We start from the raw sequence: 57452 nt of genomic DNA, 5'->3' as shown, positions 1-57452 counted from the left end.
CGGCGTCTGTCCGTCACGCGGGGCCAGAGCCGCGCCGATCGTTGCGGTTATCCGGATCGGTGCATCGCCGCCCAAATCATAGGGCTGCGAGATCGATCCGATGATCCGGTCGGCAACGCGGGCAGTTTCTTCAGACGTTACCTGGACCAGCACAATTGCAAACTCGTCGCCACCAAGACGATACACAACATCGTTCTTGCGCAGACAGGACTGAAGCCGGTCAGCAACCAGTTTTAGAAGGTTATCGCCTTCGCTGCGGCCATGTTGTTCATTGATGATCTTGAAGTTGTCAATATCGATGCAGAGAATGGCAAATTCAATGCGGTCGACGAAGTCACTTTCGCCGTACGATGCGCAAAGACTATCAAGATGTTCTTCGAGCGCATCCCTGTCGGCCAGTCCGGTGAGTTCGTCGTGACTGACGGGGAAATCGCCTAGTCCTTTGAAATCAATCATTTACGCATAATTCCTATCGCCGCTTACCGATTCCTTCTGCCTGCTTGTGACAATGGCAGGTGCTTGCTGTCAGTTCAATAACAGAATTGGGTGCATGCGTGAGCGGAAAACAATGGCAAGGTAAATAAAAGGGACTTTACTTTCGCTACTTTACCACGAATTTTCGATCAATTCGACACCTCTTTCTTGCGCTGCAACAGGCCACCCTCTTTCAATGCCGCGCGGGGCCTGTCCCGCGGTTGCCGGGCCTTCTGCCGGGGGTATCCGTCGTTGCGAATCTCATGTCCGCCGCGGTGAAAGAATCGCTTGATAACAGGCTGTTGCCGGTGATTTGCCCCTGAAATAATGCGACAAGAGTTGCACAAAGATTACGCTGCGCGAGAAAGATGCGATATTTGCATGCAAATGGCCCGTGTGTTGCCTCGCCACGGCAGACATTGATTGACGGTGGCTTAATTTTTTGCCACATCCTGTCCTAAATTATTGCTTCTGCTGAAATCATCCGGCAGGAGCCAGTTACGCGCTTGCAAGCGCTCTGTGTTGCAAGTGCCTTGCCAGGAAAGCTTGTGGACCATGACGCTGAACTTTGAAGATCTTCGCATCAAGATGGTCGACAATCAGTTGCGTACGACTGATGTGACCGACAAACCGTTGCTTCAGGCCTTCCTCGATGTTCCCCGCGAAAAATTCGTGCCAAGCGTCCGTCAGCCACTCGCCTATATCGACGAGGATGTTCTGGTGTTGGGTGCAACCGCGGAATCGGGTGCGCGTTACCTGATGCAGCCTTCGCCTTTCGCCAAGCTTGTGCAATTGGCCAATGTCCAGCCCGAGGATGTGGTTCTCGATGTCGGTTGCGCAACCGGATACTCGGCCGGGGTGCTTTCGCGCATCGCCGGATCGGTGATCGCGATTGAAAACGACCAGACTCTTGCCGAGCAGGCGACTGCCACATTGGGGCAGCTTGGTTATGATAATGTGGTGGTGGTTAGCACGCCGCTGCAAAAAGGGTATGCTGCGGAAGCGCCCTATGATGTGATTCTGTTTGAGGGTGGCATTGATCATGTTCCTGGTCCATTGTTTGACCAGCTGAAGGATGGGGGACGCCTCGTTGCCGTTGAAGGCGCGGGCAATTCCGGTCAGGCCATGATTTATGTCAAGAATGACGGGGTAGTATCGGGCCGTCCTGCTTTCAACTCTGCCGTGAAGCCGCTTCCCGGTTTTGAGAGGGTGCCTGAGTTCGAATTTTGAGTGTCGCACATGAGACAAAAGTGCAACGGTTGACCACTTTGTTCGCATATCGAAAAATGTGCCGGTGGGTCATCTTGCAAATTGAAAGCGAATGAACGACATGTGGTCGAACCAATCGGTTCGGTCTGGGGTTTCCAAGTTTTAGAGAATGAAGGGGTTTATGGTGTTCATACCGGGTAAGCGAGTACTCACCGCAGCACTGCTGTCGGCGACGGTCTTGACCTCTGCGCCTTCAATGGCAGAAACGATCTTTGGCGCGATGTCCAAGGCGTATGACAACAATTCGACCCTCAATGCTGATCGCGCCGGTGTGCGGGTGACGGATGAGGGCGTTGCGATCGCCAAATCCGGCTATCGCCCGACAGTTTCGGCGACAGCCGGTTTGACGGCTTCTTCACGCCGGATTGATGGGGGCAGCACCAGCAACTCGAATGTCGGTACATTCGGCATCTCCCTCAATCAGACGCTGTTTGACGGTTTCCAGACCAAGAACAACGTCGCGTCGGCCAAGACCCAGGTTCTGGCCGCCCGTGAAAACCTGCGCAACAACACACAGAATCTGCTGTTCAGCGCTGCGCAGGCCTACATGGATGTGTACATGTTCCGGCAGATCGTGGTTCTGCGTCAGAAGAACCTGGAGTTTCTTGACGAACAGCTGCGCGCTGCCCGTGCGCGTTTCGATGTCGGAGAAGGCACCCGCACGGACGTTGCCCAGGCCGAAGCACAGAAGGCCTCGGCAGTGGCCACGTTGAACGTCGCCCGTTCAGACGTCAAAACCGCTGAAGCCACCTATATCCAGATTGTCGGCGCAGCGCCGACAGGGCTGAAGCCGGCGAGCATTGCCTCAAAGCACCTGCCGAAATCGATGGACTCGGCCTTTGCCATTGCAGCAAAGGATCATCCGGGAATTCTCGCAACGCAGTACGCTCTTGACGCTGCGGGCTATTCGGTGAAGTCGAATGAAGGCGCCTTGCTGCCGCAGATCGGCCTGAGCGGCGGTGTGACCCGCACGGATGTGTTTTCGGGCAATGACTCGTCGCAGAACGACGGAACTGCAGCATCGGCCGGCATTACGCTGACCATTCCGATCTACAGCGGCGGCCGTACGCCGGCGCTTGTCCGTCAGGCCAAGGAAACCGCCGCGCAGCGCCGGATCGAAGTGGATGTGACCCGCGACAGCGTGCGTCAGGCGATTGCCAAGGCATGGTCGCAGCTGGAAGCCGCCAAGGCATCCATTGTTGCGCAGAAAGCCGTGATCTCGGCCGCCCAGCTCGCCTTGAACGGCGTTATCGAGGAACGCAAGGTTGGTCAGCGTACCACGCTCGATGTCTTGAACCAGCAGGCTCAGGTTCTGTCCGGGCAGATTGCCTTGGCTCAGGCTGAACATGACAGTGTTGTCACAAGCTACGCCGTTCTGCTTGCAGTCGGCCGCCTGCTGCCGGAACAGATCGGCCTGCAGGTCGCCCAGTACAAGCCGGAAGAGCATTACGACGCCGTCAAGGACAAGTGGTTCGGATTGCGCACGCCGGACGGCCGTTAGACCTCGAACCTGTTGTTGGAACTATTCCCATGCCGCCGGTGTCATCACGCCGGCGGCATTTTCACGAGCGGATGGCCGGTTGCGTGCCGTTCCAGAAAAGTCTGTGGGTTAGGCCGTATTCTCCGCCGCAGGGATTCTCAAAGACAAAGTAAGCCTCTACACTGAATGCAGATTCGTTGCTCGGCAGCGAAACAAGATGTAGTAGGCGAGAGTATCATGGCACAATCCTCCAGCGTGGCGCGTGAACCTTCTATGGAAGAGATTCTCGCCTCGATCCGTCGTATCATTGAAGAGAGTGATACAACACGGACAGAGGCTGGTGTGCCGATGCCGGTCAATTCCGATGTTCCCGTTCCTGCCGGCGCAATCCAGACGCCGCTTCACGCCTATGATGCAAGCGAGGAGGAGGCGGAACTGCCGCCGCGCGAAGGCATTGCCGTTTCGCATCCGCTGCCGCACGGCTATGAAACGCCATTGGGCAGGCCGTTCTCGCCGCTGCAGTCCAAGCTTGTCGAGCGCGAAGCGGTTGTAACGCCGCCGGAGCCTCAGCCGGAAGTATTGAAGGCCCCGGTTGCCCCCGAGCCTGTCATTGACGAACCGGCGGATTATGCCGTGCCGGAGCCCGAGGCTTTTGCAGCGCCTGAACCTATGATTGAAATTCAAACGCCTGTTGTCCCCGTGCCGCCGCAGGTACCGGTTGTCGAACGGGAGGCTCAGGCCGAAGCATTGGATCAGGCGCCGGAAGTCGAACCGGTTGCACCGGCACCTGAAGCATCCGAGGCTGCCATCGGCGACGAGGTTTCGCTCGATCTCGAACGCGCGCTGGAGCCGATCCTGTCGGAAGCGACGGAACGTCAGGTCAGCGCCGCTTTCAATGACCTTTCCTTTGCCGTTCAGCATGAGCAGCGCCGGTCCTTCGATGACATCGCGCAGGAAATCATGCGGCCCTTGCTGCAGGACTGGCTCGACAACAATCTTCCCAATCTGGTCGAGCGGCTGGTGCGCGAGGAAATCGAGCGCGTGGCGCGGGGCGCCAAGCGCTGATTTCGTTCCAGCGGCTATCTGCCCTGAATCACCTTGAACGCACCCGGCGTAAGGTTGCCATTGCTCACGGAATTGACGTCAGCACGGGTGAGCTTGCCGCTGACAATGCCTTGAACCAGTCGTTTGCACAGGATCGTTGGCATGCTCGAAACGCTCAGTCCTGATATGACGGCTATGTTCTGGCGACTTTTCATCGGCATGTTGCCGAACATATTGGAGCAGTGTCCTATTTCGGCTTTTTGCCTCTCGGGTTTTGCCAGGAGGCCTTGTACTTCCTTATACCGGCCTTCAGATACCCCGCAGCCAGCCAGAATTGTCACAGCAGTGCATGCTGCGATGAGCTTGTAAAATTTCATGCTTTCCCCCTGAACAGTCGGCGATGTGCGACAGTTCATTCGGTAGCGTCCCGATCTTCTAAGTCAAGATTGCATCGTCGACATTCGGCAAGTCATCATTGACTTATGTCCAGCCATTCGGTTTACACCGTAGCTAACCTTTTTCCGCAAAAATGACGGACTATTCGCATGCTTGAGAAGACCTATGATGCCGCGGCCATAGAGCCGAAGATCGCAGAACGCTGGGACGACGCTGGCGCATTCAAGGCCGGAGCCGGTTCGAAGCCCGGCGCGGATCCCTTCGCCATCGTCATTCCGCCGCCGAACGTGACCGGCTCGCTGCACATGGGCCATGCGCTGAACAACACGATTCAGGACATTCTCGTGCGCTTCGAGCGCATGCGCGGCAAGAACGTGCTGTGGCAGCCGGGCATGGACCACGCGGGCATTGCGACGCAGATGGTCGTCGAGCGCCAGTTGATGGAGCGCCAGCAGCCGGGACGCCGCGCCATGGGCCGCGAGAAGTTCGTGGAGCGGGTGTGGGAGTGGAAATCCGAGTCCGGCGGCATCATTGCCGGCCAGTTGAAGCGTCTGGGCGCGTCCTGCGACTGGTCGCGCGAACGCTTCACCATGGACGAGGGGCTGTCGAAGGCGGTTCTGGAAGTTTTCGTGACGCTCTACAAGCAGGGGCTGATCTACAAGGACAAGCGGCTGGTCAATTGGGATCCGAAGCTGCTGACCGCAATTTCGGACATTGAAGTCGAGCAGCGCGAAATCAAGGGCCATCTCTGGCATTTCCGCTATCCGCTCGAGAATGTGGCTTTCGATCCGGAAAACCCGCATACCTATATCGTTGTTGCGACGACCCGGCCGGAAACCATGCTGGGCGATACGGGCGTTGCCGTTAATCCGGCCGATGAGCGCTATCATGCCGTTCTCGATAATAATGTCCTGCTGCCGCTGGTTGGCCGCCTCATCCCCATCGTTGCGGATGATTACGCTGATCCGGAAGCCGGGTCCGGCGCGGTCAAGATCACACCCGCCCACGACTTCAACGACGCGGAAGTCGGCAAGCGCAACGATCTGCGGCAGATCAATATTCTCAATACTGATGCTTCGATCTTCTTGAAGGATAACAACGACTTCCTCGAAGGACTGGAGAAATCGAGTCATCTCGATCAGCTGATTCATGCGCTCGATGGCAAGGATCGCTTTGCTGCGCGCAAGCTGATTGTCACGATGATGGAAGAGGGCGGCTATCTCGAAAAGATCGAAGATCACACGCATATGGTCCCGCATGGCGACCGCGGTGACGTGCCGATCGAGCCTTATCTCACCGACCAGTGGTATGTGAACGCGGCGGAACTCGCCAAACCAGCCATTGCCAGCGTGCGCGAAGGCCGCACCAATTTTGTGCCGAAGAACTGGGAAAAGACCTATTTCGAGTGGATGGAAAACATCCAGCCCTGGACGATTTCCCGCCAGCTTTGGTGGGGACACCAGATTCCGGCGTGGTATGGCCCTGATGGCCAGGTCTTTGTTGAAAAGACTGAGGAAGAAGCGCTCAGCGCCGCGATTCAGCATTATCTGGCGCATGAGGGACCGATGAAGGCCCACGTGCAGAACCTGCTCGAAGACCTGAAACCCGGCGATATTCTCACGCGCGACGAAGACGTGCTCGACACCTGGTTCTCGTCGGCGCTGTGGCCGTTCTCGACACTGGGCTGGCCGGACAAGACGCCGGAGCTTGCCACCTATTATCAGACCGATGTTCTGGTCACCGGTTTTGACATCATCTTCTTCTGGGTCGCCCGCATGATGATGATGGGCCTGCATTTCATGAACGAGGAGCCGTTCCACACCGTCTATGTCCACGCGCTGGTGCGCGACAAGAACGGCGCCAAGATGTCGAAGTCGAAAGGCAACGTCATCGATCCGCTGGATCTGATCGACGAATATGGCGCCGATGCCCTGCGGTTCACGCTTGCCATCATGGCGGCACAGGGCCGCGACGTGAAGCTCGATCCGAGCCGCATTGCCGGATATCGCAATTTCGGGACAAAACTCTGGAATTCGACACGTTTCGCCGAGATGAACGGCGTTGCGCGCAATCCGGCTTTCCGGCCGCAGGACGCAAAGCTCACGGTCAACCGCTGGATATTGACGGAGCTGACCAATGCGGTGCGCGACGTCACCGACGGCATCACGAGCTATCGCTTCAACGAAGCCGCCGGTGCGGCATACCGGTTCGTCTGGAACCAGTTCTGCGACTGGTACATTGAATTGCTGAAGCCGGTGTTCAATGGCGAGGATGCGGAAGCAAAGGCGGAAGCACAGGCCTGCGCCGCCTATGTCCTCGATGAAATCTACAAGCTGCTGCATCCGTTCATGCCGTTCATGACGGAAGAGCTCTGGGCGCATACGGCCGGCGAGGGACAGATGCGCGATACCCTGCTCTGCCATGCAGGCTGGCCGGAGCCGGATTTCCTCGACGGGGAAGCCGCCGCGGATATCAACTGGCTGATCGATCTGGTGACGGGCATCCGTTCGGTCCGGGCGGAAATGAATGTTCCTGCCTCTGCCACGGCGCCGCTGGTGGTCGTGGGGGCGCGTGACGTGACCAAGGAGCGATTGGTGCGCCATGAAGCTTCGATCAAATGGCGCGCGCGTGTCGAAACGATCGAGCTCGCCGATGAAGCCCCCAAGGGCTCGGCGCAGTTTGTTATCGGCGAGGCGACGGCATGCCTGCCGCTTGGCAGCCTGATCGACGTGAAGGCGGAAGTTGCCCGCCTTGGCAAGGAAGCCGGGAAGATCAACGAGGAAATCGACAAGATCGGCAAGAAGCTTGGCAATGAAAAATTTGTTGCCAATGCAAAGCCGGAAATTGTCGAGGCGGAGCGTGAGCGGCTGGTCGAGCTGCAGGCATCCATCGAAAAGATTACAACGGCTATACGCCGTGTCAGCGAAGCCGGCTGATCAAACTAATCCTTTTGGGCTAATTGATTCTCAATTTGATTGAATTATTCTGTGCTCCCCTTGAATGACGGGGGAGCACACCCCATTTTCGACAGTCCTTCGCCCCAATTCGGTCATTTTTGGCCGCCGTTGCATTTGAGCAACATTGCCGTTTTTTTGCTGAAAATCAGCTGTTTCCGACCTCAGGCAAGGGTCTGCCGCTGAAAAAATCAGGGAATTCCTGACGAAAAATCACGAAATTTCGATGTTTTGAAAATTCGGGCTTCGCCCCTGTTCACAAGCCTTCTCGCAAACAAGTTGCACGATTCGCCCGCTTTGTTACCTATTACGTATTGGTAACAATTTTGCTGGACTTTGATCGCGGGTTCAGAGGTTTTCAGGTCTCGGGGAGGACTTAATGACTAAGACTATTTCCACAATCATCGGCAGCGCGCTTCTTTTGACAAGTGTTGCTACTGCTGCACAGGCGGGGGGCCTTGAACGCGGCGGTTACAACTGGGACCTTCTTTTCAGCGAAGAGCGTTTTGTGACCGAAGGTGGCGTGATCTACGTTATGCCTGATCGCAAGATCAAGAATGCCAAGGACACCAATCCTCTCGATGGAAATGAGAACTTCAAGAAGTCCTCGACGAGCGAGACACCTGACTATTCCGTCTACAAATTTGGCGCGAAGGTCGGCATCACGCCTGATCTGGACTGCCTGGGTTCCTACAGCCAGCCTTGGGGTGTTCATACCAAGCCCGGTTCCAATTGGGCTGGCGACAACTCGAACATTGAAACCAAGATTTCATCGGATGACTGGGGCCTGACCTGCTCCTACAAGTTCCATGTTACGGACAAGGGCTCGCTGCGTTTCATCGGTGGCGTTTCCTATCAGGAACTCGAAGGCTTCAAGACACGCATGGTCAACGGCTTTGTTCCGTTGTTGACACACGGTGCGCTCGATGGCACCGGCAGGCTGAACCTGAGCGCGGACGGCGTCGGCTGGCGCGTTGGTGCCGCTTATGAAATCCCTGAAATCGCGTTCCGTGCCAGCCTTATGTACAATGCGGCTGTTGACCTCGGTGAAATCGGCGGCACGCTCGATCTGACCCAGCTGCCTAAAACGCCTGCGAACCCGCTTTCCGGCCGGATCACGGACGTTTATGGCACTGCCGAAATGCCACAGTCCGTCGAATTCAAGCTTCAGACCGGTATTGCACCGAACTGGCTGGCCTATGGCTCGGTCAAGTGGGTCGACTGGAGCGTTCTCGACGTTATCGCGTTCTGCCCCACCGCAACCAAGGGCAAGGTTGCCTGCGGACCATCGTCTCCGGCCCGCGCAACGTCGCTCGACCTGATGTTCCAGGACGGCTGGACGGTTACGGGCGGTGTTGGTCACAAGTTCAACGATCAGTGGAGCGGTCAGCTGCAGGTCAGCTGGGACAAGGGCACGACAACCGGCCTGACCACGCAGACAGACACCTACCTCCTGTCCGGCGGTCTCGCATACTCGCCGAACAAGAATGTTGAACTTCGTCTGGGCGGTGCCATCGGCATCCTCAAGTCCGGGTCTTACGGTCCGACCAAGTGCACGGGCAACGTCGCCTGCGGTGCCGATGCCACCTATGACTTCGGCAACGATCTCGTCACCGCCGTATCGCTTTCCGGCAAGATGAAATTCTGATCCGACCAGGACCGAACAGAAAAGCCCGGTATTCGTACCGGGCTTTTTCAGTATTTGGACGTTGGTTTATTGTGCACTGCAATGCCGGCAATCCGAAAGTAAGAGTTTCTCCATTACGTTTTGTGACGATTCAGCAACACTTCTGAGCGATGATTTGCAAGGCGGAGGCAAGGGGCAATTTTGCCCATTTTGCGCCACAAACCCGGAGCACCTCGATAGGGCGGCGACCGATAAGTGGTTGAAGAAATGTCGTGCAATGGTGCCGATGTTCCGCCCGGGGCAATGATGGACGCAAAACCGATCTTACTGGCTTACACCAACAGCCTTTATGCGATGTCGGAACTGACGCGCTGCCCCGATGATTCCATTTTTGCAGGCACATCCCATTCCCAGATATCTGGCCGTACTATTGCCGGAAAGCGGTCAAATGATCGCTGGAATGATGCGTCACATTCATCGTCAAGAACATCCGCAGCGCAAATGATACGCGCTCAAAAAGGGGTGGCAGGCGGCGTATTCGCCGGTGTCGCCGTCAATCGAGTCCTGACAGGGGGTGCCGGGCGCAGCAAGGCTGCGACGCATCCGGTCCGGGCGAAGGAAGTGTATTGCCATGCTCATTGTTGATCGCTTCGCCGCTCCGTTTTTCGGGATCGGGCTTGCTTTGAGTGTCATGACGCTGCCGTGCCATGCGTTCGACACCAGCAATGAGATGAATGAGGATTCCAGCCCCTTCGCTCTCTTCAAGTTCGGATTTTCCGCCTACAAGAAGGGTGACAAGGATGAAGCCGTCAAGGCATTGAGATTTGCCGCGGAGAAAGGCCATCAGGGCGCCAACTGGAAGCTCGGCCGCATGTATGCGGATGGCGACGGTGTCAAGGAAGACGACTACGAAGCCTACAAGATGTTCGAGCAGGTCGTGCATGAGGGCGCCGAACAGGGCACGCAGAACGAGAGTTATGTTGCCGATGCGCTCGTGGCCCTTGCCGGTTATGTGAAGCGCGGCATCCCGAACTCACCGATCAAGTCCAATCCGAGCGCCGCGCGCGATCTCTACCTGCAGGCCGCCTCGAATTTCGGCGACTCCGATGCACAGTTCGAACTCGGCAAGATGCTGATGAAGGGTGAGGGCGGCCAGCCGAATCCCAATCAGGCGGCCCGATGGTTCCGCCTTTCGGCCCAGAAGGGCCATGCCGGTGCGCAGGCCATGCTGGGCAACCTGCTGTTCCAGGCCGGAAAGACCGTGCGCGGGCTGGCCATGATGACAGCCGCATTCGAGCGGGCATCCAAACAGGATCGCGTCTGGATCGGCGATATTCAGGAACAGGCGTTTTCCATTGCCAACGAGGCCGACCGCCGGACGGCCATCGTGCTTGCCGAAGACATCATCAAAACCGGCGATTTCTGATCAGGAAGAGCCAGCCTGAGCTGACCCGATAGGGCCTTCAGCCGCAAATCATGCCAAGGCGATTGCCACAGGCACGTGATCCGACGGCTTTTCCCAGGCGCGGACATGTTTTTCGATGCTGGCCGAGGTGAGACGGTTGGCGGCCTCCGGCGACAGCATCAGGTAGTCGATGCGGATGCCATTGTTCTTCTGCCAGGCTCCGGCCTGATAATCCCAGAATGTATATGTCCCAGCCTCATCCGTGACGGCACGGGTCGCATCGGTGAAGCCGAGGTTTTCCAGCCGGCGCAATGCCTGGCGCGATTCCGGCTGGAACAGCGCGTCATTCAGCCATACCTCGGGGTGTTTGGCGTCCTTCGGCTGGGCAATGACGTTGTAGTCGCCTGCCAGGACAAGCGGTTCTTCCAGGGCAAGCCGGTCTTCCGCCCAGCGTTCCAGACGCTCCATCCAGCGCAGCTTGTAGGGGAATTTTTCCGTATCGATGGGATTGCCGTTGGGCAGATACAGCGAAACAACGCGAATGGCGCCGGTTTCCGTCGAAAATACCGCTTCGATGAAGCGCGACTGCTCGTCGGTATCCTCGCCGGGCAGGCCGCGGATTACTTCGTCCGGGCTCTTCTTCGACAGGATGGCAACGCCATTGAAGCCCTTCTGGCCGTGGGTTTCGACGTGATAGCCGAGGGCTTCGATTTCACCTCGCGGAAACTGCTCGTCGACGGACTTGATTTCCTGCAGGCAGACGATGTCCGGATTGGATTCCCGCAGCCACGCTGTCAGAACTTCGATCCGCGCTTTCACACCATTGATGTTCCAGGTGACAATTTTCATGGGAAACACGACTTTGCTGAGTTTTGATTGCGCGAAATCTGAAACGCCGGTCAGACGGAAAAACTGGTTCCGCAGCCGCAGGACGAGGTGGCGTTGGGATTGCGGATCTGGAAAGACTGTCCCATCAGGTCGTCGACAAAGTCGATTTCGGAGCCGCCGATATAGGGCAGGGATATCGAATCGATCAGCACCTTTGCGCCGAGTTTCTCGATGACGATGTCATCGGCGTCCTGCGCATCGACCAGATCATATTTGTAGGAAAAGCCCGAGCAGCCGCCGCCTTCGACGGAAATGCGCAGGGCGGTCTTCTCGGGATCGGACTTCAGAATTGCCGAAATGCGCTTGGCAGCAGCATCGGATACGGAAACATTCATTGCATCGCTCATTTCTTCACGCTCCAAATGCGAACCAGTTCGCAGCGCTCCGGCTTAAGTTGACATTGCCATGTCACACCTTGCCATTCATCATACACCATAGCTAAGAATTGGCGACCGCGAAGTCAACGACCGGCGCGGCCGCAAAGTGGGAAGGCATTCAATTCAATCATGTCGATGCAGGGAATTGGCTTCGGATACAGGGAGAGGGCGCCCTATGCCTGCGATCCGCAACGCAGTCGCGGTCGCCTCGTACCGGAAAACGAGAGTCCGACGCGCACGGTTTTCCAGCGTGATCGCGACCGTATCATCCATTCCACCGCCTTTCGGCGCCTGAAGCACAAGACGCAGGTGTTCATCGCCCATGAGGGGGACCACTACCGCACCCGGCTGACCCACACGATCGAAGTGGCGCAGATTGCCCGGGCATTGGCACGGTCGATGCGGCTCGATGAAGATCTGGCCGAGGCGATTGCCCTTGTGCATGACTTCGGTCACACGCCGTTCGGCCATACGGGCGAAGATGCGCTCAACGAAAAAATGAAGGCGTTTGGCGGGTTCGACCACAATGCCCAGTCATTGCGTATCGTGACCAGCCTTGAAAGGCGCTATGCGGAGTTTGACGGGCTGAACCTGACCTGGGAGACGCTTGAAGGGCTGGTGAAGCACAACGGTCCGCTGACGGGAGCAGATGGCCAGGGACTGAAGCACCCCGTGCCTGCCGCCATTGTCGAGTATAACAGCCAATATGACCTCGAACTCAGCCGTTATGCCTCGCTGGAGGCGCAGTGCGCGGCAATTGCCGATGATATCGCCTATAACGCGCATGATATAGACGATGGCCTGCGTTCAGGCCTGCTGTCGCTGGAGGCATTGGAGGAGGTTCCGCTGACCGGCGACATCCTGCGCGCAGTGCGGCAGAAATATCCAGTTCTCGACGACGTCCGTACATCGCACGAAATCGTGCGGCGGCAGATCACCATCATGGTCGAAGACGTTATCCGCACGGCCCAAACGAATATCGAAGCGCTGCAACCGCAATGCGTGGACGATATTCACAATGCCGGACGCATGCTGATCGGGTTTTCCGCTGCCATGCGCGACAAGGAAAAACTGCTGAAATCATTCCTTTACAAGAATCTCTATTTCCACGAGAGCGTCATCCGCATCAGAAAGTCCGCCGACCAGATCGTGCGCGATTTGTTCGATGCCTATATGGCCGACGAGCAGACCATGCCGGAAGGCTGGCGCGAGGGGCCGAAACACGACGGTTTGGCGGCGCGCGCACGGCTTGTGGCGGATTTCCTGGCGGGCATGACCGACACTTATGCTGTGCGCGAGCATCGCCGCTTGTTTGACCATACGCCCGAATTGGCTTAAGCGAAGGGCCAATCGCGGTCACACGACCGCACCAACGTGAAAAACCCGATCGAGTATAACGTCATGAACATCTTCGCCGATTTCGATGCGCGGATTAAAAAAGCCCTGCAAGCGCTTGAATTGAAAACCATTGATGGCGCCGATGTGGATCTGTCCCGCGTTGGCGTTGAGCCGCCGCGCGATCCGAGCCACGGTGATATCGCAACGAATGCAGCGATGGTTCTGTCGAAAGCCGTTGGCCAAAACCCGCGCGAACTGGCGATCCGGATCGGCGACGCGCTGAAAAATGACCCGGATGTCGGCTCTGTTGACGTTGCCGGACCGGGTTTTATCAACCTGCGCTTGAAGGATACGTACTGGCACGGGCAACTGGCCGGCATGCTGGGCGCCGGTCTCGACTATGGCCGGTCGAAGCTGGGCTATGGCCACAGGGTCAATGTCGAGTTCGTTTCAGCCAATCCGACCGGGCCGATGCATGTGGGGCATTGCCGGGGCGCCGTTGTCGGCGATGCCTTGGCCAATCTCCTGTCCTTCGCTGGTTACGATGTGACCAAGGAATATTACATCAACGATGCGGGCGCGCAGATCGATGTGCTCGCCAATTCGGTGATGCTGCGTTACCGCGAAGCGCTGGGTGAGCATATCGGCGAGATTCCGGCTGGCCTTTATCCCGGCGACTATCTTGTTCCGGTCGGGCAGGCGCTTGCCGCCGATTACGGCACGAAACTTCTGGCAATGCCGGAAGAAGAAGCGACCGCGATCATCAAGGACCGGACCATCGATGCCATGATGGTGATGATCCGCGACGATCTTGCGTCGCTCAACGTGCATCACGATGTGTTTTTCTCCGAGCGGACGCTGCATGCGGACAACGCCAAGCAGATCAGGTCGGCAATCAACGACCTGACGCTGAAGGGGCACGTGTACAAGGGCAAGCTGCCGCCGCCCAAGGGCCAGCTGCCGGAGGACTGGGAAGATCGCGAGCAGACCCTGTTCCGTTCGACCGATGTGGGTGACGATATTGACCGGCCTTTGGTGAAGTCCGACGGGCAGTTCACCTATTTTGCCGCCGACGTTGCCTATTTCAAGGACAAGTACGACCGGCACTTCGATGAGATGATCTATGTGCTCGGGGCCGATCATGGCGGGTACGTCAAGCGGCTTGAATCGCTGGCACGCGCTGTTTCCGGCGGTATGGCCAAGCTGACGGTTCTCATCTGCCAGCTCGTCAAGCTCTATCGCAATGGCGAGCCGGTGCGCATGTCGAAACGCTCGGGCGAGTTCGTTACCCTGCGCGATGTGGTGGAAGAAGTCGGGCGCGATCCCGTGCGGTTCATGATGCTGTACCGGAAGAATGACGCGCCGCTGGATTTCGACTTTGCCAAGGTCACCGAACATTCCAAGGACAATCCGGTCTTCTACGTCCAGTATGCCTCCGCGCGGTGCCATTCCGTGTTCCGGCAGGCGATCGAACAGCTTGGGCTGGGTGAAGAATCACTGGCGGCCAGTGCCCGGCACTTCGGTTTGCTGACGGACGAAAGCGAAATTGCGCTCATCCGCAAGCTCGCCGAATATCCACGTTTGATTGAAACGGCGGCCGTCCATCAGGAGCCGCACCGCCTTGCTTTCTACCTTTATGACCTGGCAAGTTCGCTGCACGCGCAGTGGAATAAGGGAACCGAAAACGCGGACTTACGTTTTATTAAGGTTAACGATCCAAACTTGTCCCAAGCCAGGCTAGGGCTGGTGCAGGTTGTTTCTAAGGTTTTGGCGTCCGGATTGTCTATCATTGGTGCGGACGCCCCAACCGAAATGCGCTGAAAGGCGCGGAAATCCTGTCAACTTTTGCCCACATTGCGCTGGTATGGCCAATGCGTGACGTCTTTTGACGTCCATAGTTGAGAGTACAGGATTAACGCCATGGCGGACAACTATCTTCAGCGTTCTCACCGGCAGGATGATTCGCGATTCGGTAATGACGACCCTCTGATGGAGCTTTCCCGTATCATGGGAACGCCTGTCGAAGAGGAACACACGGCAACCGGATCGGGCGAGGATCTTGCTATGGATCTGGAGCGCGAGCTCATGGGCGATTTTGAGGAGCATCCTCAGCGTGCCGCCCCGGCGGCAGCCCCGGAGCCCGTGCACAGTCATGCTGAGCCGGATCGGTTTGCTCACTTCGATATTCAGGATGCGGTGGAACGGGAATTGATGTCGAATGCGGATTATGCGCATGCCGCAGTCGAGCCCGTCGCGATCTATGAGGAACCTGACTACGCCGATTACGAGCCGGACGCCGTTTATGCCGACGGCGAAACGGGCGAGGGGCGCGATGGGCACGAGCCTGTCAGCTTTGTACCCGAACCGGCGCAACCGGAACGCGCTGTCGTTGCGGCGCCGTCCTTAAGCCTTGAAGATGAACTTGAGACGCTTCTTGCCGGTGCGGCGAAGCCTGTGGTTCAGCGCTCGGCAAACGCTTCCTGGGGGTATGGTTCGCAAGCGCCGGTCATCGGCCGTACGGAAGCTGCTCCCATTATCAGCCGCGCAACCTCCTATGCGCCGTCCGTCACCCAGCCGGTTGCCGAGGCGAAGCCGGCCTATGCGCCGGAACCTGCCGCCTATCAGGCCGCGCCTGTTCTGGCATCGGCTGCCTACGCGCCGGTTCCTGTGCACGAAGAAGCCGCAGCGGCCCAGGGCGATCCGCTTGAGGATTTCGACACGGAAGAACTGATGGCCGCCTTCGACGATTTCGAAGTGCCGCTGGATGTGGAAGACGAAGCTGTTCCGGCGCACGCGCTGGACGCAGAGCTGCCCCGTTACCAGAGCCCCGTGCATTCCTATGCGGCCGTTCGCGAGCCGGAACTTGCTCCCGTTGCGCTCTTGGCTGCCGCTGAAACCCACCATCTGCCGGAGCCGCAGGATTTGAGCGGCTATGCGGATGAGCTGGATCGCGCGGCCTCGTCAATCTCTTCTGCGCCCGATGTTCACACCGTGGCGGTCACCGAGAACCGGGTCGAGTACACGGAGTCGCTTGATCTGCCTGAAGTGCACTACGAAGACGATGTTCCCCAGCACAATGGCCTGGGCGAGCTTGAAACCGAGTTTGCTGAAGTCTTCGGCTCGATCGAGGCGGATGATACCCGTGCGGCCTATACGGCACCGCAGGAGGAGCCGCAGCAGCCGGCGCCGGCCGCGAAGGATGAATATGCCGATATTTTTGCCGATGTCTTCGGCAATGAGGCTGAGCAGGGACATTATACCCCGGCAAACTATGCGGCTGCGGGAGCCGGTGTCGCCGCAGCGGCGGCTGTCGGAGTGGCTGCTGCCAGCGCGCATCAGTCCCGCCCGGTTGCCAGCAGCTACAGCAACGGTCCTGAAGACGATATGGATTTTGGCTACGATCCAAAACGCGACGATGTCGGCATGGCTGCAACGACCTATGCCCAGCCGATGAGCCGCAAACGCAGCTTCGTTGTGCCGGGTGCCGTAGCGGCAGCCGTTCTTCTCGCCGTTTCCGGTGCCGTTGCCTATAAATGGACCAGCGGATCGGGTGGCGAGCCTGTGGTGATCATGGCCGACAAGAGCCCGATCAAGGTTCAGCCGGAAAGCACGGCGAACACGACAGCGCCTGTCCAGGACAAGATCGTTTATGAAAAGGGTGCGACGGCGGATACATCGCCGCCAAAACAGCAGCAGCTTGTCACGACCCAGGAAAAACCGGTCGATCTGACCGCCGATACGGATGAGGATATTGCCGGAACCAAGGCAGAGGAGAGGGTCGATCCCGCCGCTGCGAACATGGCTTCGAGCGAGGAGCAGGCCCAGCCGAATGGCGCCATCGCACCGCGCAAGGTTCAGACTATGGTCGTGAAGCCCGATGGTACCATGGTAGCCGCCATTCCGCAGGCTGCCGATCCCGTCGCTTCGGGTCCTGCCGCCGCGCCCATGGCGCGTCCGGCACCGGCGGCCCCGGCACCGGTCAGCGCGATGCCCGACGGCAACGATCAGATCGGCTCGCTTGCGGCGGCCAGCAATCCTGCAACGCCAAAACCGGCGGTTGAGCCCCTGGTTGCCAAGCCGCAGGCTCCGGCAACCGGCAAGCTGCCGGCCAAGGCGGTCGAGACGAAGAAGATCACGGCAGAGACGGTTGCTTCCGTTGCGCCGAAGAATGTCCCGATTGTCGACTCCCGTCCGGCCGATCAGCCCTTGAACGTTGTTGATCGCGTCGCGCCGCAAAAGCCGGCCGGTCAGCCGCAGCAGCAGGTTGCTTCTGCCGTGGCACCGGGCACTTATCTGATCCAGGTTGCTTCGCAGCCGACGGCGGAAGGCGCGCAGAAGACCTATGCTTCGCTCGCCCAGCGCTATCCCGGCGTGATCGCCGGTCGCGGTGTCGATATCAAGCAGGCCGAGATTGCCGGCAAGGGCACATTCTACCGCGTTCGTATCCCGGCCGGTACAAAGGACGCTGCCGTCAATCTGTGCACCAAGTTCAAGTCGGCGGGCGGCAGCTGCTTCGTGACGCAGTAAGCCCGCCACATAACCAGACAAAGGCGGCCAATGGCCGCCTTTTCCTTTTTTGCATCACCGCAGTAGACTTTACCCATGAGCGAATCAAAAGCATGGATTGCCGGCACGTCCGGTCTGAAACTGACCCCCGACGAAATCGCGTTCTTCCGCGATGAACGCCCGTGGGGTTTTATCTTGTTTGCCCGCAATGTCAGCGAAGCGGCACAGGTCGAGGATCTGACCGGGCATCTGCGTGATCTGGTGCGGCGTGACGAAGCCCCGGTGCTGATCGATCAGGAAGGCGGGCGGGTGCAGCGTCTGCGACCGCCGCTGGCGCCCAATTATCCCGCCGGATCGGCGCTGGGTGCCCTGTTCAAGCAGGACGAGGAGGCGGGATTGCGCGCGGCCTGGCTGCTTTCGCGCCTTCACGCGTTCGATCTCATGAAACTCGGCGTCAATGTCGATTGTCTTCCGGTTCTCGATGTTCCGGTTGAGGGCGCCAACGAGGTCATCGGCAGCCGGGCCTACGGCAAGCATCCGGAAATCGTCACGGCGATGGGCAGGGCTGCGGCGGAAGGCCTTCTGGCGGGCGGCATGCTGCCTGTGATGAAGCACATTCCCGGCCATGGCCGCGCATTTGCCGACACCCATCACGAATTGCCGACCGTGACAACGCCGCTCGACGAATTGGCGGAACACGACTTTGCCCCGTTCCGGGCTCTGGCGCATCTGCCCATGGCGATGAGCGCCCATGTCATCTTCTCGGCCATCGACCCGAAGCATCCGGCAACGACATCCGGCAAGGTTGTGGAAGAGATCATTCGCGGCCATATCGGCTTTGACGGGCTGCTGATGAGCGATGACGTGTCGATGAACGCACTTTCTGGGGATTATTTTGACCGGACCAAAGCAATCTTTGCGGCGGGCCTCGATATCGTGCTTCACTGTCACGGCATTATGGAACAGATGACGGCGGTTGCTTCCTGCACACCCGAACTGAGCGGCAAGGCGCTGGAGCGGGCACAGCGGGCGATCCAATATGCGAGAAAGCCGGATGCTTCGGATGAAGCGGAAATCCGGGAAGAATTCCAGCGTTTCTTCGAAGCGGTGGCATAGAAGCGAGAGAGAGTTGACGGCGACGGAACAGAAAACGAATGGCAAGACCACGGCACCCATGGAGGCGCTGTGGGAAAGTGCATCCGATCGTGGTGTCAGCGAGCCATCGCTTCTGATCGACATCAAGGGTTTTGAAGGCCCGCTCGATCTGCTTCTGCATCTGGCGCGCAACCAGCGGGTCGATCTGGCCCGCATTTCCGTGCTTGCCCTTGTCGAGCAGTATCTGATCTTCATCCGCCAGGCTCAAGCGCTGCGGCTGGAGCTTGCCGCCGACTATCTGGTCATGGCGGCCTGGCTGACCTACCTCAAGTCCAAGCTGCTGATCCCGAAGACCCCCGGCGACGAAGGCGAGAGCGGCGAGGAGCTGGCGGCGACGCTGCAATTCCGCCTGAAGCGGCTGGAAGCCATGCGCGATGCGGCCACGAAGCTGGTCAACCGCAATCGCCTTGGCCGCGATGTCTTTGCCCGCGGCATGCCCGAAGCCGTCATTGTCGATCAGACCAACATCTATTCGGCAACGCTGTACGAACTCCTGACCGCCTATGCCTCGCAACGGCAGAAGCAGGCGATTTCCCATGTGCAGATCGCCCGCCGCAGCGTCTGGTCACTGAAGGAAGCGCGTACCATTCTCATGCGCCTTGTCGGCGAGATGAAAGACTGGACCGCACTGGATCAATACCTCCTCGACTTCATAGCCTCGCCCAGCGAGCGTGCCACCGTGCTTGCCAGCTCCTTTGCCGCCAGCCTTGAAATGGTGCGGGAAGGGCATATGGAAATCCAGCAGACCGGCGCGTTCAAGCCGATTTTCCTGCGGGATCGTCCGCCGAGGCCGGCCGAAAAGACGGATCAGCCGCCGCTGACAACGATGAGGGACGTGGTCAATGGCTGAAACCGGACCTCTGCATATCCAGCCCGACAACGATGAAAGCGACAACCGCGAGGCGGACTGGAAATCGACGATCTCCGTAGCCGATGCGTTGCGCATGGCCGAGGCCATCCTGTTTGCCTCCGCCGAGCCGGTAACGGTGAGGGCGCTGGAAGAGCGGCTGCCGTCCGGGATCGACGTTCCGGCGCTGCTTGGCGAGTTGCAGTCGGTGTATTCCAAGCGCGGCATCAATCTCCTGCAGGTTGGCGGCGCATGGGCCTTCCGCACCGCAGCCGATCTTGCCTTCCTGATGAACCGCGAGGCGGTGCAGCAGAAGAAGCTTTCGCGCGCCGCACTCGAAGTGCTCGCCGTGATTGCCTATCACCAGCCGGTGACGCGGGCGGAGCTTGAAGATATTCGTGGCGTGGAGACGTCAAAGGGCACGCTGGATGTGCTGATGGAGACGGGCTGGATCAAGTTCCGCGGGCGCCGGCGCACGCCGGGGCGGCCGATCACCTATGGCACGACATCCTCGTTCCTCGATCATTTCGGCCTGCAGGAAGTGCGCGATCTGCCGGGGATCGACGAACTGCGCGGCGCTGGACTGTTGTCCGCGCGCATGCCCGCCAATTTCGCCATTCCCATCCCGGTCAATGATCCCGATGAATTGACCGAAGACGAAGATCCGTTGACCGATATCGATCTGGAAGAACTTGGACTTCTGACGCCGCGTGTAGAACACGATTGAATTTTTATTTGCCATATTTGTGCGCAATGGTGGCGCAGACGATGCCGGTTCGGAAAATTCGTGCTGAAGATTTCAATTCGCACTTGCGCCGAACTTACATGAATGTGAAACAACAATATGCACTTGTGTTTGAAAAGCACGGGGAAAAGGCATAGATGAGCTCAAACTGTTGAGCGAATGCGAGGGTAAAATGGGTAGTTTTTCAATCTGGCACTGGCTGATCGTATTGGCGATCGTGCTTCTGGTTTTTGGTCGCGGCAAGATTCCCGAACTGATGGGCGACGTTGCCAAGGGTATCAAGAACTTCAAGAGCGGCATGGCCGATGATGATGCGGCTGACAATTCCAAGACGATCGATAATCAGCCGAACCAGCCGGTAAATTCCGTCAAGGAAAAGACAACGAAGTCCTGAGCGGCTTGATTTAGTTTTTTCCTGCGCGGGGCTTTGCTGTCTCGCTGCGGCCGGAGCATGATGAATGTTTGATGTTGGTTGGTCGGAAATCCTGGTGATCGTGATCGTTGTGATCGTGGTGGTCGGGCCAAAAGATTTGCCGAAAATGCTGCGCGCCTTTGGCAAGGCGACGGCCAAATTTCGCGCGACTGCAGGTGAATTCCGGCGTCAATTCGATGAAGCCCTCAAAGAGGCCGAGCTCGATGACGTGCGCGATATCATCAACGATGCCAAAAGCCTCGATCCGCGCAACGATATCCGCAAGGTTTTCGATCCCGTCCGCACGATTGGCGAAGAAATCCGCTCAAGCCTGAAGGATGGCGGTACGGCCGGCAAAGACAACATTGCCGTACCCGATCCCTCCGCTCCCGGCGCGACGCAGCTGCAGCCGCAGACGATGGAGCCCGTCGCTCCGCTGATGACGGCCGCAGCGCCAAAGAAAACCCGCCGGGCCAGCAAGCCCAAGGCTGCGGCTGAGACACAGGCTTCCGCCGCTGTATCCGGGAAGGCTGCACCAGCCAAGGCAACGGCCAAGGCCGCTGCGCCTGCCAAAGTTGCGGCCAAGCCATCTGCCGCCAAAACACCGGCAGAAACGCCTGCACAGACTGCACCAGCAAAAAGAACGGCCAAGCCGCGCGCCAAGGCCAAAGCTGGCGATACGGGGACAAAATCTTGAGCAAGACCGACGACGACATTGATAAGAGCTCGGCCCCGCTGATCGAACACCTCATCGAATTGCGCCGCCGGCTGATCTGGGCATTGGTGGCGTTTTTCGTGGCTTTCCTGGTTTGCTTCCATTTTGGCCGGCAGTTGTTCAATGTTCTGGTCATCCCGTATCAGTGGGCCGTGTCCTGGGCCGGCTTTGATCCGGCAAAGGCGCAATTGATCTATACGGCGCCGCAGGAGTTTTTCTTCACGCAGGTCAAGATCGCCATGTTCGGCGGCATTGTTCTGGCCTTTCCCGTCATTGCCTCGCAGATTTACAAATTTGTCGCGCCGGGTCTGTACAAGAATGAACGGATGGCATTTCTGCCGTTCCTGATCGCGTCGCCGGTGCTGTTCCTGATGGGCGGAGCACTGGTGTTCTTCTTTTTCACCCCGATGGTGATGTGGTTCTTCCTTGCCATGCAGCAGACCGGCGGCGCTGGCGAAGTGCAGATTTCGCTTCTGCCCAAGGTTTCGGAATATCTGAGCCTGATCATGACGCTGATTTTCGCGTTTGGCCTGGTGTTCCAGTTGCCGGTGGTGACATCGCTGCTCGCGCGGGTTGGGCTTGTCAGCTATGAAGGCCTGCGCTCGAAGCGCAAATACGCCATCGTCATTGCCTTTATCGTCGCGGCGGTGATCACACCGCCGGACCCCCTCAGCCAAATCGGTCTTGCACTCCCGACGATCCTTCTCTACGAGGTTTCCATCTGGATGGCGCGTCTGATCGAGAAAAAGCGTGAGGCAGCTGAAGCCGAAGCACAATCAGGGTCCAGCGATAGCGATATCTCGTCCTGACGCAGCTCCAGCTTTCGCCGGACAATCACGTCCTCAATCCAACGAACACTTCAAGACGGCTTTATTACCATGCTCGACATCAAATGGATCCGCGAGAATCCTCAGGCGCTTGACGCAGCTTTGGCGAAACGGAGCGTCGAGCCGCAGTCGTCCCGCCTGATCGAGCTGGACGAGAAGCGCCGTCAGCATATTGCCAAATTGCAGGACGCGCAGGAACGCCGCAACGCCGCCTCCAAGGAGATCGGCAAGGCCATGGGCGCCAAGGACCAGGCCACGGCCGACCGTCTGAAGGCCGAAGTCGCCGAAATCAAGGTCTTCCTGCAGAGTGCTGAAGAAGAAGAGCGTCAGCTTGACCGTGCGTTGAACGATGCGCTGGCCGTGCTTCCCAATCTTCCCCTCGACAGTGTCCCGGTCGGCAAGGACGAGGGCGGCAACGTCGAAACGCGCCGCGTCGGTCATCTCAAGAACTTCTCCTTTGAACCCAAGGAGCATTTCGAGATCGGCGAAAACCTTGGCTACATGGATTTCGAGCGTGCAGCAAAGCTGTCCGGCAGCCGGTTTACCGTTCTGAAGAGCCAGCTGGCACGGCTGGAGCGTGCGCTTGGTCAGTTCATGATCGATCTGCACACAACCGAGCATGGCTATACCGAGGTCAATCCGCCGCTTCTGGTCAATGCGGACGTGCTTTACGGCACCGGCCAGCTGCCGAAGTTCGAAGAGGATCTCTTCAAGACAACCGATGGCCGCTATCTCATTCCAACGGCCGAAGTGCCGCTGACCAACCTCGTGCGCGAAGAAATCCTCGACATTCGCGATCTGCCGATCCGGATGACGGCGCTGACAGCCTGCTTCCGCTCCGAGGCCGGTTCGGCCGGCCGCGACACGCGCGGCATGCTGCGCCAGCACCAGTTCATGAAGGTCGAGCTTGTGTCGGTGACCGATGCCGAGAGCTCCATTGCCGAGCACGAGCGCATGACTGCCTGCGCCGAGGAAGTGCTGAAGCGCCTCGACCTGTCGTTCCGCACGATGACGCTGTGCACGGGCGACATGGGCTTTGGCGCGCAGAAGACCTACGATCTGGAAGTCTGGCTTCCCGGCCAGAAGGCCTATCGCGAAATCTCCAGCTGCTCCGTCTGCGGCGATTTCCAGGCACGCCGCATGAATGCGCGCTACCGGCCGGAAGGGGAGAAATCGACACGTTTCGTCCACACGCTCAACGGTTCCGGTACCGCAGTCGGGCGTGCCCTGATTGCTGTCGTCGAAAATTATCAGAACGAGGACGGCAGTGTCACAGTTCCTGAAGCACTTGTGCCTTACATGGGTGGACTGAAACGAATCGAAAAAGCTGCATAGGAGAGGGCGATGCGCATTCTGCTGACCAACGATGATGGTATTCATGCGGAAGGTCTGGCTGTTCTGGAACGTATCGCCCGCCAGCTTTCCGACGATGTCTGGGTGATCGCGCCCGAAACCGACCAAAGCGGTCTGGCCCATTCGCTGACGCTGTCCACACCGCTGCGGCTGCGCGAGATCGATGACCGGCACTACGCCGTTCGCGGTACGCCGACGGACTGCGTGATCATGGGCGTCAAGCATCTGATGCCCGAGCCGCCCGACCTGATCCTGTCGGGTGTCAATTCCGGCTCGAATACCGCCGATGATGTCACCTATTCCGGCACCATTGCCGCAGCCATCGAAGGCACGCTCCTTGGCATCAACTCCATTGCCCTGTCGCAGGAATACAATCTCGATGGCGGGACACGCGTCCTGCCATGGGACATCGTCGAACAGCGCGCACCGGCTCTCCTGAAAAAGCTTCTGGGCATCACGCTGGCCAAGGGCGTGCTTCTCAATGTGAATTTCCCGAGCTGCAGCGGCGGGGAACTGGCCGGTGTCCGCGTCACGGCGCAGGGCAAGCTTTCCCATGGATTGACCATTGAAGAGCGGCAGGATGGACGCGGCCTGCCATATTACTGGCTGCGCTACGGCCGCGGCAAGGATGAGCCGGCGGAAAACAGCGATGTTGCCGCCATCCGCAAAAACTACATCTCCGTGACGCCGCTTCAACTCGATCTGACAGCGCACGAGATGCGCCAGACCTTGGAGGATGCGTTCGCATGAAGCCTGCGCTTTCAGAACGGGAGGGCTTTGCCGCCTTCGTCCTGCGGATGCGGTCTTTGGGAATGACGGACCAGCGGCTCATGACGGCTTTTGAGGCGACGTCCCGCATGGCCTTTGTTTCCGGCAATCTGGGAACGCTGGCCTATGGCGACCGGATGCTGCCGATCGAATGCGGTGAGTTCATGGAAGGGCTGGACCTGCAGGCGCGCCTGATCAAGGCCCTCGATCTTGAGCCGGCGCACCGGGTTCTGGAAATCGGCACGGGCACCGGCTTTACCGCTGCCATCATGGCCCGGCTGGCCGGCCGGGTCCTGTCCATCGAGCGCTATCGTACTCTGGTTGAACTTGCGCAGCAGCGCCACCAGACATTGAAGATCGAAAATATCTTCATCAAACATGCCGATGGCAAGCTTGGCCTGACCCATGACGGGCCGTTTGACCGCATTGTCGTCTGGGCGGCTTTTGAAAGCATGCCCCGCCAGTTCGTCGAGCTTCTGTCGTCCAATGGCGTGATGATTGCGCCGATCGGTCCGGTTGACGGCAAGCAGGTGGTGTCGCGCCTGTCGAAGATCGGGAGCCGTTTCGAGCGCGAGGATATGATGCCCGCGCGCTTTTTGCCGCTGCTTGACGGTGTTGCCACAGCCCTTTGACACGGACGTTCTGCCGCAGGACAGGCGCAACCCTTTACGGGTTTGGTGAATCTTTTACAAATTTTCTGCTCGTTTTAACGGTCGGGTAACATTAACGCGGTTTAATAGCCCCATATTCTTGTATTGAGTACGGGCGGGATAAGCGATGCGTTTGAGTGTACTAGACAAAGCGTCACGGCGGCTGGCACTGAATGCCAGCATTCTCATGATTGCCGGTTTGGCTGCAGGCTGCAGCTCCGGAGTATCGCGCTTTACCAGTGCTGACTTCAGCTCCGGCTATAGCGACAACCAGCGTGCAATCATTCAACCGCAGAATGCGGGTGCAAGGGGTTACACGCCTCCAGTCGATGCAAGCTATACGGCGTCGGTCAACCGCAATGCGGTGCCAGCGGCGGGCGGTGTCCAGCGCGGTGCCTTGCCGCCGGTTGGTGCGGTCAGCGCCTCGACACTGCCGCCGGTCTCCTCGCAGCCGGCACGCCAGCTCGCCAACACGGCGCCCGTCCGCCAGCAGGTGGCATCGGTCCAGCCCGCGGGCAATGTGCAGGCTCCGCCGCTTGCCGCGCCAGCCGGAACGCTGAAGACACCGGATGGCCGCGAAGCGCGCATGCCGACCAAGCCGGCGACGCCGGGACAGGCATCGGCCAACACGGCAGCCATTCTTCCGCAGGCCCCGCAGGTCAAGGACCGGAACGGTGCGGCAACGACGACGGCAAACAATACGACGCCACCCAGCCATTCCGGCTCCTATACGGTTCAGGGCGGCGACACGCTGCATGCCATTGCCCGCAAGACGGGCACCAATGTCGAGGCCATCAAGCAGGCCAACAACATGAAAGAGGGCACCGTTCGGGTCGGCCAGTCGCTGGTCATTCCGGCATCGAGTTCCTCGCTGGCGCAGAATGTCGCCAATAACATGAAGTCGAAGGGTTCCGTCGATCAGGTGAAGACCGCCGCGACGCCGCCAGTCGAACAGCCAAAGGTTGTTGCAAGCACGGCACCGACTGCAGCGATTGCTACGCCGCAAGCCGACGGTCAGACAAAGCCTTACACGCCGCCGCAGGCGAGCGAAAAGGTGATCAACGATGCGGAGAAGGATGTTGCATCGGCACCGTCCGCCACCGGTGCGTCGCAGATGCGCTGGCCGGTTCGCGGCCGCGTTGTCGCCAATTACGGCAAGGGCAATGACGGTATCGACATTTCGGTTCCCGAGGGCACGCCGATCAAGGCCGCTGAAAACGGCGTGGTCATCTACTCCGGCGATGGCCTGAAGGAGTTCGGCAACACCGTTCTCGTGCGCCACGACAATGGTCTGGTCACGGTTTACGGCAATGCGAGCAAGCTGAACGTGCAGCGCGGCCAGAAGGTGAAGCGCGGCGAGGAACTTGGCCGGTCGGGCATGACAGGCAATGCGACATCGCCAAAGCTGCACTTCGAAGTGCGCAAGAACTCGACCCCGGTCGATCCGTCGAAATATCTCGAATCCTGATCAGCTCAGGCTTCAATCCAAAGGCCCGCGCAGCGATGCGCGGGCCTTTTCGTTTGTCAGAGCTTCTTGCCGAGCCGTCCGGCCAGGTCCTGCGTGAACTGCCAGGCGACGCGGCCGGAGCGCGAACCGCGGGTGGTCGACCATTCCAGCGCTTCCGCATGCAGCTGTTCCTTCTGCATCGGCAGATCGAAATGCGCGGCATAGCCGTCGATCATCGAGAGATAATCGTCCTGGCTGCATTTGTGGAAACCCAGCCACAGGCCGAAACGATCCGACAGGGACACTTTTTCCTCAACGGCTTCGGATGGATTGATGGCCGTCGAGCGCTCATTCTCGATCATGTCGCGTGGCAACAGATGCCGGCGGTTCGAGGTGGCATAGAAGATGACGTTGTCGGGACGGCCTTCGACGCCGCCTTCCAGCGCCGCCTTCAAGGACTTGTAGGACGTATCGTCATGGTCGAAGGAAAGATCGTCGCAGAACAGGATGAAACGATATTTCGTGTCCTTGATGGCCGCCATCAGGGAGGGGAGGCTGTCGATATCCTCGCGATGGATCTCAACCAGCTTGAGCGTACCGGTATCGTCGGGCGCGGCAATGTTGACGGAGGCATGCACGGCCTTCACCAGGGATGACTTGCCCATGCCGCGCGCGCCCCACAGAAGCACGTTGTTGGCCTGCAATCCATCGGCAAAGCGCTTGGTGTTGTCGAAGAGAATATCGCGGACGCGATCGACTCCGCGGATGAGTGAAATATCGACCCGGTTGACCTTCTTGACGGGGTCGAAGGCAAGCTTGTCCGGGTTCCAGACAAAGCAATCCGCCGCGTCGAGATCGACGGGTTGCGGTTTTGGCGGTGCCATGCGCTCCAGCACTGCAATCAGACGGTCAAGTTTATCTGTCAGCAATTCCTCGGACATTCTTATCAAGCCTTTGTTTTTTCTGCGTTCAAGCCACTATCATGTTGATGGGAAATCGAAAAGCGCGGTACGGGATTTTGCACGGTTGCTTTTCCCATTCCAAACATTGTATTGCGCAGGCTCTATAAACTTTCAAACACGTATTACTCTGGAGATTGTCTCTATGTTCGTAACTCCCGCATATGCACAGACAACAGGTATCGGTGGTGCGCCGGAAATGCTGATGAGCATCCTGCCATTCATCCTGATTTTCGTGATCATGTACTTCCTGATCATCCGCCCGCAGCGCACGCAGATGAAGAAGCGCGAAGAGCAGCTCAAGAACATCCGTCGCGGTGATACGATCATCACCGGCGGTTTCGTTGCCAAGGTGACGAAGGTGTTCGAAGACAGCGGTGAACTCGAGGTCGAAATCGGCGAGGGCGTCAAGGCCCGCGTCATCCGCGCATTGGTGTCCGACGTGCGCATCAAAGGTGAACCGGTTGCCGATAACAAGAAATAAGTCATAGTGACAGGGCGGCATCAGGCCGCCCTGTTGATTCTTGAGGTCGGGATTGCATGCTCTATTTTAGCCGCTGGAAGACACTTCTCATCTGGGCCGTTGTTCTGGTCGGCGTGATCCTGGCTCTGCCAAATCTCTTTACCCCCATCCAGTTGGCGAACCTGCCCAACTGGCTGCCGAAGAAGCAGCTCGCCCTCGGACTGGATCTGGAAGGCGGCTCGCGCATCCGGCTGCAGGTCGACAAGGACAAGCTGGCGCAGACCGGCGCGGCCATCGAGGTGATGAACCGCCGTCTCAGCGAGCTCGGCTACACCAATCCGAATGTGGAGAGCCAGAGAAGCGGGCGCGTACTGGTCGAGGTTTCGGGTCTGTATGACTCGCAGCTGCTCAAGGATATTCTGAGCCTGACCGGCCAGCTGAGCTTCCGCATGATCGATACGTCCGTGCCGGTACAGCAGGCGATTGACGGCACGCCGCCGGAAGGCGCTGATGTTGTCTATTCCTTTGACGATCCGCCCGTGGCCTACCTCGTCAAGAAGGAGGCCATCGTCACCAACCAGAATTTTGTGGGGGCGCAGGCGGGTGTCGATACGGCCACCCAGCAGCCCGTCATCACCTTCAAGCTGGACAGCGCGGGCGCGGAACGGTTCTCCCAGGCGACCAAGGAAAACATCGGAAAGTCCTTTGCCATCGTGCTTGACGATCAGGTGCTGTCGGCACCGGTGATCAGCGAAGCCATTCCCGGCGATACGGGCCAGATCACCGGCAATTTCGACCTGTCCGGCGCCAGCAACCTTGCCATTGTCATGCGTGCCGGCGCACTGCCTGCACCTGTTACCGTGATTGAAGAGCGTTCTGTCGGTACCGACCTCGGCGCCGCTGCCGTGTCTGCAGGCAAGATCGCTGCGCTCATCGGCGCCGGTCTCGTCATCCTGTTCATGCTGCTGACCTATGGCCTGCTGGGCGTGATTGCGAGTATCGCGCTTGTTGTCAACATCGTCCTGATCCTGGCGGTTCTGACCATATTCGGCGTGCCGCTCAGCCTTGCCGGCGTTGCCGGTATCGTCCTGACCATCGGCATGGCGGTGGACTCCAACGTTCTGATCTACGAGCGCATTCGCGAAGACCGGCGTGCCGGCTTTTCGGTCATCCAGGCCATCGATTCCGGATTTGCCCGCGCGCAGGCCACGATCGTCGATGCCAATGTGACAACGCTGATCGCGGCGCTCGTCCTGTTCATCCTCGGCACCGGGCCCGTGCATGGCTTTGCGGTAACCGTCACCATCGGTATCGTCACGACACTGTTCACTACATTCACGCTGACGCGCTGGATGGTGTCCGCCTGGGTGCAGTGGTCGAAGCCCAAGGAAGTGCCGCGTGCACCGCTGAAGCTCATTCCCAACAACACCAGAATTCCGTTCATGCGGCTCCGGGGGCTGACGCTGGGTTTCTCCGCGCTGTCGAGTATTGCCGTCATCGCGCTGTTCCTTGTCGTCGGCATGAATTTCGGCATCGACTTCAAGGGCGGCACCATGGTTGAGATCGCCTCCAATGAAGGGCCGATCGATCTGGACGATGTCTATAGCCGGCTGGATGACCTGAACATCGGCGATGTGAAGATCGAACCGTTCAAATCGGACAGCCGGGCGCTGATTACGGTCGGCAGCCAGCGCGAGGGCGAAAACGCCGAGCAGACCGTCGGTGTCAAAATCCGCGGCGAGCTCGATCAGGATTATGAATTCCGCCGGGTGGATGTCATTGGCCCGACCGTATCGGGCGAGCTTGCCAAGGCAGGCGGTCTGGCGGTCGCGCTCTCCCTGGTGGCGATCTTCGCCTATGTCTGGTTCCGCTTCGAATGGCACTTTGCCCTTGGCGCAATCATCGCGACCATCCATGACGTGGTGCTGCTGCTCGGCATGTTCATTGTCTTCCAGATGGAGTTCAATCTGTGGAGCATTGCGGCGCTTCTGGCCATTGTCGGTTATTCGCTCAACGATACGGTGGTGATTTACGACCGCGTCCGCGAAAATCTGCGGCGGCATGGCAACAGCGTTTCGCTGTCGGCGGTTCTCGATGCCTCGATCAACCAGACATTGTCGCGCACCATCCTGACATCGCTGGCCACCTTCCTCGCGCTGGTCGTGCTCTATGCCTATGGCGGCGATGATGTCCGCTCCTTTGCGCTGACCATCGCGGTCGGCATTGTCGTTGCGACCTATTCGTCGATCTTCGTTGCCGGACCCTTGCTGATGCTGTTCGGGCTCAAGGGACGCGATGTGATCGACGATGCCCATCCGGCCAAACAGAGCGGGGCATAACGCTGTGGCCAAGGGGATAGAAATCCGCGACGCGCATTTTCCGGGCCGTGCACCCATCGACGCCTATGGCAATGGCGGATTCCGGTTTGCCGACATGTCGCATCGCGGATCGATCCTGTGCCTGCCATCGGGTATCCATGGCTGGGCGCCGAAGATCGAGACCGCGCTGACGGCGGAGGATCTGGCGCTTGTGCTCGAACAGGCGGCCGATATCGAGATTCTGCTGGTGGGAACGGGCACCGAATTGCGCCGTCTGCCGCAGGCCCTGCGTGACGTGCTGCGCGAGCATCGCATTTCCTCCGATCCCATGAGCACCGGCGCGGCCGTGCGCACCTATAATGTTCTGCTGGCGGAAGACCGCGCCGTCGCTGCGGCACTGATTGCAGTGGATTAAACCGGCGGTTCTCTGTATCTCAGCCCCATGAACGCGAACCAGACCCACTGCCTGCAACTACTGCGCGATGCCGATCCCGACCGCTACCTCTCGGTGCTTTATGCGCCGGAGGACAAACGGGGTGCCCTGGCCGCCCTTTACGCCTTCAATGTCGAGATCGCCCGCATCCGTGATCTGATCCACGATCCGCTGCCGGGCGAGGTGCGTCTGCAGTGGTGGCGTGACCTGATCAACGGTACCGAGCATGGCGAGGCCGTCGGCAATCCGGTGGCGGCGGCCCTGCTGGAGGCGATCAAGGCGCATAATCTGCCGCGCGCCGCCTTCGACAATTACTGCGAAGCCCGCATTTTCGATCTCTATGACGATCCCATGCCCAGCCGCAACGATCTTGAGGGCTATTGCGGCGAGACGGCCTCGGCCTTGATCCAGCTTGCCTCTCTTGTGCTCGATGCGGAAAAGGCGCCGGCCCATGCAGATATGGCGGGCCATGCGGGGGTTGCCCAGGCCATTACCGGCCTTCTGCGGCTCCTGCCGCTGCACCGCCGGCGCGGACAGGTCTATATCCCGGCCGATATTTTGGCAGCGGTCGGCTGCAGTGCCGAAACACTGCTTGAGGGCGCCGACAAGGACGCGGTCAAACGCGCCATCGATGCGATGACGGCGCTGGCGGAAGATCATCTCGGGAAATACGAAGCCGGCGCAAAATCGCTCCCCGCCGCATTGCGTCCGGCCTATCTGCCGGTAAGCCTGACCAGAACCTATCTGAAGGGGATCAGGGCCAGTGGCGCCGCAGCAGCCGATGAAACAGCGGTAATTTCACCGTTGAAGCGCCAGTGGGTGATGCTGCGGGCATCGATGCGCTAGCCTTGGATGGCATTAGCGTTGTGCGTGGTTCGACAAGCTCACCATGAGGGAATCCGGTGCGTTGCAAAATGCAACATCCCTCATGGTGAGCTTGTCGAACCACGCACAACATGGAAGCAACAAGCTGTACTCGTTACTCCGCAGCCTCGGCCACCGCAGGCAGGCCCAGCCATGCCCGGCAATCGGCAAGCGCACGCGCGCTCATTGCGCGTTTCTTGGCGTTGGTCTTTTCCTTGCCGCGCAGCCGTTTGCCTTCCGACTTCGGCGCCTCAATCGGCGGGAACAGGCCGAAATTGACATTCATCGGCTGGAAGGAGCGCTTGCCGGGTTCTTCATCACTGACGATGTGACCGCCGGTGATGTGTCCGAGCAGCGCGCCAAAGGCCGTGGTGAGCGGCGGCGGTGTCAAAACATGTCCGAGACGCTCGGCGGCGGCGAAACGTCCGGCAAGCAGGCCGATGGCCGCCGATTCCACATAGCCTTCACAACCGGTGATCTGCCCGGCAAAACGCAGGCCCGGACGGGATTTCAGCTGCAGCGTCGGATCGAGCAGGATGGGCGAATTCAGGTAGGTGTTGCGGTGCAGGCCGCCCAGCCGTGCGAATTCCGCGTTCTCAAGGCCGGGGATCATCCGGAAAATCTCGGTCTGCGCCCCGTATTTCAGCTTCGTCTGGAAGCCGACCATGTTGTAGAGCGTGCCGAGCGCATTGTCCTGCCGCAGCTGCACGACAGCATAGGCCTTGACCGTCGGGTTGTGCTCATTGGTCAGACCCATCGGCTTCATCGGGCCGTGGCGCAGGGTTTCGACGCCGCGTTCGGCCATGACTTCGATGGGCAGGCAGCCGTCGAAATAGGGCGTGCCTTCCCACTGCTTGAATTCCGTCTTGTCGCCGGCAATCAGCGCCTGCACGAAAGCCTCATACTGCTCCTTGGTCATGGGGCAGTTGATATAATCCTTGCCGGTGCCGCCGGGGCCAACCTTGTCGTAGCGCGACTGGAACCAGCAGGTGTTCATGTCGATGCTGTCGAAATGCACGATGGGTGCAATGGCATCGAAGAAGGCGAGGGCATCGGCGCCGGTCTGCCTGCCGATGGCTTCGGCCAGCGACGGTGCCGTCAACGGCCCGGTGGCGATGATGACCTTGTCCCAGTCTGCCGGGGGCAGGCCGGTGATCTCTTCGCGCTCGATGGTGATCAGCGGGTGGGCTTCCAGCCTGGCCGTCACAGCCTGCGCAAAACCGTCGCGGTCCACGGCGAGGGCGCCGCCTGCGGGAACCTGATGGGAATCGGCCGATGCCATGATCAGCGAATTGGCGAGGCGCATTTCCGCATGCAGCACGCCGACGGCATTGGTTTGCGCATCGTCGGAGCGGAAGGAATTGGAGCAGACGAGCTCGGCGAGATCCTGCGTCTTGTGCGCGTCGGTGCCGCGAACGGGACGCATCTCGTGCAGGATGACGGGAATGCCTGCCTCGGCGAGTTGCCATGCAGCTTCGGAACCGGCGAGACCGCCGCCAATGATATGTACGGGTGTGTTTGACATAGCACCCCAATAAACCGTTTGGCGTCCGGCTTCAATGGTGCAAACGCCGCTGCGGATGATCCGCAGCGGCTTGCCGGTGTGTCAGGCGCTGGCTTTGTCGAGTTCGGCGATGTCCGCCTTGTCGAGCGTCAGGGATGCCGCCTTGATCAGGCTTTCCAGCTGTTGCAGCGATGTGGCGCTGGCGATGGGGGCGGTGACGCCCTGGCGTGCGATAATCCAGGCCAGCGCAACCTCGGCCTGCTTGGCGCCATGCTTGGCCGCAACCGCGTCCAGCGCTTCCAGAATGCGGTAGCCGCGCGCATTGAGATAGGCTTTGACGCCGCCGCCGCGCTGGCTCTGTCCAAGATCGGCTTCGCTGCGGTATTTGCCGGAGAGAAACCCGCGCGCAAGGCTGAAATAGGTGATGACGCCGATATCCTCGGCCATGCACAGGTCGCGCAGCGCGCCGTCATAGCCGGCGCGGTCATAGAGATTGTATTCCGGCTGGAGCACGTCATAGCGCGGCAGGCCATCCGCCTTGGCGGTGTCGAGCGCTGCGCGCAGCTGGTTTGCATCGTAGTTGGACGCGCCGATGGATTTGACCTTGCCGGCTTTCAGCAGCTTGTCATAGGCGGCCAGCGATTCCGCGTGGGGTGTGGCCGGATCCGGCCAATGCGAGAGGTAGAGGTCGATGGCATCCACCTGCAGGCGTTTCAGCGATGCTTCGACGGCCTCGGCGATATTGGCGGCCTTGAGGTTCTTGCCCTTGCCCATATCGCCGCCGACCTTGGTGATGATGATCATCCTGTCGCGCGTGCCGCGGGATTTCATCCACTCGCCGATGATGGTTTCCGATTCGCCGCCGCTGTTTCCCGGAACCCAGCTTGAATAGACATTGGCCGTATCGACCGTGTTGAGGCCCGCATCGGCAAAGCGGTCAAGCAGGTCAAAGGAGGTTTTCTTGTCTGCGGTCCAGCCGAAGACGTTGCCGCCGAAAACCAGCGGAGCAATCGACAGGCCTGTGCGGCCAAGAGGGCGTTTTTGCATGGTAAGTCTCCCGGGGAGGATGAAAGGGGGACTCAGACTGTAGAACTCCAGGGTGCATGTTTCCAGCCCGGCTTTGACCCGAATGGTCGCAGGCATGGATCGCAACGGGAGTCGATTTGAAAAGGGAGGCGGTGAGCTGATGTCTCGAACCGCATACCCCCGAAACAACAACACCCACCGCGGGAGGAGGTGCGGTGGGTGCCGTTTTGTAAAGACCGGCTGGGAGGAGGAGTGCCGGCCTTTGATCGCGGGGGCTCTGGGAGGAGGATGAACCCCGGCGATATTCTGTTATGCGATTAGCGTACTGCGGACTTCTTGGCGACGAACGGGATGTCCGAGCGGGAGATGCCCAGGTCGTTCAGTTCGCGGGTCGACAGACGGTTCAGCTCGGAAACCGTGTCACGATAACGGCGCCAGTTGCTGTAGGAGCGGATAAGGTTCATTTCATTCACCATTCGGTTCAGTTGTTTCGTTGATCACTCTTGATCGTTGACCTGAAGATAGTGGATGCCTTGGCGAATGTGCAGAGCCAAGTTTGCAGATCAGCTATGCGTATGTTGCATTGCATCATTAATCGATTTTAATTGCTGCGTCGCACAAACGTCATCTTCATGGCCTTCGGCCCGAATCCGGCTGCAATTGCGTTTTCAATGTGGCTGGCCTTATCAGGGGCGGAGCCCTAATCTTACAGCTCGAGTCGGGAGCAGAATGCATGATAGTCGGTTTTACCCTGCGCAAGCACATTGCACGGTGGCAGCGTGACGGGTTGATCGATGACGCCACGGCGGACCGCCTGCGCGCCGATATCGCCGGGCAGGCCCCGGGTTTCGGGCTGGGGAATGTCCTGGCCATACTGGGCGTCATTCTTCTCGGCGCGGCGCTGCTGTCGCTGATTGCCGCCAATTGGGAAGCCATGCCGCGCCTTGTTCGCGTCGGCTTGATCTTTGCCGTGCTCTGGTGCGGCTATCTCGGCGGCGCGTGGCGGGCGAACAAGGGCGACAGGATTTTCAGTGAAGCGCTCTATCTCCTGGGCGCCATCGCCTTTGGTGCCGGGATCGCACTGGTCGGCCAGATGTATCATCTGTCGGGTGACGTGGCGTCCGCTGCGCTGCTATGGGCGGGCGGGACGGTTGTCGCCGCGTTGCTGTTGCGCTCGTCGACACTCGTCTCCACCAGCATCGTGATTGCCGGTTTCTATCTCGTGGCCAGCCTGGAACCGGAAACGGCCTCGCGCCTGTCCTATGTCTGGATCATCCCGGTCTTTGCAGTGATTGCTGCAGGCCTGATCTGGTATGCGGGCGCGCAGGTGGCCCGGCATTTCCTCGCCGTTCTTGTGCTGCTCTTTGTCTGTATCGTTCACTTCGACCGGGACGCCGGCGTCGTGCTGTGGATGACGCTGATTGCCGGGCTCGGCCTGTTTCTGCTGGACGCACTGCATCCGGCTGTGCTGGACCGCGCGACCGGATGGAGTATCAGTCTCGGCGCCTACGGATTTCTGGCGGTGCACATGGTGCTGCTGATTTTCCAGTTCAACGACCACATCTTTGCCCAGACTCGCGATGTCATGACGGGCATTGTCATCCTTGCCGTGGCGATCGCCGGTCTGGCTTTGTCGGGGCACCGCAATCTTGCCATACGGTGGAGCGCCTATGGGCTGTTTTCGCTGGAGGTTCTCTATATTGCGTTCGAGACCATCGGCACGATGATCGGTACCGCTGGCTTCTTCCTGACCGTCGGCGTGCTCGTCCTGCTGCTTGCAGTGTTCGTTATCCGTATGGAACGCCGTCTTCACAGGAAGAGTCTGGTGAAGGGTGCAGCATCATGAAAACAAAGTATTTTTTGCTGCCGGCTTTGATCGTTGCGCTCCTGCAGTCAGGCGCGCTTTATGCCATGATAGAAAAGCACGCGATGATTTTGCGCCACGGCACAATGATCACGCTGGCCACGCAGCCGGTCGATCCGCGCGACCTGTTGCGCGGCGAATATGTGCGGCTTGGCTACGGGATTTCGTCCGTCGAAGCCGACAAGGTGAGCGGCACGAAGCCGGACACGGCAGGCCTTGCCGACATCTATGTCACGCTGAAAGAGGGCGCGGATGGCCGGTGGGGGTTCACCGGGGCCTCCTGGCAGAAACGCCGGGATCTGGCGGCTGGCGAAGTCCAGATGCATGGCCAGACGATGATGGGCGCCATGGGCGTCTTTGCGGTGCAGTACGGCATCGAACGCTATTATCTCCCCGAAGGATGGGGCCGTGCGGTCGAGAAGGTGCAGAGTGAGCGCGGGGTCGATGCGGTGATTGCCGTCTCCAGCGCGGGCGAAGCTCAGATTCGTTCGCTCAAGTACAATGGACGCCTGCTTTACCAGGAACCGGCCTACTGAACAGCCGTCATCGCGCAGCTTTGAAAAAGCCCGTCAACCTATTGAAATATGTGTAGAAAGAGTGGTGCGGATAGAGGGACTCGAACCCCCACGGTCTCCCGCCAGAACCTAAATCTGGTGCGTCTACCAATTTCGCCATATCCGCAGATGAGGGCCGTATCCGGCCCTCAAGCGCCGGTCTCTATATCACCCTCTTCTCAGGGGTCAAAGGAAAAAGCCGCCGCTTGAACAGGATTACGCCGGCGTCCAGCCGATCGCATCCCGCAGGAAGGCGTAGCCCAGCGCAATGAAGCTGGCGCGCTCCCTGTTGTCCTTGCCATAGCCATGTCCGCCCGCCTCGGGCTCGTAGAAAGAGGCGGTGTAGCCGAGTTCCTGCAGCTTTGCCGCCATCTTGCGGGCGTGTCCGGGGTGCACGCGATCATCCCTGCGGGTTGTGGCAATGAGAATTGGCGGATAGGGCCGGCCGGGCACAGCCGCGTGATAGGCCGACATTTCCTTCAGAAAAGCCCAGTCCTCCGGCTTGTTGGGGTCGCCATACTCGTCGACCCAGCTCGCCCCGGCGAGAAGCTTGTTGTAGCGGCGCATGTCGATCAGCGGAATGGTGCAGAACAGGGCGCCAAAGCGTTCGGGATAACGCGTCAGCATGTTGGAAATCAGCAGGCCGCCATTGGAACCGCCTTCCGCCGCGATACGGCCCGGCCGGGTGACGCCGCGCCGCACCAGATCGGCGGCAATGGCGGCAAAATCATCATGCGAAAGCTTTTTGCCCGCCCGGCGCCCGGCGTCATGCCATGCGGTGCCGAATTCGCCGCCGCCGCGCAGATTGGCGACCACGCTTGTGCCGCCGCGCTCGAGCCACAACTTGCCAACGGACGCACTGTAATAGGGCTCCATCGACACGCCAAATCCGCCGTAACCGGTCATGTGCACCGGCGCATCGCCGGTTTCACCCTTGGGTCCGATCTGCGTATAGGGGATCGACTCGCCATCGCTGGAGATCGCCTCATGCCGCGTGACGACAAGCCCGGTCGCATCGAAGACCGCAGGGCTTTGTTTGAGCAGCGTGGGGGCAGCCAGTGTGTTGGGCTCGGCAATGTCGAGGAGCAGGACCTGCGCCGGGGTTATCGGGTCCTGCGCGGCGACGAGCAGTTCGCCATTGGCATGGATGTCCTCGACATCCAGCGACCAGATATGAACGATGCCCTCGGTTGGCACAACCGAAATGGGCTTTTTTGCCCATTTGCCAAGCGCAGGCTCGACAATCTCGAAGCGTGGCGCAAGATTGTCGAGATAGGAGACGACCAGCTTCTTGTCGTTCCAGAAGAACCCTTGCAGGGCGCGGCGCGGACCCGGTTCGAACAGAACCTGAAAATCACGCTCTCCGGCAAGAAATGCCTGGAGCGAAATGCCGAGGAGCGTGTCTGCGGGGTAGGTGATGCCGCCGACTGTCCAATCTTCTCTCGGCTTGACCGTCAGCCACTGGTCGTAGGAATTCCACCATGCCGTAGCGGGCACATCCACCCGCTGCCTGGGGCCACTGCGATCGCCCAGCCAGCCCGCGGTTTCAAAGAAGGAATGCTGCTCGACAAACCAGAGGCGCTCGCTGCCGCTGCTGTGATCAATGTCGACACCGGCGGCCATAGAATCCGCGGCGCATTCGAAAATCACCGGTGCAGCCAGCGGGTCGGTCCCCCGTCGCCACAGGCGGACGGTGCGCGCATAGCCGGATTGTGTGGCCATGCCCTCGCCAAGGGCGCTTGATATCAGCACCGTATCGCGGTCGAGCCAGCCGAGGCCGCCCTTCGCTTCGGGAAGATTGAAGCCGTTTTCGATGAACCGCAGCGTGTCCAGGTCGAACTCGCGGTTGACAACCGCATCGCTGCCGCCGCGCGACAGGGAGAGAATGGCCCGTTGCCGCTTCTCCGGTTCGATCTGCGCGCCCGCCCAGATCCAGTCGTCATTTTCGGCTGTGGCCAAAGCATCGATATCGAGCAGAAGTTCCCATTCCGGCTCGGGCGTCTTGTAGGATGTCATGGTGGTCCGGCGCCACAGGCCGCGCGGGTTCTTCTCATCCTGCCAGAGGTTGTAGAGGTAATCGCCGCGCCGTCCGACCATCGGGATCTTGTCCGGCCGGTTGAGAATGGCGGTCAGGACATCGCGGTCATGCTCGAACTGCCGGCCGCCGAAGCGCTGCATGGTTGCGGCGGATTGCTTCTCCACCCATGCAAGCGGCTTTGCGCCGTCGATCTCTTCGAGCCAGATGCGCGGATCGTCATCGGGAGCATCGATGGTCGGGCGAATATCCTGATTGGTCATGAGCGTCACTTTCCCTTGGAATCTGCCGCGCAGTTTCTTGAAAGCGCGGTGTTTTGCAATGCCTCACACCATCAAATTCGGCATCCATGAAAAATCGCGCCGGTGATGAGCCGGCGCGATCCTCGTGTCGGGCGTTTCAAGCCTAGTGGGCCGGGGCTTCTTCCGCCGGCTTTTCAACCGGTGCCTTCTTGCGTCCGAATGAACGGAGTGCGACGTAGAACACCGGCGTCAGGAACAGGCCGAAGAAGGTCACGCCAAGCATACCGGAGAACACAGCCGTGCCGAGTGACTGGCGCATTTCCGCGCCGGGGCCCTGGGCAATCATCAGCGGCACGACACCGAAGATGAAGGCAAAGGCGGTCATCAGGATCGGGCGAAGCCGCAGGCGGCTGGCTTCGATGGCGGCTTCGACAGGCGTTGCACCTTCCGCCTGATGCTGGCGGGCGAATTCCACGATCAGGATCGCGTTCTTCGCCGCCAGGCCGATCAGGACGACAAGGCCGATCTGCGTCAGGATGTTGTTGTCCATCCCGCGCAGGAACACGCCGATCAGCGCCGCCAGAACCGCCAGCGGCACGATCAGGATGATCGCCAATGGCAGCACCCAGCTTTCATACTGTGCGGCAAGGGCGAGGAAGACGAACACCACGGACAGTCCGAAGATCAGGATCGCCGTGTTTCCGGTCTGCCGTTCCTGAAGCGCCAGTTCCGTCCACTGGAATGTCGTTCCGCTGGGCAGTGTCTTGGTGGCAAGGGCCTCCATCTTGTCGAGCGCCGTACCGGTGGAAACCCCGGGCGCGGCATTGCCCTGCAGCGGCACCGATACGTACATGTTGTATCGTTGCACCAGCGAGGGGCCGTTGGTGTCCTTGATGTTGATCAGCGTGCCCAACGGAACCAGCGCACCCGTTGCCGAGCGTACTTTCAGGGCAAGGATGTCGGTTCGATCAAGCCGGTATTGCTGGTCGGCCTGTGCCCGCACCTGATAGACGCGGCCGAAGGCATTGAAGTCATTGACATAAGAGGTGCCAAGGTTGGTTGAAAGCGCCTCGAAAATGTTTGGAATGGGCACGTTCAATGCCTGTGCCTTGTCACGGTCCACCTCCAGGAAATATTGCGGGCTGTTGGCGGAGAATGTGGTGTAGACGCCGGTCAGGCCGGGGGTCTGGTTGGCTTCGCCCATCATCTGATAGGCCAATCCCAGGACGCGGCGCATATCGGAGCTGTCGCGATCCAAAAGCTGCATCTTGAAGCCGCCGGCATTGCCGACGCCGCGGATCGGCGGCGGCGGCACGGCGATGATGAAGGCCTCCTGGATGCTTTGCAGGCTGCCATAGACCTTGCCGATGATGGAAGTGGCCGTTTGTCCGTTCTTGATCCGCTCTGCGAACGGCTGGAACGGAACGAACACCACGCCGGAATTCGATGCATTGGTGAACGTTGCACCGTTGAACCCGGCAAAGGCAATGGCGTTGCGCACGCCCGGAATGCCCTTGATGATCTTCGACGCCTTTTCGATCACCGCGTCCGTGCGGGCGAGCGAAGCACCGTCGGGAAGCTGGATGACGACGATGGCATAGCCCTGATCCATCGGCGGCACAAAGCCGCGCGGGATCGTGACCGCCATGAACCAGGTGGCGACCAGCAGCCCTGCGAACACCAGCAGGGAGGCGAGGAGACCGATGGTCGATCCGACGAGATGCCTGACGATCCAGGAATAGCCATTCGCCATCTTGTCGAAGCCGGTATTGAAGCCATTGGCCAGGGCCCGACCAGCCCGCGCCAGAGGGTTTCTGGAGACCGCATGGTCATGCGGACGCAACACAATTGCCGCCAGCGCAGGAGAGAGCGTCAGCGAGTTGATGGCCGAAATGGCTGTTGCTGCTGAGATGGTCACGGCGAACTGGATGTAGAACTGGCCCGATATGCCGGGAATGAACGCCGTCGGAGCAAACACCGCGATCAGCACCAGTGAAATGGCGATAACGGCGGTTCCCACCTCGTCCATGGTCGTGTGCGAGGCCTGTTTCGGGCTCATGCCCGCCGCAAGGTTTCGCTCGACGTTCTCCACCACCACGATGGCGTCGTCCACCACGATACCGATGGCGAGGACCAGGCCGAACAGGGTGAGCATGTTCAGCGAGAAGCCGAAGGCCGAGAGGATGGCGAAGGTGCCGATCAATGAGACCGGGATGGCCACGATCGGGATGATCGCCGTCCGCCAGGATTGCAGGAAGACGAGAACGACCAGCGCCACGAGAATCACGGCTTCGAAGATCGTCTTGTAAACGTCGGAGATCGATTCCGCGATGAACTCCGTCGGATCATAGACGATGTCGTATTTCAGACCCGGAGGGAAATCCTTGGAGAGTTCCTCCATGGTGGACCGGATGGAGGCGGCGGCAGCAAGGGCATTGGTGCCCGGACGGCTGAAGATACCCAGCGCAACGGCAGGACTGCCGTCGAGATAACTGTTGGTCACATAATCCTTGGCGCCAAGTTCGATGCGGGCGACGTCCTGCAACTGTACCAGACGGCCATCGCCGCTTGTTTTGACGATGACATAACGGAATTGCCGCGCATCGCTGAACCGGCCCTGCATGGTGACCGTGTACTGGAAAGCGCTGGTGCCCGGTGTGGGCGGCCCGCCAATGGCACCGCCATTGACCTGCACGTTCTGGTCGCGCAGTGCCTGAACCACATCAGCCGATGTCATGGAGTAGGCGGCGAGTTTCTGCGGATCGAGCCAGATGCGCATGGAATACTGCCGCTCGCCGAAGATGGTGACTTCGCCGACGCCGTCGAGCCGCAACAGCACGTCGCGGATGCGGGTGTTGGCGTAGTTGGACGCATAGAGCTGGTCGTAACGGTTGTCGGGCGAAAGCACGTGCACGACCATCATCAGGTCGGGCGAACTTTTCGTCGTGGTGATGCCGTTGCGCTGCACGTCCTGCGGCAATTGCGGTACGGCAATGGCGACGCGGTTCTGCACCAGAACCTGTGCCTTGTCGAGATCGGTGCCGAGCTTGAAGGTGATGGTCAGCGCCATCGAACCATCGGCGGTCGAGTAGGAAGACATGTAGAGCATGTCCTCGACGCCGTTGATCTGCTGCTCGATGGGGGTGGCGACCGTGTTGGCAATGGTTTCGGCATCGGCGCCGGGATAGGCGGTGCGCACGACAATGGTAGGCGGCGCGATTTCCGGATACTGGGCGACGGGGAGCTGGGTGTAGGCGATCCCGCCGACAATCAGCAGCACAATCGACAGGACGGATGCGAAGATCGGCCTGTCGATGAAAAAATGCGCAAATCTCATTGGCCCGCCTCCGCAGCCTTCACCTCCGGCGGAAGCTGGATAACGTCGGCCTTGACCTTGATACCCGGGCGAATGCGCATCAGGCCATTGACCACGATGGTCTCGTCACCGGTCAGGCCGCTGCGGATCACCCGATAACCGTAGAGTTTGGGGCCGAGACGCACGGGCTTGGTCGTGACCGAGTTGTCCGCATTGAGGACATAGACAACCCGCTCGTTCTGATCGGAGCCAACCGCTTCGTCGGGCACGAGAATGCCCTTATAGGTGTTCGAGGCGGCCACTTCGACCCGGCCGAACAGTCCGGGCTGCAACACGAAATCCGGATTGTTGAAGCGGGCACGCACCCGCATCGTTCCGGTGGCATCATCAAGCCGGTTCTCGGCAAAATCAAGCTTGCCCTTGAACGGTGGCTGGTTGGAATCGGTCAGCCGCACCGTCACTTCGAGGCCGCCGCCGCCTTCCTGCAGATTGCTGCCGTTTTCGCGGGCGGTCTTGGCATAGGACAAAAGGTTGCGCTCATCCACGTCGAAATAGAAATCGATCGGATCAAGCGAAACGATGGTCGTCAGGATGGTGTTGTTGGCATTGACGAGATTGCCGACGGAAATGAGCCTGCGGTCGATGCGGCCATCCTGCGGTGCTGTGATCTGCGTGTAGTTCAGATTGAGCTGGGCCGCATCGACGGCGGCCTGGGCGCCGGCCACGCTGGCCTGACCAGCGAGATAGGCGCGGCGCTGATCATCCAGCGTTGACACGGACAGCGTGCCGCTGCCGGTCAGCGACTGGGTGCGCTTGAACTGGGCCTCCGCATAGGTTTCCGTTGTTTTGGCCACTTCCAGCGCGGACTGGGCCTGCGCCAGGGCGGATATGTAGGGGCGCTGGTCGATGGTGAAGAGTGGATCGCCCTTCTTGACCAACGAGCCGTCCTTGAAATGCACCGTATCGAGATAGCCGTCGATGCGCGAGCGCACCGAGACCTGGTCGACGGCTTCGAAGCGGCCGATGAACTCATCGCTGTCGATCACGTCGCGGACGACAGGCTTGGCTGCCGTGACGGTTGGAGGCGGGGGCGCATTCTGCGCCAGTGCCGGAGAGGCTGCCATGAGCGCGATTGCAAAGCCGATTTTGAAGGTAGAGAGAGAATTCCGTGACAAGGGCAGGCCTCCATGACGATCAGACTTGCAGGCGTCTCGGGGATGCCTGGGCATCGCCGTCAGCGCTGGTGATTCATCGTACGGCTACGGGTCAGGTGGTGCGCTGACCAGAACAGCTGGAATGCTGGCGCCGCAGACAAACAAGTCAATTTCTCAGATTGTATCGATTTAGTATTTAGTTTCGATAGGGACCAGCGCAAGGGCAGTTCCAAATTCCGTTGAGGCATATTTCCAGTTGGCTATCGATGGTCCCCACACCGGGAAGATTTGCACAGTTGCACATCGTTGTCATCAGGCAAATATTTCACCTGTTGTTGTGATCATGAAAGTGCCTGACTTGCCGTGCAGAAGTTTGCCCGACCCTGAGGCTGTGCCATTGATTTTTGTACGCAGTGCAAGTAAATGGAGCCACCAATCGGTAAGGGTGCAATTTCTTGCGCGGCTCTGTGACAGGTTCTGTGATATGAATTGTGTCACAAAAAATGAGCTTAAAGAGAAATAAAGCAATAAAATCAACGTGGATGGTGAGGGCATGGCTCGCCCCATCTGCACCAGAAGCCACGATGGCAGACAGTTTTTCTCCCGCAATTTGGCTCACAGGCCGGCGACGGCGGGACAAATGTTAAAAAAAGTGAAGGTTTGGACATGCAGGTTACTGAAACGCTCAATGAAGGGCTGAAGCGCGAGATCAAGGTCGTCGTTCCGGCCAAGGATCTGGAAGCAAAGCTTTCCGAACGCCTCCAAGGTGCCAGCGCCAAGGCGCGCATCAATGGCTTCCGCCCCGGCAAAGTGCCGCTCAATCACCTGCGCAAGATGTACGGCAAGTCGTTCATGGCTGAAGTCGTCAACGAGATCCTCAGCGATTCCTCGCGCACGATCCTTGCGGAGCGCAACGAAAAGTCGGCGACCCAGCCGGAAGTTGCGATGACGGAAGACGAGAAGGAAGCGGACAAGGTTCTGAACGGCGAAGCCGATTTCGAATTCACGCTGAACTACGAAGTCCTGCCGGTTATCGAACTCAAGGACGCTTCCAAGATCAGCGTCACGCGCGAAGTGGTCGATGTGACTGACGCGGAAGTTGAAGAGCAGGTCAAGCGCGTTGCCAGCTCCGCCCAGACGTTCGAGCCCAAGAAGGGCAAGGCTGAATCCGGCGACCGCGTCACCATGGATTATCTCGGCAAGATCGACGGCGTGCCGTTTGATGGCGGCGCAGATACCGATGCGACCCTGATCCTCGGCTCCGGCCAGTTCATTCCCGGCTTCGAAGATCAGCTGATCGGCACCAAGGCTGGCGACGAGAAGCAGATCAAGGTTACCTTCCCGGCTGAATACGGTGCAGCGCACCTCGCGGGCAAGGATGCGACCTTCGACATCACCGTCAAGGAAATCGGCAAGCCCGGCGAACTCGAAATCAACGACGAAACCGCGAAGAAGCTCGGCATCGAGAGCGCCGACCGTCTGCGTCAGGTTATCCGCGAGCAGATCGAAAGCCAGTACGGCTCGTTCACCCGCCAGAAGGTCAAGCGTCAGATTCTCGATGCGCTCGACGGCGAGTACAAGTTCGAATCGCCGGAACGCCTGATCAATGCCGAGTTCAACAACATCTGGGCACAGATCGGCCAGGACCTCGCACAGGCCGGCAAGACATTCGAGGACGAAGAGACCACGGAAGAAGAAGCGCGCGAAGAATATCGCAAGCTGGCTGAACGCCGCGTTCGTCTTGGCCTCGTTCTCTCCGAAATCGGCAACAAGGCCGGCATCGAAGTGACCGAAGAGGAACTGCAGCGCGCCGTTTACGATCAGGTTCGCCAGTATCCGGGCCAGGAACAGCAGATCTATGAATTCTTCCGCAAGACTCCGGAAGCGATCAACAATCTGCGCGCTCCGATCTTCGAAGAAAAGGTTGTCGATCACCTTCTCACCTCGATCAACGTCACCGACAAGAAGGTGACGAAGGAAGAGCTGATGGCTGAAGACGAGTCGGATGAAAAGTCCGGCGAAGCCAAGAAGCCTGCCAAGAAGGCAGCGCCGAAGAAGGCCGCCAAGAAGAAGACCGAAGACGAAGCATAAGCTTTTGTCTCTCTGATTGAAAAGGCCGCTTTCGAGCGGCCTTTTTCATTTCTGGTGCGCGGTAATTGCTGGGCAGCGTATGCTGCGGGTCTAACTGATTCCGCAGAGATTTCGCCGATGTCCATTGCTGCCTTTGCGCCGTTCGAGGCGCTTGCCGAACACCTTCTGCCTCATGCAACCGATGGGACGAGTGATGGGTCGCATGACCTGTCTCATCTCTTGCGTGTGTGGAAAAATGCAACAGCAATTCATGACGAGGAGGGTGGGGACCGCGAAATACTGACCGCAGCGACAATCCTGCATGACTGCGTTGCCGTCGAAAAGAATTCACCGCATCGCGCGCAGGCCTCGCGGTTGGCTGCTGAAAAGGCATCGAAGCTTCTTGCCGATATTGGCTGGCAATCCTCGCGCGTTGCTGCCACAGCGCACGCCATCGAGGCACACAGCTTTTCGGCAAACATCCTTCCACGTACCTTGGAGGCGAAAATCCTGCAGGATGCGGATCGTCTGGATGCCATTGGCATGGTCGGCGCTGCACGATGTTTCTACATCGCTGGCCGGATGGGGAGTGGGCTTTATGATCCCTTGGACCCCATGGCAATCGATCGTAACCTCGATGACAAGAGCTTTGCCATCGATCATTTTGAGGTCAAGCTTTTCAAGTTGACTGCGGGGTTCAACACGGTCAGGGGTGCGCAGATCGCCCAGGTGCGACAGGAGCGACTCCGCCGGTTTCTGGGCGAGTTTCTTGATGAGATATAAGCGATCTCAGCGAGACACCAAGTCGAGCGCGGCGCGGATCAGATCGGCATTGCCCTTAGCCATTTGTCCCGACGGCAGGAGATTGCCGTCTTCCAGGCCGATACGGCTGTCAAAGCCCTTGGCCATGGCTTCGCTGTAGATGGGCCAGACACTGGCTTCATCGCCATGCATGAGGATAGGCAGTGTATGGCCCGCCTTGCGCAGAACCGCCTGAATACCATCGGCGGCCCGCAATCCCTCGTCGATGTCCTGCTCGTTGATTTCGATCAGCACGCGCAAGCATTTTGCCGCATCCTTCAGGCCGACAAAGCGCTGCGCATCGCTGACGGACCAGAGCCCCGCTTCGACGCCGATACCCCTGCCGAGAACGTGCGCAATCAAATCCTCCGCATCCGCTTCGATCAGATTGATCGAAACGTAGTCGGGCAGGGTCGTCCAGCGGTGAATGGGTTCCTGCCGCGAAAGGCCGCCGGGAGGGATGCGCCAATGGGTGGAAAGGCCGACGGGAATGCCCGGCACGGCCGAACGAACAGCCTGCAGGGTCTCGGCGATATGGTCCGGCTCCAGTGTTTCCATTCCATCCGGTCCGCGTGGGTGGATATGCAGCTCGCGGGCGCCGGCGGCCACGGCAAGCGCCGCGTCCCTGGCAATTTCCGAGGCTGTAAAGGGGAGCGCGTGGTGAAAATCCCGCATGCGCCCGCCATTCAGGCATGCCTGCAACATGGTGGTGTCTCCGCTATGACGGCTCCATCATAGCGGATTTCCTGCTGACAGCACCCCGTCAGTATGGATTCGATGCCGGTTCAGGCCTTGATCGGAATCCATATCTCCATTCCGCCATTGCCGGTCCGCGGGTCGAATTCCGGACCATAACGTTCGAAATTGGGTGCATCGGCCAGGGCATGGCCGGATTCCGGCAGCCATTTGCCCCAGATGGTCATGATCGTGCTGCGAATGGTCGAAATATGGTCGCGATGCGAAAACACCAGATAGGTCTGTGCTGGAATGCGCAGCCGGGCAAACTCCTGCGGGATGTCGGAGAAATCAGCAACCTCGGCACCGGCGATGTAGTCGAAATTCTGGTCGTCATCGCTGTTGCAGCAGACGCCGTAGGCCACATTGCCGATCTGGCCGGTGATATGGCCGAAATAGGGGTTGAAACGCTGCCATTGCGCGGGAATGCCGCTGCTGGTTTGGCAGGTGTATCGTTCGCCTATGCCGGCGACCAGCATCGGTTTGCCGTTCGCGATGCGCGGCTCTTCGATATCCGTGATAAACTTTTCGTCCATTTTCATCGGCTCCACCAATGGGATGTTACGGGTATGGCGCTGCGCGCGGACCTGTTCGGGCGTCAGGCCGAACTGATCGCGGAACGCCCGCGTGAATGCCTCATGGGAGCTGTAGCCGGCATCGAGCGCGACGCTGAGAATATCCGGAGCGCCGTCGCACAGGGATTTTGCTGCCTCGGTCAACCGGCGGCCGCGGATGTGGCTGCTGACCGAGCGGCCGGCAAAGATGCCGAAGGCGCGGGACATGTGAAACCGTGACAGGCCCGCCACATCGGCGATATCGTCGAGGGTGATCTCCTCGGCGAAATGACCCTCCACATACCAGATCGCTTTCTCAACCGAATTCATGCAACTCTCCATTGGGGCACGGCATACCAATACACATTGTCGGCGGCGTGCATTTGATCGCGATTGCGGTTCGGCCCTCCAGGGTTAGAAGAGTTTCATGCCCTTCAGGCTCGCATGGCCGTTCTTGCCGATGATGATGTGGTCGTGAACAATGATTCCCATCTGTCCGCCGATGCCGGCAATGGTTTTTGTCATCTCGACATCCGCCTTGGATGGCGTCGGGTCGCCCGAGGGATGGTTGTGGACGAGAATGAGCGCGCTCGCGGACAATTGCAGGGCCCGGGCAATCACCTCGCGCGGGTAGACCGGCGTGTGGTCGACGGTGCCGACCTGCTGCACCTCGTCGGCGATCAGCATGTTTTTCTTGTCGAGAAAGAGGATACGCAGCTGCTCGCGCGGCTCGTGCGCCATGGCTGCGGTGCAGTAGTCGATCAGTTTGCTCCATGAGCCAAGCATCGTGCGTTCGCCAATGCCGCTGCGCATGGCCCTGTGGGCAAGGGCGGCGATGAATTTGAGATCAAAGGCCACGGTCGGGCCGCAGCCCTTTACCTCCTGGAGGAGATGTTCCGGCGCGCCCAGGACTTCCGCCAGACTGCCGAAGCGGGCCAGAAGCGCCTTGGCGAGCGGCTTGGTGTCGCCTTGCCGTATGGGGCGGTACAGCAGCATTTCCAGCATTTCATAGTCAGCAAAGCCCTGGTGGCCGACTTTCTGGAAACGCTCCTTCATCCGCTCGCGGTGGCCGGTGTAATGCGGTTCCGCGGCCTGGCTGGCAGCGTTGGCTGTATCGGCGGTTTTCTCAACACCAGGTTGTTTCTGCAGCGATTTTGGTGAGGGCTCTTTGAGGAAGAAAGTTTTGGGTGGCTCGTCTTCGCTCATGGGCCCCTGCGTTCCTAATCGAGTTTCAAACCCGGAGCGAACAGGCCTGCGGGTGAAAGGGTGAAGACTTCGCAACCATCCTTGGTGACGCCGACCGTATGTTCATACTGCGCTGTCAGCGAACGATCGCGGGTGACGGCTGTCCAGCCATCGGCAAGGACTTTCACATGCGGGCGGCCGAGATTGATCATCGGCTCGATGGTGAAGATCATGCCCTCGCGCAGTTCAACGCCCTCATTGGGTGTGCCGTAATGCAGAATGTTCGGTGCGTCGTGGAAAAGCTGGCCGACACCGTGGCCGCAGAAGTCGCGAACGACGGAGCAGCGCTCCGCTTCGGCATAGTTCTGGATGGCGGCGCCGATGGCACCGGTCCGGGCGCCGGGGCGAACGGCCGCAATGCCGCGCATCAGGCTTTCATGCGTCACTTCCATCAGGCGTTCGGCGGCGCGCTTGATTTCGCCCACGGGATACATGCGGCTGGAATCGCCGTGCCAGCCGTCGAGTATGTAGGTGACATCGATATTGACGATATCGCCCTCGCGCAGCGGCTTGTCATCAGGGATACCATGGCAGACGACGTGATTGATCGACGTGCAGGATGATTTCGTGTAGCCGCGATAGTTGAGGGTTGCGGGCAGGGCGCCGTGATCGGCACCGAATTCGAAGACAAAGCGGTCGATGGTGTTGGTGGTCACACCCGGCTCAACCAGACCGGCGAGTTCGTCCAGGCAACGTGCCGTGAGCTGGCAGGCCTTGCGCATGGCGTCGAAACCTTCGGGGCCGTGAAGCCTGATCTGTCCGGTGTTCTTCAGGGGCGCTGTCTGCGCATCGAGATAGGTGACCATGGTGCTTTCCGCTTGGCGTCAATCAATAATGGGTATCGCAGTTGTTGCAGCAATGCCCGAAGGCGTGATGTGGCATCTTATTGCGTAAGCTTCAACCCCGCGGCGCATTGCCCGCTCGAATGCCCTTGCGTAAACCGGGTCTAGGTCGCCGCAGATTCGCAAGCGGGCGCAGTCATCGCGCTGGATCACGTAAAGCATGACACCACGGTGACCATTCTCAACCATGTTGCCAAGCTCGTCCAGATGTTTTGCGCCGCGGGCGGTCGGAGAATCGGGAAATTCCGCCAGATTTGCCGTGCGGGAGAAGTGCACGTTCTTCACTTCGACATAGGCCGTGGGCCGTTCCGGATCGGTCAGCAAAATGTCGATGCGGGAATTCGCGCCATATTCCTGCTCGCGCTTGAGCGCGCCATAACCGCCGAGGGCGGGCAGAAGCCCCGCCACAATGGCTTCCTCGGCGATCCGGTTGGGCAGGCCCGTATTGATGCCGACCAGCGTGCCCTGCGCTTCGACGATCTGCAGCGTGTGGGCATATTTGCGCTTGCCGTCGTCGGACAGGGACAGCCAGACGCGAATACCGGGATCGGTCAGCCCGAGCATGGAGCCGGTATTGGGTACGGAACTGGTGATCGGGCTGCCTTCATCGAGGATGATATCGGCAAGAAAGCGCTTGTAACGCTGGACCAGTCGGCCGGTGACGAGAGGGGCAGGGAAAATCATCCGCGAGATCTACCCGACCGGGGAAGGCCGGACAATCGCAAATCGCGCCTGAAACGTCAGGACAGGCCCTGAACCGTCCTGATCACATCGGCCAGGGACAGATTGGCCATGAGCATGGCAGCCGTCGCAGCAAGGCCGGCCAGAAAGAACGTCACTGTTATCTTCGTTTGTCTGCTCATGAATATGTTTTCCTGCATGGTGACATAGGATGGGAAAAACATGCTTAGATTGTGGCTCGTCTGTGCCTATTCGCAGGCACTGAACTGAGACCGAAGGCGGCGGACAGGTCAGGCCGCAGACAAAAAAGGCCTGCCTTGGGAAAGGCAGGCAAATTTGCTCTGGGGTGGGAGAATTCGGGTCGGTTTGGAGGTTAAACCGAACCCTACTGCCAGAGATCGGAATCTCAGCAGTGATTGATGATAGGTCAGGTCAGGTATGGAGCCTCATAACTTTCTTTAACAGCCGGTGACAAAGCTTGAACATGCAGGTCTGTTCTCATCGTCTGTGCTGTCTCATCCTGTATGTGCCTGCCCACGGCGGGTGAAACGCATAGGAGGAGACATGATGAACTGTAAGTTTCTCGTACCCGTTCTAGCGGTCGCTGCGTTCACATTGGCAGCTTGCGACAACAAGCCATCTGAGGGCGGCAGCAAGCCGCCTGCGACCACCCAGGAGCCCGCAAAACCCGGCGCAGCTCCAACCACTCCGGCACCGGAACCGGCAAAGCCGGCCCCTGCCAACTAGCTGCAAGGACCAAAGACAGCGCGGCCGGCTCTTGCGGGGGCTGGCCGTTTTGCATGAAAGGATAAAGCGCAGGCGTATGAGCCGGCTTCAACAATATACTGATTTTACAGGGAGAAAGCCTGGTACGCCCAAGGGGAATCGAACCCCTGTTTGCGCCGTGAAAGGGCGCCGTCCTAACCGCTAGACGATGGGCGCCTGCAGGTAAGCGGCTTATAGTGAAACAGTTTTTCGACTGCAACCCCATATTTCATTCTTTTTTGGGAAAAGTGAAAATTCTTCGCGGGGCTGTGCACAAATGCAGTGCGCATGGGCGGCCGCGAACGGCCGCAATCGATCCGGATCAGCCGCGACGGCTGCCGCAGCGCCAGTTCCAGTCGCGAGTCGGGCCAATATCCACGTGAACTGATTCGGTGTAGCAATAGGTGCCAACGCCGCCGCGACCCGGCATTGTCCGGGCAAAATTCGCCAGATCCCACTTGGAAACACCGGGAACCTGGATATCCGCCGCCGCGCAGGACATGTGGAGCGAGGCCTTGGCGCCGTTCACGAGCCGGTTGTAAGGCGGGCTGCGATAGCCTGACGTCACGATCACCGATTTGCCGAAGCGGCGTTCGATCGTTTTCAGCATGCCGACCAGTTGCGGTTTCAGGCAGGCGACATCGACGCTTTCGCGCTGAACCTTGAGCCCATTGGGGGCCAGCCGTGCAAGTCCGGCCGCCGAAGCCAGAATCACCGGTGCGGCGGCTGATTCGTCGTCGTCCTGATAAAGACTGTCGCGCTGCATGATCTGGATGCCGCCATTGGGGCGCACGCCGGGCAGGGACGACAGATGTTCGGTCGGCCGGTAGTTCGACGGCGACGGCAATCCGGCGGCGCTGGCCACCTGTACCGGCGCATTGCCGCTGAGGGCCTTGAGCTGTGCCTGCGCCTTGGGCTGAATGACGGCCACCTGACGTTTCGACGCGGCAGCTCCTGCATTGTTGGCAAAGAGGCGCACCAGCAAGCCATTGTCCTTGCCGGGTGCCGGTGCATGCGCTGCCGGTTTGGCTTCGGGAACGGTGATTGTCTGCCCGGCGCCGGCTGACGCAACCTGTGCCGCCTTGGCTTCCGCGTCCGCCTTGGTCGGCTTTGCGCCGGTTTCCGGAGCGGCATGCGATTCGGCTGCTTGCGGTTGCTCGACCGTTTCAGGCGCGGCGCTTCCGAACAGCGATGTCTTTACCGGCGGCTTTGCCACCGCGGGCGCGAAGGCTGTGACGTGCTGCCCGGTTTCCACAGTCGCTTTGGCTGCGGCCTCAGCGGCGGCTGCCTCCTTCGGTGATTGCGGATGGGCGGCAACCGTTTTGCCCTGTTCCGTCGACGCGGCGGCCTGATTGGCTGCTTTGGCGGCGTTTGTCTCGGCACCGCCTGCAAGGGCCAGTGCTTCGGGTGATGCTTTTTCCGATCCGGCTGCCGGAATCGCATCCGCATTGGCGCTGGCTGTCGCGGTGCTTGTGGTGGCTGAGGCGACGTTGAGGACGGAGCCGGCAGTCGGTGCCGATCCTGTCGACGTGCAGGACGCCGTCGCCATCGCAAAAATCGTTACGAAGCAAATAGCGGTGCTCGCCCGGAAGGCTGCTACTGAGGCTGACAGCTTGTTCAACGATTCCCCCGTCTCGTCTTTTCCGGCTCTTGCAATGGTTCAGTCCAATCCGCTTTGAGATGAGCAGGATGCTCGCGAAGTTTAGTTGAAGTGCAAAAACACCGGCAGAGAGAGCGCAAAGTTAACGATTTTTAAACGTCTCCACAAGCTCCGGGCTATAGCCAGAATGAGGCGAAAACGTGATTGGCCACCTTCCTGCCATGGTTTTCACGACCAGGATAGGCTCAAAAGCCAGCAAAACAGCGAATTTTTACACGCGGATGCGCACGTAGGTTCCCGGCGCCTCGCCGAGAATTTCTGAACCATTTTCACCGGGCTGGCGTGCGGGAACGCGCGCGTCGTCCTGCGATTCGATCCATTTTTGCCAATGATTCCACCAGGAGCCGGGATGTTCCGACGTGTTGGTGAGCCATTCATCGAACGCGCCGACGGGCGAACCGCCGGTCCAATACTGGTACTTGTTCTTGGCGGGCGGATTGACCACGCCGGCGATATGGCCGGAGCCGGCCAGGACATAGGTGACGTCGCCGCCGAAATATTTGCAGCCGGTGAAAACCGACAGTGCCGGCGCAATGTGGTCTTCCTTGGCGGCGAGATTGTAGATGGGGATTTTGACATCGCCCAGTGACAGGTTTTGCCCGGCGAGCTTCATCATCCCGCGCACCAGATTGTTGTCGAGATAGCAGTTGCGCAGGTAGTAGGAGTGGTTGGCCGCACTCATCCGCGTGGCATCGGCATTCCAGTAGAGAAGGTCGAATGGGACAGGATCGCGGCCGCGCATGTAATTGTTGACGACATAGGGCCAGATCAGGTCGCCGGAACGCAGCATGTTGAAGGCCGTCGCCATGCGCGTGCCGTCCAGATAGCCTTCGGCGGACATGGCGGCTTCCAGGGCGCGAATCTGATCCTCGTCGACGAAAACCTTGAGATCGCCCGCATAGGTGAAATCGACCTGCGTGGTGAAAAGGGTCGCGCTCCTGATCCTGTTTTCGCCTTCCTGGGCAAAAAGGGCGAGGGCGGCGCTTAGAAGCGTTCCGCCGACACAGTAGCCGATGGCATTGACCGCTTTTTCGCCCGTTGCACTCTCGATGGTGTCGAGGCCGAAGCGCAGGCCCTCATTGATGTAGGCGGTCCAGTCCTTCATGGCATGACGGTGGTCCGGATTGACCCAGGAGATCACGAACACGGTGTGCCCCTGGTCGATGGCCCATTTGATGAAGGATTTTTCCGCGTTCAGATCGAGAATGTAGAATTTGTTGATCCACGGCGGGCAGATCAGCAGCGGGCGTTTCAGCACATCCGGTGTCGCGGGTTCATACTGGATGATTTCGGCGACATCGCTGCGCGCGATAACCTTGCCGGGGGTAGTCGCGACATTTTCACCAAGGGCGAACTTGGTCATATCCGATTGCCGCAGGCGCAGGTCGCCGCCGCCGGCAACGATGTCTTCCGCCAGCATCTTCATGCCCTTGACCAGGTTTTCGCCATTGCTGGCGACCGTTTCCTTGTAGAGTTCCGGATTGGTCAGCAGGAAGTTGCTGGGCGATATCGCCGTGGTCAGCTGCTTGACGTAGAACGCCGCCTTGTGGCGCGTGTGATCGTCGAGGCCTTCGGCATGGGTGACCAGTTCGCCGGCCCAGTTTGCCGTGACGAGATAGGCCTGCTTGAGGAAGTCGAAGAAAGCGTTCCTGCCCCAGTCCTCGTCGGCGAAGCGCTTGTCGCCCTTGTCGGGCTTGACGACGTCATCGACCTGTTCGCCGCTCATGCGGCGGATGGAATTGGACCAGATGGCCATATAGCTGGCAAACAGCTTGGTCTGCGCCTCCAGCGCGCGACCCGGTTCAGACAGCCAGTATTCGGAAACACGCGAGAGGGTTTTCACCACATCGGTGACGGGATCGGCGATCGTGTCGCGCTTCAAGCCCTTTTCACGCGGCTCGACCCAGGCGGAGGCGGCCTTGCCGGCCTGTTCGATCATATGGGCGACATTGCGCGCGAAAGCTTCCGGATCCTTGATGACATATTTGTCGAGGTTCGGCGTTTTTGCACTCTTGTCGCCTGGATTATCCATATATTCGTTCCCTCCCGCTAGGTCGTGCACTCACAAATCTGGTCGAAATGGCGCCTGAAACGGCAAAAAGATGCGAGGAGAAGCGCGAAGGGCGGGGTCTTTCCCCCGACCGAGCGGTTCGACACTGCAGCTTGCAGCCGTTTCGGCGTCCGAAGGATATGGTCCATTTGCCCGGCTACTTCGTCGCAAAGCCTCAAAAATGAACCACATTTCCCTCGTCTTTGTTCCTCGTATCCGAACAAATGGCCTCATACCATTTCAACCGGGTTTATGAGTGTACGACCTCATCCTCCCGATCAGCATACTAGACATGATACCACAAGTCAGAGCAACGGACATTCAATTGCGGTCATTGTGCAGGAAAGATCACGGCCTTGTCACCATCTTCGCAGATTGTATTTCCATGGGAGAAACGGAATTGAACCCATTTGAATGTCGGTTGCTCTAATGCTATCCCTCTAACGTGCATTTCATATCACTATGATGAATATCGATTCCGGCAGTCAGGACAAACAATGAATATCTCGGTCAAAACCATCATCCGCTTCTCGGTTGGCGCCGTTCTGATTGCCGGTTTGAGCGCCTGCGCGAACACGCCGCCCGAGCCCATGTCGAATTCGCCCCTGACCGGTCCTGTCAACACCGGCACCTTTCCGGTTTTCACGCCCGATCCGAAGGGCGAGACCGCACAGCTGACGCCGCAGCAGAAGGACGATCTGCAGAAGAAGCTCGTCGCGGCCAAAGGCGGGCAGGGCAATGCCACCGCCGATCCGGCAGCCGTTGCCCGGCGCCAGGCCGAAATGAAGAAGCTGGTCCAGCAGCAGCAGGACGATTTGAAGGCTATTGAAAGCGGGCAATAGCCCATTGCCGGCAAGGTCATGAAGACACCACGAATGGGTGTCTTGCTCAGGAGAATCCCGGGCTGGGTGGCATGACGGCGATTGACCCGGCGCGCAAGGCGCGGTGTCAATGATCGCTCGACCGCCGTACAGTTTAGGTGTATAGCGCACCCGCACATTGAACCCATTTTTACCGGACCCAAACCTATGGAAGAATTTCATAAAGTTCGCCGCCTGCCACCTTACGTTTTTGAACAGGTCAATCGCCTGAAGGCGAGCGCGCGAGCGGCCGGTGCGGACATTATCGATCTGGGTATGGGCAATCCTGACCTGCCGACGCCGCAGGGCATTGTCGACAAGCTGTGCGAGGCCGTCCAGGACCCGCGCACCCATCGCTATTCCTCCTCGAAAGGCATTCCCGGTCTGCGCCGTGCCCAGGCCGCCTATTACGAGCGGCGTTTCGGCGTGAAGCTCAATCCCGACACACAGGTCGTGGCGACCCTTGGCTCCAAGGAAGGTTTTGCCAACATGGCGCAGGCGATCACCGCGCCCGGCGATGTCGTGCTGTGCCCTGATCCGACCTATCCGATCCATGCGTTCGGCTTCATCATGTCGGGCGGCGTCATCCGGTCAATTCCGGCCATGCCCGATGACCAGTTCATTCCGGCGCTGGAACGCGGTATCCGCCATTCTATTCCGAAGCCATTGGCGCTGATCCTCAACTACCCCTCCAATCCGACCGCCCACGTGGCATCGCTGGATTTCTACAAGGATGTGGTTGCCTTTGCCCGCAAGAATGAAATCATCATTCTGTCGGATCTGGCCTATTCCGAGATTTATTTCGACGACGCGCCGCCTCCGTCCGTCCTGCAGGTGCCGGGTGCGATCGATGTTGCCGTGGAGTTTACCTCCATGTCGAAGACATTCTCGATGCCGGGCTGGCGCATGGGCTTTGCCGTCGGCAATGAACGCCTGATCTCGGCGCTCACCCGGGTCAAGTCCTATCTCGATTATGGCGCGTTCACGCCCATTCAGGTTGCCGCCGCAGCCGCTCTGAATGGCGATGGTTCCGACATTGCGGAAGTGCGTGCGGTCTACAAGCATCGCCGTGATGTTCTGGTCGACAGTTTCGCCCGCGCCGGATGGGATATTCCGTCACCGGCGGCGACGATGTTTGCCTGGGCGCCGATCCCGGAAAAGTTCCGCGCCCTCGGTTCGCTGGAGTTCTCCAAGCTGCTGATCGAGCATGCGGATGTCGCCGTGGCGCCCGGCATCGGCTTCGGCGAGCATGGCGATGACTATATCCGCATCGCGCTGGTCGAGAACGAACATCGCATTCGTCAGGCAGCCCGCAACCTCAAGCGGTTCCTTGCAACGGCGGATGAAAAGCTGCACAACGTCATTCCGTTGAACGCACGCCGCTGAGCGGCATGCCGACATCGGAATTCGCGGCGCCGTCGGGCGCCGCTTCAGGCTAAAACACTTCAGGGAAATGAACGATGAGTGATGCGCTGCGCGTGGGAATCGCCGGACTGGGCACTGTTGGTGCCTCGGTCCTGAAAATTTTGCGGGACAAGGGCGACATGCTCACCCGTCAGTGCGGCAAGGAAATCATCGTCACCGCCGTGTCCGCCCGTGATGCGAAGCGGGATCGCGGCGTGGACTTCTCGTCGGCCACATGGTTCGATGATCCGGTTGCCCTGGCCAAGTCGAACAATATCGACGTGTTCATCGAACTGATCGGTGGTGACGAGGGTCCGGCGCGCGCTGCCGTCGAGGCGGCGCTGAAATCTGGCCGCCACGTGGTCACAGCCAACAA

The 57452-nt window shown here is 59.4% G+C and carries 50 protein-coding genes and 2 tRNA genes (2 of these 52 running past the window's edge); 31 read left to right on the top strand and 21 right to left on the bottom strand.

All coding sequences use genetic code 11. The features are described from left to right. Nucleotides 1-456 carry the 5' portion of a GGDEF domain-containing protein gene (locus ACZ5FP_RS13515; protein ID WP_223613146.1) on the bottom strand. It extends 96 nt beyond the left edge of the window, so only the first 456 of its 552 coding nucleotides appear in the window; it begins with the start codon at nucleotides 454-456; the stop codon falls past the left edge of the window. A gap of 573 nt (nucleotides 457-1029) precedes the next feature. Here ACZ5FP_RS13515 and ACZ5FP_RS13510 point away from each other — a divergent pair. The 3 genes from ACZ5FP_RS13510 to ACZ5FP_RS13500 all read left to right on the top strand — a co-directional run bounded on the left by ACZ5FP_RS13510 (nucleotide 1030) and on the right by ACZ5FP_RS13500 (nucleotide 4288). Next, nucleotides 1030-1704, top strand: coding sequence for a protein-L-isoaspartate O-methyltransferase family protein (locus ACZ5FP_RS13510; RefSeq protein WP_464663267.1), 675 nt, complete (start codon nucleotides 1030-1032; stop codon nucleotides 1702-1704). Between the two features lie 148 nt (nucleotides 1705-1852). Then, the gene (locus ACZ5FP_RS13505; RefSeq protein WP_464660699.1) at nucleotides 1853-3244 is read left to right on the top strand and encodes a TolC family outer membrane protein; all 1392 of its coding nucleotides are present in this window, start codon (nucleotides 1853-1855) and stop codon (nucleotides 3242-3244) included. A gap of 216 nt (nucleotides 3245-3460) precedes the next feature. Continuing rightward, complete coding sequence (locus ACZ5FP_RS13500) at nucleotides 3461-4288, top strand: PopZ family protein (RefSeq protein WP_464660697.1); 828 nt, start codon at nucleotides 3461-3463, stop codon at nucleotides 4286-4288. A gap of 14 nt (nucleotides 4289-4302) precedes the next feature. Here the strand turns inward: ACZ5FP_RS13500 and ACZ5FP_RS13495 are convergent, their stop codons facing one another. Further along, nucleotides 4303-4644: a hypothetical protein gene (locus ACZ5FP_RS13495; protein ID WP_223613150.1), complete on the bottom strand. Its 342-nt coding sequence runs from the start codon at nucleotides 4642-4644 to the stop codon at nucleotides 4303-4305. Between the two features lie 168 nt (nucleotides 4645-4812). Here ACZ5FP_RS13495 and ACZ5FP_RS13490 point away from each other — a divergent pair, with 168 nt between their 5' ends. From ACZ5FP_RS13490 to ACZ5FP_RS13475, 4 genes are all read left to right on the top strand, one after another. Continuing rightward, a complete protein-coding gene (locus ACZ5FP_RS13490) occupies nucleotides 4813-7599 on the top strand; it encodes a valine--tRNA ligase (protein WP_464660695.1) in 2787 nt (928 codons plus the stop codon). A 397-nt stretch (nucleotides 7600-7996) separates the two neighbouring features. Beyond that, complete coding sequence (locus ACZ5FP_RS13485) at nucleotides 7997-9265, top strand: OmpP1/FadL family transporter (protein ID WP_464660693.1); 1269 nt, start codon at nucleotides 7997-7999, stop codon at nucleotides 9263-9265. Between the two features lie 234 nt (nucleotides 9266-9499). Continuing rightward, on the top strand, nucleotides 9500-9889 hold the full coding sequence (locus ACZ5FP_RS13480; protein WP_464660691.1) for a hypothetical protein: 390 nt from the start codon (nucleotides 9500-9502) through the stop codon (nucleotides 9887-9889). Then, nucleotides 9876-10670, top strand: coding sequence for a tetratricopeptide repeat protein (locus tag ACZ5FP_RS13475; protein WP_105732580.1), 795 nt, complete (start codon nucleotides 9876-9878; stop codon nucleotides 10668-10670). The genes ACZ5FP_RS13480 and ACZ5FP_RS13475 overlap by 14 nt, the downstream gene beginning before the upstream one ends. 48 nt (nucleotides 10671-10718) lie before the next feature. Here ACZ5FP_RS13475 and xth read toward each other — a convergent pair whose 3' ends face one another. Then, on the bottom strand, nucleotides 10719-11498 hold the full coding sequence (gene xth, locus ACZ5FP_RS13470) for an exodeoxyribonuclease III (protein ID WP_464660688.1): 780 nt from the start codon (nucleotides 11496-11498) through the stop codon (nucleotides 10719-10721). 50 nt (nucleotides 11499-11548) lie between these two features. Next, nucleotides 11549-11884, bottom strand: a complete 336-nt coding sequence (erpA, locus tag ACZ5FP_RS13465; RefSeq protein ID WP_162800193.1) for an iron-sulfur cluster insertion protein ErpA — start codon at nucleotides 11882-11884, stop codon at nucleotides 11549-11551. Between the two features lie 159 nt (nucleotides 11885-12043). Here erpA and ACZ5FP_RS13460 point away from each other — a divergent pair, with 159 nt between their 5' ends. The 13 genes from ACZ5FP_RS13460 to ACZ5FP_RS13400 all read left to right on the top strand — a co-directional run bounded on the left by ACZ5FP_RS13460 (nucleotide 12044) and on the right by ACZ5FP_RS13400 (nucleotide 26698). Continuing rightward, the gene (locus ACZ5FP_RS13460; protein WP_464660686.1) at nucleotides 12044-13252 is read left to right on the top strand and encodes a deoxyguanosinetriphosphate triphosphohydrolase; all 1209 of its coding nucleotides are present in this window, start codon (nucleotides 12044-12046) and stop codon (nucleotides 13250-13252) included. Nucleotides 13253-13315: 63 nt separating this feature from the next. Continuing rightward, nucleotides 13316-15073 carry an arginine--tRNA ligase gene (gene argS, locus ACZ5FP_RS13455; protein ID WP_464660684.1) on the top strand — a complete coding sequence of 586 codons (1758 nt, stop codon included), beginning with the start codon at nucleotides 13316-13318 and terminating at the stop codon, nucleotides 15071-15073. A gap of 99 nt (nucleotides 15074-15172) precedes the next feature. Next, nucleotides 15173-17779: an SPOR domain-containing protein gene (locus ACZ5FP_RS13450; protein ID WP_464660682.1), complete on the top strand. Its 2607-nt coding sequence runs from the start codon at nucleotides 15173-15175 to the stop codon at nucleotides 17777-17779. Nucleotides 17780-17854: 75 nt separating this feature from the next. Beyond that, nucleotides 17855-18874: a beta-N-acetylhexosaminidase gene (gene nagZ, locus ACZ5FP_RS13445; protein WP_464660680.1), complete on the top strand. Its 1020-nt coding sequence runs from the start codon at nucleotides 17855-17857 to the stop codon at nucleotides 18872-18874. A 58-nt stretch (nucleotides 18875-18932) separates the two neighbouring features. Continuing rightward, the gene (locus ACZ5FP_RS13440) at nucleotides 18933-19763 is read left to right on the top strand and encodes a segregation and condensation protein A (protein WP_223613491.1); all 831 of its coding nucleotides are present in this window, start codon (nucleotides 18933-18935) and stop codon (nucleotides 19761-19763) included. Further along, a complete protein-coding gene (gene scpB, locus ACZ5FP_RS13435) occupies nucleotides 19756-20487 on the top strand; it encodes an SMC-Scp complex subunit ScpB (protein WP_464660679.1) in 732 nt (243 codons plus the stop codon). The genes ACZ5FP_RS13440 and scpB overlap by 8 nt, the downstream gene beginning before the upstream one ends. A gap of 190 nt (nucleotides 20488-20677) precedes the next feature. Beyond that, the gene (locus tag ACZ5FP_RS13430; RefSeq protein ID WP_223613161.1) at nucleotides 20678-20899 is read left to right on the top strand and encodes a twin-arginine translocase TatA/TatE family subunit; all 222 of its coding nucleotides are present in this window, start codon (nucleotides 20678-20680) and stop codon (nucleotides 20897-20899) included. A gap of 64 nt (nucleotides 20900-20963) precedes the next feature. After that, complete coding sequence (tatB, locus tag ACZ5FP_RS13425) at nucleotides 20964-21614, top strand: Sec-independent protein translocase protein TatB (RefSeq protein WP_464660677.1); 651 nt, start codon at nucleotides 20964-20966, stop codon at nucleotides 21612-21614. Continuing rightward, on the top strand, nucleotides 21611-22441 hold the full coding sequence (gene tatC / locus ACZ5FP_RS13420; RefSeq protein ID WP_403175326.1) for a twin-arginine translocase subunit TatC: 831 nt from the start codon (nucleotides 21611-21613) through the stop codon (nucleotides 22439-22441). Before tatB ends, tatC begins: the two co-directional genes overlap by 4 nt. 69 nt (nucleotides 22442-22510) lie before the next feature. Further along, nucleotides 22511-23794, top strand: a complete 1284-nt coding sequence (serS, locus tag ACZ5FP_RS13415) for a serine--tRNA ligase (protein WP_223613163.1) — start codon at nucleotides 22511-22513, stop codon at nucleotides 23792-23794. Between the two features lie 9 nt (nucleotides 23795-23803). Further along, nucleotides 23804-24562, top strand: a complete 759-nt coding sequence (gene surE / locus ACZ5FP_RS13410) for a 5'/3'-nucleotidase SurE (protein WP_464660674.1) — start codon at nucleotides 23804-23806, stop codon at nucleotides 24560-24562. Further along, on the top strand, nucleotides 24559-25212 hold the full coding sequence (locus ACZ5FP_RS13405; RefSeq protein ID WP_223613165.1) for a protein-L-isoaspartate(D-aspartate) O-methyltransferase: 654 nt from the start codon (nucleotides 24559-24561) through the stop codon (nucleotides 25210-25212). The genes surE and ACZ5FP_RS13405 overlap by 4 nt, the downstream gene beginning before the upstream one ends. A gap of 145 nt (nucleotides 25213-25357) precedes the next feature. After that, nucleotides 25358-26698 (top strand): peptidoglycan DD-metalloendopeptidase family protein, encoded by a 1341-nt coding sequence (locus ACZ5FP_RS13400; protein ID WP_464660672.1) that lies wholly within the window; start codon nucleotides 25358-25360, stop codon nucleotides 26696-26698. 56 nt (nucleotides 26699-26754) lie between these two features. Here the strand turns inward: ACZ5FP_RS13400 and ACZ5FP_RS13395 are convergent, their stop codons facing one another. Further along, a complete protein-coding gene (locus ACZ5FP_RS13395) occupies nucleotides 26755-27618 on the bottom strand; it encodes an ATP-binding protein (protein ID WP_464660670.1) in 864 nt (287 codons plus the stop codon). 163 nt (nucleotides 27619-27781) lie between these two features. On the opposite strand from ACZ5FP_RS13395, the gene yajC reads away from it, so the two are divergent. The 4 genes from yajC to ACZ5FP_RS13375 are packed head-to-tail and all read left to right on the top strand — an operon-like array spanning nucleotide 27782 to nucleotide 31696. After that, a complete protein-coding gene (gene yajC / locus ACZ5FP_RS13390) occupies nucleotides 27782-28120 on the top strand; it encodes a preprotein translocase subunit YajC (protein WP_346307354.1) in 339 nt (112 codons plus the stop codon). Between the two features lie 56 nt (nucleotides 28121-28176). After that, nucleotides 28177-30438, top strand: a complete 2262-nt coding sequence (gene secD / locus ACZ5FP_RS13385) for a protein translocase subunit SecD (protein WP_464660668.1) — start codon at nucleotides 28177-28179, stop codon at nucleotides 30436-30438. A 4-nt stretch (nucleotides 30439-30442) separates the two neighbouring features. Beyond that, nucleotides 30443-30832, top strand: coding sequence for an Mth938-like domain-containing protein (locus ACZ5FP_RS13380; protein ID WP_223613492.1), 390 nt, complete (start codon nucleotides 30443-30445; stop codon nucleotides 30830-30832). A 27-nt stretch (nucleotides 30833-30859) separates the two neighbouring features. After that, the gene (locus ACZ5FP_RS13375; RefSeq protein WP_464660665.1) at nucleotides 30860-31696 is read left to right on the top strand and encodes a phytoene/squalene synthase family protein; all 837 of its coding nucleotides are present in this window, start codon (nucleotides 30860-30862) and stop codon (nucleotides 31694-31696) included. Nucleotides 31697-31829: 133 nt separating this feature from the next. Here the strand turns inward: ACZ5FP_RS13375 and trmFO are convergent, their stop codons facing one another. From trmFO to ACZ5FP_RS13360, 3 genes are all read right to left on the bottom strand, one after another. Further along, on the bottom strand, nucleotides 31830-33239 hold the full coding sequence (gene trmFO, locus ACZ5FP_RS13370) for a methylenetetrahydrofolate--tRNA-(uracil(54)-C(5))-methyltransferase (FADH(2)-oxidizing) TrmFO (RefSeq protein ID WP_464660663.1): 1410 nt from the start codon (nucleotides 33237-33239) through the stop codon (nucleotides 31830-31832). Nucleotides 33240-33320: 81 nt separating this feature from the next. Next, nucleotides 33321-34265: an aldo/keto reductase gene (locus ACZ5FP_RS13365; protein ID WP_464660661.1), complete on the bottom strand. Its 945-nt coding sequence runs from the start codon at nucleotides 34263-34265 to the stop codon at nucleotides 33321-33323. A 296-nt stretch (nucleotides 34266-34561) separates the two neighbouring features. Continuing rightward, the gene (locus tag ACZ5FP_RS13360; protein WP_091878374.1) at nucleotides 34562-34708 is read right to left on the bottom strand and encodes a DUF1127 domain-containing protein; all 147 of its coding nucleotides are present in this window, start codon (nucleotides 34706-34708) and stop codon (nucleotides 34562-34564) included. Between the two features lie 269 nt (nucleotides 34709-34977). Here ACZ5FP_RS13360 and ACZ5FP_RS13355 point away from each other — a divergent pair, with 269 nt between their 5' ends. Both ACZ5FP_RS13355 and ACZ5FP_RS13350 read left to right on the top strand, forming a co-directional pair. Further along, complete coding sequence (locus tag ACZ5FP_RS13355) at nucleotides 34978-36090, top strand: DUF2157 domain-containing protein (RefSeq protein WP_464660659.1); 1113 nt, start codon at nucleotides 34978-34980, stop codon at nucleotides 36088-36090. After that, complete coding sequence (locus tag ACZ5FP_RS13350; RefSeq protein WP_464660657.1) at nucleotides 36087-36644, top strand: GDYXXLXY domain-containing protein; 558 nt, start codon at nucleotides 36087-36089, stop codon at nucleotides 36642-36644. The genes ACZ5FP_RS13355 and ACZ5FP_RS13350 overlap by 4 nt, the downstream gene beginning before the upstream one ends. Nucleotides 36645-36706: 62 nt before the next feature. Here ACZ5FP_RS13350 and ACZ5FP_RS13345 read toward each other — a convergent pair. The 4 genes from ACZ5FP_RS13345 to ACZ5FP_RS13330 form a co-directional block, all read right to left on the bottom strand. Beyond that, nucleotides 36707-36789 (bottom strand) — tRNA-Leu (locus ACZ5FP_RS13345). Nucleotides 36790-36878: 89 nt separating this feature from the next. Next, nucleotides 36879-38960 (bottom strand): prolyl oligopeptidase family serine peptidase, encoded by a 2082-nt coding sequence (locus tag ACZ5FP_RS13340; RefSeq protein ID WP_464660656.1) that lies wholly within the window; start codon nucleotides 38958-38960, stop codon nucleotides 36879-36881. A 142-nt stretch (nucleotides 38961-39102) separates the two neighbouring features. Further along, on the bottom strand, nucleotides 39103-42276 hold the full coding sequence (locus ACZ5FP_RS13335; protein WP_464660654.1) for an efflux RND transporter permease subunit: 3174 nt from the start codon (nucleotides 42274-42276) through the stop codon (nucleotides 39103-39105). Then, nucleotides 42273-43379 carry an efflux RND transporter periplasmic adaptor subunit gene (locus ACZ5FP_RS13330; RefSeq protein WP_464663265.1) on the bottom strand — a complete coding sequence of 369 codons (1107 nt, stop codon included), beginning with the start codon at nucleotides 43377-43379 and terminating at the stop codon, nucleotides 42273-42275. Before ACZ5FP_RS13330 ends, ACZ5FP_RS13335 begins: the two co-directional genes overlap by 4 nt. 696 nt (nucleotides 43380-44075) lie before the next feature. Here ACZ5FP_RS13330 and tig point away from each other — a divergent pair. Together tig and ACZ5FP_RS13320 are read left to right on the top strand one after the other, a co-directional pair. Beyond that, nucleotides 44076-45500 (top strand): trigger factor, encoded by a 1425-nt coding sequence (tig, locus tag ACZ5FP_RS13325; protein WP_223613177.1) that lies wholly within the window; start codon nucleotides 44076-44078, stop codon nucleotides 45498-45500. A gap of 117 nt (nucleotides 45501-45617) precedes the next feature. Further along, nucleotides 45618-46262 carry an HD domain-containing protein gene (locus ACZ5FP_RS13320; RefSeq protein WP_464660651.1) on the top strand — a complete coding sequence of 215 codons (645 nt, stop codon included), beginning with the start codon at nucleotides 45618-45620 and terminating at the stop codon, nucleotides 46260-46262. 6 nt (nucleotides 46263-46268) lie between these two features. On the opposite strand, the gene ACZ5FP_RS13315 is transcribed toward ACZ5FP_RS13320, so the two are convergent. From ACZ5FP_RS13315 to phaC, 9 genes are all read right to left on the bottom strand, one after another. Continuing rightward, nucleotides 46269-46985, bottom strand: a complete 717-nt coding sequence (locus ACZ5FP_RS13315) for a 3-keto-5-aminohexanoate cleavage protein (RefSeq protein ID WP_464660649.1) — start codon at nucleotides 46983-46985, stop codon at nucleotides 46269-46271. A gap of 80 nt (nucleotides 46986-47065) precedes the next feature. After that, nucleotides 47066-47899 carry an AraC family transcriptional regulator gene (locus ACZ5FP_RS13310; protein WP_464660647.1) on the bottom strand — a complete coding sequence of 278 codons (834 nt, stop codon included), beginning with the start codon at nucleotides 47897-47899 and terminating at the stop codon, nucleotides 47066-47068. An 84-nt stretch (nucleotides 47900-47983) separates the two neighbouring features. Continuing rightward, entirely contained in the window at nucleotides 47984-48775 is a 792-nt protein-coding gene (gene radC / locus ACZ5FP_RS13305; RefSeq protein ID WP_463012365.1) for a RadC family protein, read from the bottom strand. Nucleotides 48776-48789: 14 nt separating this feature from the next. Further along, nucleotides 48790-49620, bottom strand: a complete 831-nt coding sequence (gene map / locus ACZ5FP_RS13300; RefSeq protein WP_464660645.1) for a type I methionyl aminopeptidase — start codon at nucleotides 49618-49620, stop codon at nucleotides 48790-48792. 18 nt (nucleotides 49621-49638) lie between these two features. Further along, the gene (sfsA, locus tag ACZ5FP_RS13295; RefSeq protein WP_464660643.1) at nucleotides 49639-50340 is read right to left on the bottom strand and encodes a DNA/RNA nuclease SfsA; all 702 of its coding nucleotides are present in this window, start codon (nucleotides 50338-50340) and stop codon (nucleotides 49639-49641) included. A gap of 56 nt (nucleotides 50341-50396) precedes the next feature. Continuing rightward, nucleotides 50397-50519: a hypothetical protein gene (locus tag ACZ5FP_RS13290; RefSeq protein WP_264319114.1), complete on the bottom strand. Its 123-nt coding sequence runs from the start codon at nucleotides 50517-50519 to the stop codon at nucleotides 50397-50399. Between the two features lie 685 nt (nucleotides 50520-51204). After that, nucleotides 51205-51279 (bottom strand) — tRNA-Glu (locus ACZ5FP_RS13285). 145 nt (nucleotides 51280-51424) lie between these two features. Next, on the bottom strand, nucleotides 51425-52651 hold the full coding sequence (locus ACZ5FP_RS13280) for a YcbK family protein (protein ID WP_464660641.1): 1227 nt from the start codon (nucleotides 52649-52651) through the stop codon (nucleotides 51425-51427). A 322-nt stretch (nucleotides 52652-52973) separates the two neighbouring features. Then, entirely contained in the window at nucleotides 52974-54794 is a 1821-nt protein-coding gene (gene phaC / locus ACZ5FP_RS13275) for a class I poly(R)-hydroxyalkanoic acid synthase (protein ID WP_403175192.1), read from the bottom strand. Nucleotides 54795-55309: 515 nt separating this feature from the next. Between phaC and ACZ5FP_RS13270 the strand changes: the two genes are divergently transcribed. The 3 genes from ACZ5FP_RS13270 to ACZ5FP_RS13260 form a co-directional block, all read left to right on the top strand. After that, nucleotides 55310-55654 (top strand): flagellar basal body L-ring protein FlgH, encoded by a 345-nt coding sequence (locus ACZ5FP_RS13270; protein WP_223613186.1) that lies wholly within the window; start codon nucleotides 55310-55312, stop codon nucleotides 55652-55654. Between the two features lie 186 nt (nucleotides 55655-55840). Next, nucleotides 55841-57058 carry an LL-diaminopimelate aminotransferase gene (locus ACZ5FP_RS13265; RefSeq protein WP_223613187.1) on the top strand — a complete coding sequence of 406 codons (1218 nt, stop codon included), beginning with the start codon at nucleotides 55841-55843 and terminating at the stop codon, nucleotides 57056-57058. A 74-nt stretch (nucleotides 57059-57132) separates the two neighbouring features. Beyond that, nucleotides 57133-57452: the 5' end (the start) of a homoserine dehydrogenase gene (locus ACZ5FP_RS13260; RefSeq protein WP_464660638.1), read on the top strand. The gene runs 997 nt beyond the window's last position; only the first 320 of its 1317 coding nucleotides appear in the window; the start codon lies at nucleotides 57133-57135; its stop codon lies off the right edge, out of view.

The sequence above is a fragment of the Phyllobacterium sp. T2-21 genome (assembly GCF_055378485.1).
The sequence above is the reverse complement of the archived record's forward strand: the minus strand, read 5'-3'. Positions and strand labels throughout refer to the sequence as shown.

Bases quoted from the DNA above. Each gene is read 5' to 3' on its own strand.
- ACZ5FP_RS13510 (WP_464663267.1), top strand. From the start codon at position 1,030: ATGACGCTGAACTTTGAAGATCTTCGCATCAAGATGGTCGACAATCAG.
- ACZ5FP_RS13505 (WP_464660699.1), top strand. From the start codon at position 1,853: ATGAAGGGGTTTATGGTGTTCATACCGGGTAAGCGAGTACTCACCGCA.
- ACZ5FP_RS13500 (WP_464660697.1), top strand. From the start codon at position 3,461: ATGGCACAATCCTCCAGCGTGGCGCGTGAACCTTCTATGGAAGAGATT.
- ACZ5FP_RS13495 (WP_223613150.1), bottom strand. From the start codon at position 4,644: ATGAAATTTTACAAGCTCATCGCAGCATGCACTGCTGTGACAATTCTG.
- ACZ5FP_RS13490 (WP_464660695.1), top strand. From the start codon at position 4,813: ATGCTTGAGAAGACCTATGATGCCGCGGCCATAGAGCCGAAGATCGCA.
- ACZ5FP_RS13485 (WP_464660693.1), top strand. From the start codon at position 7,997: ATGACTAAGACTATTTCCACAATCATCGGCAGCGCGCTTCTTTTGACA.
- ACZ5FP_RS13475 (WP_105732580.1), top strand. From the start codon at position 9,876: ATGCTCATTGTTGATCGCTTCGCCGCTCCGTTTTTCGGGATCGGGCTT.
- xth (WP_464660688.1), bottom strand. From the start codon at position 11,498: ATGAAAATTGTCACCTGGAACATCAATGGTGTGAAAGCGCGGATCGAA.
- erpA (WP_162800193.1), bottom strand. From the start codon at position 11,884: ATGAGCGATGCAATGAATGTTTCCGTATCCGATGCTGCTGCCAAGCGC.
- ACZ5FP_RS13460 (WP_464660686.1), top strand. From the start codon at position 12,044: ATGTCGATGCAGGGAATTGGCTTCGGATACAGGGAGAGGGCGCCCTAT.
- argS (WP_464660684.1), top strand. From the start codon at position 13,316: ATGAACATCTTCGCCGATTTCGATGCGCGGATTAAAAAAGCCCTGCAA.
- ACZ5FP_RS13450 (WP_464660682.1), top strand. From the start codon at position 15,173: ATGGCGGACAACTATCTTCAGCGTTCTCACCGGCAGGATGATTCGCGA.
- nagZ (WP_464660680.1), top strand. From the start codon at position 17,855: ATGAGCGAATCAAAAGCATGGATTGCCGGCACGTCCGGTCTGAAACTG.
- ACZ5FP_RS13440 (WP_223613491.1), top strand. From the start codon at position 18,933: ATGGAGGCGCTGTGGGAAAGTGCATCCGATCGTGGTGTCAGCGAGCCA.
- scpB (WP_464660679.1), top strand. From the start codon at position 19,756: ATGGCTGAAACCGGACCTCTGCATATCCAGCCCGACAACGATGAAAGC.
- ACZ5FP_RS13430 (WP_223613161.1), top strand. From the start codon at position 20,678: ATGGGTAGTTTTTCAATCTGGCACTGGCTGATCGTATTGGCGATCGTG.
- tatB (WP_464660677.1), top strand. From the start codon at position 20,964: ATGTTTGATGTTGGTTGGTCGGAAATCCTGGTGATCGTGATCGTTGTG.
- serS (WP_223613163.1), top strand. From the start codon at position 22,511: ATGCTCGACATCAAATGGATCCGCGAGAATCCTCAGGCGCTTGACGCA.
- surE (WP_464660674.1), top strand. From the start codon at position 23,804: ATGCGCATTCTGCTGACCAACGATGATGGTATTCATGCGGAAGGTCTG.
- ACZ5FP_RS13405 (WP_223613165.1), top strand. From the start codon at position 24,559: ATGAAGCCTGCGCTTTCAGAACGGGAGGGCTTTGCCGCCTTCGTCCTG.
- ACZ5FP_RS13400 (WP_464660672.1), top strand. From the start codon at position 25,358: ATGCGTTTGAGTGTACTAGACAAAGCGTCACGGCGGCTGGCACTGAAT.
- ACZ5FP_RS13395 (WP_464660670.1), bottom strand. From the start codon at position 27,618: ATGTCCGAGGAATTGCTGACAGATAAACTTGACCGTCTGATTGCAGTG.
- yajC (WP_346307354.1), top strand. From the start codon at position 27,782: ATGTTCGTAACTCCCGCATATGCACAGACAACAGGTATCGGTGGTGCG.
- secD (WP_464660668.1), top strand. From the start codon at position 28,177: ATGCTCTATTTTAGCCGCTGGAAGACACTTCTCATCTGGGCCGTTGTT.
- ACZ5FP_RS13375 (WP_464660665.1), top strand. From the start codon at position 30,860: ATGAACGCGAACCAGACCCACTGCCTGCAACTACTGCGCGATGCCGAT.
- trmFO (WP_464660663.1), bottom strand. From the start codon at position 33,239: ATGTCAAACACACCCGTACATATCATTGGCGGCGGTCTCGCCGGTTCC.
- ACZ5FP_RS13365 (WP_464660661.1), bottom strand. From the start codon at position 34,265: ATGCAAAAACGCCCTCTTGGCCGCACAGGCCTGTCGATTGCTCCGCTG.
- ACZ5FP_RS13360 (WP_091878374.1), bottom strand. From the start codon at position 34,708: ATGAACCTTATCCGCTCCTACAGCAACTGGCGCCGTTATCGTGACACG.
- ACZ5FP_RS13355 (WP_464660659.1), top strand. From the start codon at position 34,978: ATGATAGTCGGTTTTACCCTGCGCAAGCACATTGCACGGTGGCAGCGT.
- ACZ5FP_RS13350 (WP_464660657.1), top strand. From the start codon at position 36,087: ATGAAAACAAAGTATTTTTTGCTGCCGGCTTTGATCGTTGCGCTCCTG.
- ACZ5FP_RS13340 (WP_464660656.1), bottom strand. From the start codon at position 38,960: ATGACCAATCAGGATATTCGCCCGACCATCGATGCTCCCGATGACGAT.
- ACZ5FP_RS13335 (WP_464660654.1), bottom strand. From the start codon at position 42,276: ATGAGATTTGCGCATTTTTTCATCGACAGGCCGATCTTCGCATCCGTC.
- ACZ5FP_RS13330 (WP_464663265.1), bottom strand. From the start codon at position 43,379: ATGGCAGCCTCTCCGGCACTGGCGCAGAATGCGCCCCCGCCTCCAACC.
- tig (WP_223613177.1), top strand. From the start codon at position 44,076: ATGCAGGTTACTGAAACGCTCAATGAAGGGCTGAAGCGCGAGATCAAG.
- ACZ5FP_RS13320 (WP_464660651.1), top strand. From the start codon at position 45,618: ATGTCCATTGCTGCCTTTGCGCCGTTCGAGGCGCTTGCCGAACACCTT.
- ACZ5FP_RS13315 (WP_464660649.1), bottom strand. From the start codon at position 46,985: ATGTTGCAGGCATGCCTGAATGGCGGGCGCATGCGGGATTTTCACCAC.
- ACZ5FP_RS13310 (WP_464660647.1), bottom strand. From the start codon at position 47,899: ATGAATTCGGTTGAGAAAGCGATCTGGTATGTGGAGGGTCATTTCGCC.
- radC (WP_463012365.1), bottom strand. From the start codon at position 48,775: ATGAGCGAAGACGAGCCACCCAAAACTTTCTTCCTCAAAGAGCCCTCA.
- map (WP_464660645.1), bottom strand. From the start codon at position 49,620: ATGGTCACCTATCTCGATGCGCAGACAGCGCCCCTGAAGAACACCGGA.
- sfsA (WP_464660643.1), bottom strand. From the start codon at position 50,340: ATGATTTTCCCTGCCCCTCTCGTCACCGGCCGACTGGTCCAGCGTTAC.
- ACZ5FP_RS13290 (WP_264319114.1), bottom strand. From the start codon at position 50,519: ATGAGCAGACAAACGAAGATAACAGTGACGTTCTTTCTGGCCGGCCTT.
- ACZ5FP_RS13280 (WP_464660641.1), bottom strand. From the start codon at position 52,651: ATGGCGACGGCGTCCTGCACGTCGACAGGATCGGCACCGACTGCCGGC.
- phaC (WP_403175192.1), bottom strand. From the start codon at position 54,794: ATGGATAATCCAGGCGACAAGAGTGCAAAAACGCCGAACCTCGACAAA.
- ACZ5FP_RS13270 (WP_223613186.1), top strand. From the start codon at position 55,310: ATGAATATCTCGGTCAAAACCATCATCCGCTTCTCGGTTGGCGCCGTT.
- ACZ5FP_RS13265 (WP_223613187.1), top strand. From the start codon at position 55,841: ATGGAAGAATTTCATAAAGTTCGCCGCCTGCCACCTTACGTTTTTGAA.